General features: G+C 69.2%; 52 protein-coding genes and 1 rRNA gene (1 of these 53 only partly in view). 32 read left to right on the forward strand and 21 right to left on the reverse strand.

The genetic code is table 11. The annotated features are described in order from the left end of the window. A 5S ribosomal RNA gene (gene rrf, locus C8K38_RS25665) occupies positions 1–93 on the forward strand; the annotation flags it as partial. A 333-nt stretch (positions 94–426) separates the two neighbouring features. Here the strand turns inward: rrf and otsB are convergent. Further along, entirely contained in the window at positions 427–2,967 is a 2,541-nt protein-coding gene (gene otsB / locus C8K38_RS25670; RefSeq protein WP_097214259.1) for a trehalose-phosphatase, read from the reverse strand. 14 nt (positions 2,968–2,981) lie between these two features. Then, on the reverse strand, positions 2,982–3,644 hold the full coding sequence (gene kstR, locus C8K38_RS25675; protein WP_097214260.1) for a cholesterol catabolism transcriptional regulator KstR: 663 nt from the start codon (positions 3,642–3,644) through the stop codon (positions 2,982–2,984). A 129-nt stretch (positions 3,645–3,773) separates the two neighbouring features. Between kstR and C8K38_RS25680 the strand changes: the two genes are divergently transcribed. The 6 genes from C8K38_RS25680 to C8K38_RS25705 all read left to right on the forward strand — a co-directional run bounded on the left by C8K38_RS25680 (position 3,774) and on the right by C8K38_RS25705 (position 10,861). Continuing rightward, positions 3,774–5,924, forward strand: a complete 2,151-nt coding sequence (locus C8K38_RS25680; protein ID WP_097214261.1) for an acyl-CoA dehydrogenase — start codon at positions 3,774–3,776, stop codon at positions 5,922–5,924. 126 nt (positions 5,925–6,050) lie between these two features. After that, entirely contained in the window at positions 6,051–7,115 is a 1,065-nt protein-coding gene (locus C8K38_RS25685; RefSeq protein WP_097214308.1) for an acyl-CoA dehydrogenase family protein, read from the forward strand. Continuing rightward, positions 7,100–8,248, forward strand: a complete 1,149-nt coding sequence (locus tag C8K38_RS25690; RefSeq protein WP_077042938.1) for an acyl-CoA dehydrogenase family protein — start codon at positions 7,100–7,102, stop codon at positions 8,246–8,248. Before C8K38_RS25685 ends, C8K38_RS25690 begins: the two co-directional genes overlap by 16 nt. Positions 8,249–8,280: 32 nt before the next feature. Beyond that, on the forward strand, positions 8,281–9,285 hold the full coding sequence (locus C8K38_RS25695) for a bifunctional MaoC family dehydratase N-terminal/OB-fold nucleic acid binding domain-containing protein (RefSeq protein ID WP_097214262.1): 1,005 nt from the start codon (positions 8,281–8,283) through the stop codon (positions 9,283–9,285). After that, positions 9,285–9,695, forward strand: a complete 411-nt coding sequence (locus C8K38_RS25700; protein ID WP_097214263.1) for a MaoC family dehydratase — start codon at positions 9,285–9,287, stop codon at positions 9,693–9,695. Before C8K38_RS25695 ends, C8K38_RS25700 begins: the two co-directional genes overlap by 1 nt. Then, positions 9,692–10,861, forward strand: coding sequence for a lipid-transfer protein (locus C8K38_RS25705; RefSeq protein ID WP_077042935.1), 1,170 nt, complete (start codon positions 9,692–9,694; stop codon positions 10,859–10,861). The genes C8K38_RS25700 and C8K38_RS25705 overlap by 4 nt, the downstream gene beginning before the upstream one ends. A 33-nt stretch (positions 10,862–10,894) precedes the next feature. Here the strand turns inward: C8K38_RS25705 and C8K38_RS25710 are convergent, their stop codons facing one another. After that, the gene (locus C8K38_RS25710; RefSeq protein WP_097214264.1) at positions 10,895–11,506 is read right to left on the reverse strand and encodes a TetR/AcrR family transcriptional regulator; all 612 of its coding nucleotides are present in this window, start codon (positions 11,504–11,506) and stop codon (positions 10,895–10,897) included. 55 nt (positions 11,507–11,561) lie between these two features. Here C8K38_RS25710 and zapE point away from each other — a divergent pair, with 55 nt between their 5' ends. Continuing rightward, the gene (gene zapE / locus C8K38_RS25715) at positions 11,562–12,518 is read left to right on the forward strand and encodes a cell division protein ZapE (RefSeq protein ID WP_097214265.1); all 957 of its coding nucleotides are present in this window, start codon (positions 11,562–11,564) and stop codon (positions 12,516–12,518) included. 1 nt (position 12,519) lies between these two features. Here the strand turns inward: zapE and C8K38_RS25720 are convergent, their stop codons facing one another. After that, on the reverse strand, positions 12,520–13,446 hold the full coding sequence (locus C8K38_RS25720) for a bile acid:sodium symporter family protein (protein ID WP_097214266.1): 927 nt from the start codon (positions 13,444–13,446) through the stop codon (positions 12,520–12,522). 217 nt (positions 13,447–13,663) lie between these two features. Here C8K38_RS25720 and C8K38_RS25725 point away from each other — a divergent pair, with 217 nt between their 5' ends. From C8K38_RS25725 to C8K38_RS25760, 9 genes are all read left to right on the forward strand, one after another. Further along, positions 13,664–14,407 (forward strand): SCO6745 family protein, encoded by a 744-nt coding sequence (locus C8K38_RS25725; protein ID WP_097214309.1) that lies wholly within the window; start codon positions 13,664–13,666, stop codon positions 14,405–14,407. A gap of 105 nt (positions 14,408–14,512) precedes the next feature. Continuing rightward, the gene (locus tag C8K38_RS25730; protein ID WP_143548533.1) at positions 14,513–15,388 is read left to right on the forward strand and encodes a DUF4129 domain-containing protein; all 876 of its coding nucleotides are present in this window, start codon (positions 14,513–14,515) and stop codon (positions 15,386–15,388) included. Continuing rightward, a complete protein-coding gene (locus C8K38_RS25735) occupies positions 15,370–15,855 on the forward strand; it encodes a hypothetical protein (protein WP_097214268.1) in 486 nt (161 codons plus the stop codon). The genes C8K38_RS25730 and C8K38_RS25735 overlap by 19 nt, the downstream gene beginning before the upstream one ends. Next, positions 15,852–16,811 carry an AAA family ATPase gene (locus C8K38_RS25740; RefSeq protein ID WP_097214269.1) on the forward strand — a complete coding sequence of 320 codons (960 nt, stop codon included), beginning with the start codon at positions 15,852–15,854 and terminating at the stop codon, positions 16,809–16,811. The genes C8K38_RS25735 and C8K38_RS25740 overlap by 4 nt, the downstream gene beginning before the upstream one ends. Beyond that, complete coding sequence (locus C8K38_RS25745) at positions 16,808–18,049, forward strand: DUF58 domain-containing protein (protein ID WP_097214270.1); 1,242 nt, start codon at positions 16,808–16,810, stop codon at positions 18,047–18,049. Before C8K38_RS25740 ends, C8K38_RS25745 begins: the two co-directional genes overlap by 4 nt. Beyond that, entirely contained in the window at positions 18,046–18,531 is a 486-nt protein-coding gene (locus C8K38_RS26965; protein ID WP_143548534.1) for a hypothetical protein, read from the forward strand. The genes C8K38_RS25745 and C8K38_RS26965 overlap by 4 nt, the downstream gene beginning before the upstream one ends. Positions 18,532–18,658: 127 nt before the next feature. Beyond that, positions 18,659–19,492, forward strand: a complete 834-nt coding sequence (locus C8K38_RS25750; RefSeq protein WP_218840997.1) for a PaaX domain-containing protein, C- domain protein — start codon at positions 18,659–18,661, stop codon at positions 19,490–19,492. 66 nt (positions 19,493–19,558) lie between these two features. Beyond that, positions 19,559–21,187 carry an acyl-CoA dehydrogenase family protein gene (locus C8K38_RS25755; RefSeq protein ID WP_097214272.1) on the forward strand — a complete coding sequence of 543 codons (1,629 nt, stop codon included), beginning with the start codon at positions 19,559–19,561 and terminating at the stop codon, positions 21,185–21,187. Positions 21,188–21,233: 46 nt separating this feature from the next. Beyond that, the gene (locus C8K38_RS25760; RefSeq protein ID WP_097214273.1) at positions 21,234–22,748 is read left to right on the forward strand and encodes an acyl-CoA synthetase; all 1,515 of its coding nucleotides are present in this window, start codon (positions 21,234–21,236) and stop codon (positions 22,746–22,748) included. A gap of 154 nt (positions 22,749–22,902) precedes the next feature. Here the strand turns inward: C8K38_RS25760 and C8K38_RS25765 are convergent, their stop codons facing one another. The 3 genes from C8K38_RS25765 to kstD form a co-directional block, all read right to left on the reverse strand. Continuing rightward, positions 22,903–24,678 carry a cholesterol oxidase substrate-binding domain-containing protein gene (locus C8K38_RS25765; protein ID WP_097214274.1) on the reverse strand — a complete coding sequence of 592 codons (1,776 nt, stop codon included), beginning with the start codon at positions 24,676–24,678 and terminating at the stop codon, positions 22,903–22,905. 107 nt (positions 24,679–24,785) lie between these two features. Beyond that, positions 24,786–25,646 (reverse strand): MaoC/PaaZ C-terminal domain-containing protein, encoded by an 861-nt coding sequence (locus tag C8K38_RS25770; protein WP_097214275.1) that lies wholly within the window; start codon positions 25,644–25,646, stop codon positions 24,786–24,788. 12 nt (positions 25,647–25,658) lie between these two features. Beyond that, a complete protein-coding gene (gene kstD, locus C8K38_RS25775) occupies positions 25,659–27,383 on the reverse strand; it encodes a 3-oxosteroid 1-dehydrogenase (RefSeq protein WP_179800719.1) in 1,725 nt (574 codons plus the stop codon). A gap of 126 nt (positions 27,384–27,509) precedes the next feature. Between kstD and C8K38_RS25780 the strand changes: the two genes are divergently transcribed. The 4 genes from C8K38_RS25780 to dmpG are packed head-to-tail and all read left to right on the forward strand — an operon-like array spanning position 27,510 to position 31,904. Next, complete coding sequence (locus tag C8K38_RS25780; RefSeq protein WP_097214277.1) at positions 27,510–29,105, forward strand: FAD-binding protein; 1,596 nt, start codon at positions 27,510–27,512, stop codon at positions 29,103–29,105. Between the two features lie 28 nt (positions 29,106–29,133). Beyond that, positions 29,134–29,919: a 2-keto-4-pentenoate hydratase gene (locus C8K38_RS25785; RefSeq protein WP_097214278.1), complete on the forward strand. Its 786-nt coding sequence runs from the start codon at positions 29,134–29,136 to the stop codon at positions 29,917–29,919. Positions 29,920–29,928: 9 nt separating this feature from the next. After that, on the forward strand, positions 29,929–30,831 hold the full coding sequence (locus C8K38_RS25790; protein WP_097214279.1) for an acetaldehyde dehydrogenase (acetylating): 903 nt from the start codon (positions 29,929–29,931) through the stop codon (positions 30,829–30,831). A 5-nt stretch (positions 30,832–30,836) separates the two neighbouring features. Continuing rightward, positions 30,837–31,904: a 4-hydroxy-2-oxovalerate aldolase gene (dmpG, locus tag C8K38_RS25795; protein ID WP_097214280.1), complete on the forward strand. Its 1,068-nt coding sequence runs from the start codon at positions 30,837–30,839 to the stop codon at positions 31,902–31,904. Positions 31,905–31,970: 66 nt separating this feature from the next. Here the strand turns inward: dmpG and C8K38_RS25800 are convergent, their stop codons facing one another. Together C8K38_RS25800 and C8K38_RS25805 are read right to left on the reverse strand one after the other, a co-directional pair. After that, entirely contained in the window at positions 31,971–32,303 is a 333-nt protein-coding gene (locus C8K38_RS25800; protein WP_097214281.1) for a hypothetical protein, read from the reverse strand. Between the two features lies 1 nt (position 32,304). Further along, complete coding sequence (locus tag C8K38_RS25805; RefSeq protein ID WP_077042923.1) at positions 32,305–33,486, reverse strand: Rieske 2Fe-2S domain-containing protein; 1,182 nt, start codon at positions 33,484–33,486, stop codon at positions 32,305–32,307. 199 nt (positions 33,487–33,685) lie between these two features. On the opposite strand from C8K38_RS25805, the gene hsaA reads away from it, so the two are divergent. The 4 genes from hsaA to hsaB are packed head-to-tail and all read left to right on the forward strand — an operon-like array spanning position 33,686 to position 37,234. Beyond that, entirely contained in the window at positions 33,686–34,861 is a 1,176-nt protein-coding gene (gene hsaA, locus C8K38_RS25810) for a 3-hydroxy-9,10-secoandrosta-1,3,5(10)-triene-9,17-dione monooxygenase oxygenase subunit (RefSeq protein ID WP_097214282.1), read from the forward strand. An 11-nt stretch (positions 34,862–34,872) separates the two neighbouring features. Next, positions 34,873–35,754 carry a 4,5:9,10-diseco-3-hydroxy-5,9,17-trioxoandrosta-1(10),2-diene-4-oate hydrolase gene (hsaD, locus tag C8K38_RS25815; RefSeq protein WP_077042922.1) on the forward strand — a complete coding sequence of 294 codons (882 nt, stop codon included), beginning with the start codon at positions 34,873–34,875 and terminating at the stop codon, positions 35,752–35,754. Further along, a complete protein-coding gene (gene hsaC, locus C8K38_RS25820) occupies positions 35,754–36,653 on the forward strand; it encodes an iron-dependent extradiol dioxygenase HsaC (protein ID WP_077042921.1) in 900 nt (299 codons plus the stop codon). The genes hsaD and hsaC overlap by 1 nt, the downstream gene beginning before the upstream one ends. Further along, entirely contained in the window at positions 36,653–37,234 is a 582-nt protein-coding gene (gene hsaB, locus C8K38_RS25825) for a 3-hydroxy-9,10-secoandrosta-1,3,5(10)-triene-9,17-dione monooxygenase reductase subunit (RefSeq protein WP_097214283.1), read from the forward strand. The genes hsaC and hsaB overlap by 1 nt, the downstream gene beginning before the upstream one ends. Before the next feature lie 87 nt (positions 37,235–37,321). Here hsaB and C8K38_RS25830 read toward each other — a convergent pair whose 3' ends face one another. Both C8K38_RS25830 and C8K38_RS25835 read right to left on the reverse strand, forming a co-directional pair. After that, positions 37,322–39,379, reverse strand: a complete 2,058-nt coding sequence (locus tag C8K38_RS25830; protein ID WP_097214284.1) for a neutral/alkaline ceramidase — start codon at positions 39,377–39,379, stop codon at positions 37,322–37,324. Positions 39,380–39,520: 141 nt separating this feature from the next. Further along, positions 39,521–40,027, reverse strand: a complete 507-nt coding sequence (locus C8K38_RS25835) for a MarR family winged helix-turn-helix transcriptional regulator (protein WP_097214285.1) — start codon at positions 40,025–40,027, stop codon at positions 39,521–39,523. Between the two features lie 158 nt (positions 40,028–40,185). Here C8K38_RS25835 and C8K38_RS25840 point away from each other — a divergent pair, with 158 nt between their 5' ends. Beyond that, positions 40,186–41,403 carry an MFS transporter gene (locus C8K38_RS25840; RefSeq protein WP_097214286.1) on the forward strand — a complete coding sequence of 406 codons (1,218 nt, stop codon included), beginning with the start codon at positions 40,186–40,188 and terminating at the stop codon, positions 41,401–41,403. A gap of 31 nt (positions 41,404–41,434) precedes the next feature. Here the strand turns inward: C8K38_RS25840 and C8K38_RS25845 are convergent, their stop codons facing one another. Continuing rightward, a complete protein-coding gene (locus tag C8K38_RS25845; RefSeq protein WP_097214310.1) occupies positions 41,435–42,130 on the reverse strand; it encodes an acetoacetate decarboxylase family protein in 696 nt (231 codons plus the stop codon). Positions 42,131–42,177: 47 nt separating this feature from the next. Continuing rightward, the gene (locus tag C8K38_RS25850; protein WP_373560302.1) at positions 42,178–43,023 is read right to left on the reverse strand and encodes an SDR family oxidoreductase; all 846 of its coding nucleotides are present in this window, start codon (positions 43,021–43,023) and stop codon (positions 42,178–42,180) included. A gap of 135 nt (positions 43,024–43,158) precedes the next feature. On the opposite strand from C8K38_RS25850, the gene C8K38_RS25855 reads away from it, so the two are divergent. Further along, a complete protein-coding gene (locus C8K38_RS25855) occupies positions 43,159–44,331 on the forward strand; it encodes a cytochrome P450 (RefSeq protein ID WP_097214287.1) in 1,173 nt (390 codons plus the stop codon). Positions 44,332–44,357: 26 nt separating this feature from the next. Here C8K38_RS25855 and C8K38_RS25860 read toward each other — a convergent pair whose 3' ends face one another. From C8K38_RS25860 to C8K38_RS25885, 6 genes are all read right to left on the reverse strand, one after another. Beyond that, positions 44,358–44,864, reverse strand: a complete 507-nt coding sequence (locus C8K38_RS25860; RefSeq protein ID WP_097214288.1) for a nuclear transport factor 2 family protein — start codon at positions 44,862–44,864, stop codon at positions 44,358–44,360. A gap of 116 nt (positions 44,865–44,980) precedes the next feature. Continuing rightward, positions 44,981–46,111, reverse strand: coding sequence for an acyl-CoA dehydrogenase family protein (locus tag C8K38_RS25865; RefSeq protein ID WP_097214289.1), 1,131 nt, complete (start codon positions 46,109–46,111; stop codon positions 44,981–44,983). After that, entirely contained in the window at positions 46,108–47,064 is a 957-nt protein-coding gene (locus tag C8K38_RS25870; RefSeq protein ID WP_097214290.1) for an acyl-CoA dehydrogenase family protein, read from the reverse strand. The genes C8K38_RS25865 and C8K38_RS25870 overlap by 4 nt, the downstream gene beginning before the upstream one ends. Next, positions 47,061–48,224, reverse strand: a complete 1,164-nt coding sequence (locus C8K38_RS25875; RefSeq protein ID WP_097214291.1) for an acyl-CoA dehydrogenase family protein — start codon at positions 48,222–48,224, stop codon at positions 47,061–47,063. The genes C8K38_RS25870 and C8K38_RS25875 overlap by 4 nt, the downstream gene beginning before the upstream one ends. Continuing rightward, complete coding sequence (locus tag C8K38_RS25880; protein ID WP_097214292.1) at positions 48,224–49,102, reverse strand: enoyl-CoA hydratase; 879 nt, start codon at positions 49,100–49,102, stop codon at positions 48,224–48,226. The genes C8K38_RS25875 and C8K38_RS25880 overlap by 1 nt, the downstream gene beginning before the upstream one ends. Beyond that, complete coding sequence (locus C8K38_RS25885) at positions 49,099–50,652, reverse strand: FadD3 family acyl-CoA ligase (protein ID WP_097214293.1); 1,554 nt, start codon at positions 50,650–50,652, stop codon at positions 49,099–49,101. Before C8K38_RS25885 ends, C8K38_RS25880 begins: the two co-directional genes overlap by 4 nt. Positions 50,653–50,697: 45 nt before the next feature. Here C8K38_RS25885 and C8K38_RS25890 point away from each other — a divergent pair, with 45 nt between their 5' ends. The 3 genes from C8K38_RS25890 (at position 50,698) to C8K38_RS25900 (ending at position 53,921) form a co-directional block, all read left to right on the forward strand. Then, positions 50,698–51,903 carry an acyl-CoA dehydrogenase family protein gene (locus C8K38_RS25890; protein WP_097214294.1) on the forward strand — a complete coding sequence of 402 codons (1,206 nt, stop codon included), beginning with the start codon at positions 50,698–50,700 and terminating at the stop codon, positions 51,901–51,903. Further along, positions 51,900–52,709, forward strand: a complete 810-nt coding sequence (locus tag C8K38_RS25895; RefSeq protein ID WP_027502840.1) for an SDR family oxidoreductase — start codon at positions 51,900–51,902, stop codon at positions 52,707–52,709. Before C8K38_RS25890 ends, C8K38_RS25895 begins: the two co-directional genes overlap by 4 nt. Before the next feature lie 129 nt (positions 52,710–52,838). Next, positions 52,839–53,921, forward strand: a complete 1,083-nt coding sequence (locus C8K38_RS25900; protein ID WP_097214295.1) for a type IV toxin-antitoxin system AbiEi family antitoxin domain-containing protein — start codon at positions 52,839–52,841, stop codon at positions 53,919–53,921. Here the strand turns inward: C8K38_RS25900 and C8K38_RS25905 are convergent. Then, a complete protein-coding gene (locus C8K38_RS25905; RefSeq protein WP_257017846.1) occupies positions 53,918–54,676 on the reverse strand; it encodes an SDR family NAD(P)-dependent oxidoreductase in 759 nt (252 codons plus the stop codon). The genes C8K38_RS25900 and C8K38_RS25905 overlap by 4 nt on opposite strands. Before the next feature lie 41 nt (positions 54,677–54,717). On the opposite strand from C8K38_RS25905, the gene C8K38_RS25910 reads away from it, so the two are divergent. Together C8K38_RS25910 and C8K38_RS25915 are read left to right on the forward strand one after the other, a co-directional pair. Then, positions 54,718–55,350, forward strand: coding sequence for a TetR/AcrR family transcriptional regulator (locus C8K38_RS25910; RefSeq protein ID WP_097214297.1), 633 nt, complete (start codon positions 54,718–54,720; stop codon positions 55,348–55,350). 9 nt (positions 55,351–55,359) lie between these two features. Then, the gene (locus C8K38_RS25915; protein WP_097214298.1) at positions 55,360–56,511 is read left to right on the forward strand and encodes an acetyl-CoA C-acetyltransferase; all 1,152 of its coding nucleotides are present in this window, start codon (positions 55,360–55,362) and stop codon (positions 56,509–56,511) included. Between the two features lie 92 nt (positions 56,512–56,603). Here C8K38_RS25915 and C8K38_RS25920 read toward each other — a convergent pair whose 3' ends face one another. Continuing rightward, a protein-coding gene (locus tag C8K38_RS25920; protein WP_179800720.1) for a TetR/AcrR family transcriptional regulator crosses the window boundary here: on the reverse strand, positions 56,604–56,949 show its 3' portion. 275 nt of this gene lie beyond the right edge of the window; only the last 346 of its 621 coding nucleotides appear in the window; the start codon falls outside the window, past its right edge; its stop codon occupies positions 56,604–56,606.

A 56,949-nucleotide genomic window follows, 5' to 3' on the forward strand; every position in this document is an offset into this window, starting at 1 on the left:
ACGCCCGGACCCATTCCGAACCCGGAAGCTAAGCCCTCCAGCGCCGATGGTACTGCACTCGACAGGGTGTGGGAGAGTAGGACACCGCCGAACATAAATTGCGAATGCCTCGCATCACAGACTCGAAAGAGACTGCGATGCGAGGCATTTCGCATATCCGGGGCAGGAACACACACACGCCCCGCCGGCCACCACACCCCGGCCACTCGCCGAGTGTGCACCTACCGACATACCTACTCGGCCGATGCCCCGACAACTGCACACTCGACACCAGCACCGGGCCGGCCGAGTGTGCACTTACCGGCGCGTCTTCTCGGGCGATGCCCCGTCCCCCAAGCACTTCGTGCAGGGAGGTACCCCAAACTGCACACTCGACGAGAAAACCCGGCCGTCGAGTCGACGGCCGGGTGTCTCAGTACTGTGGGATCAGCTCAGCAGGTGCGCGCAGCGCAGCAGGCCGAGATGGCTGTACGCCTGCGGGTGATTGCCGAGCGAACGCTCGGCCACCGGGTCGTACTCCTCGGCGAGCAGTCCGGTCGGGCCCGCCGCATCGACCAGTTGCGCGAACAGGGCCTCGGCGTCCGAGCGCTCCCCGATCAGCAGGTAGGCCTCGATCAACCAGGCCGCGCACAGGTGGAATCCACCCTCGCCGCCGGGTAGGCCGTCGTCGTGGTGGTACCGGTACACGGTCGAGCCGCTGCGCAGCTCCGCCTCGGTGGCCCTGACCGTCGCGATGAACCGCGGATCGGTCGGGTCGATGAGCCCGGAGAGCCCGATGTGCAGCGTCGCCGCGTCCAGATCGGTGCCGTCGTAGGCAGCGGTGTACGAGAGCGCACGATCGCTCCAACCGCGATCCTTGACCTCGTCGGCGATCTCGGCCCGTAGCGCCGTCCATCCGGGGCCGGACTGCCGGCCGAAACGCTCGGCCAGGGTCAGGGCCCTGTCGACGGTGACCCAGCACATGACCTTCGAGTACACGTGGTGGCGCGGGTTACCGCGGATCTCCCAGATGCCGTTGTCCGGTTCGTCCCAGCGGCGCTCGACCGCGGAGACCATGGCCTGCACCAGGTTCCAATCGGCGTCGGTGAGTACCTCGGTCAGTCCTGCCTTCTCGCGAGCCTCGGCGAGGTGCGAGATCAGGTCGACGATGGGACCGAAGACGTCGAGCTGCACCTGTGAGTTCGCGGCGTTGCCGACTCGGACCGGCCGTGAGCCCGAGTAACCGGGGAGGGAGTCGAGCACCGCCTCCGGCGGCAGGTTGGCGCCGTAGATCGTGTACAGCGGATGCAGGCGCTCGGGACCGGGCAGCGTCTCGAGCACCCCGTGCACCCACTCCAGGAAGTCCTCGGCCTCGCCGAGCGAGCCGAGCGAGACGAGCGCGGACGCGGTCAGCGACGCGTCCCGGAGCCAGCAGTAGCGGTAGTCCCAGTTGCGGACGCCACCGATCTCCTCGGGCAGCGAGGTGGTGGCCGCGGCCAGGATCGAGCCCGAGTCTGCGTGCACGAGGCCCCGCAGCGTCAGGGCGGAGCGCTTCATCAGCCCGCGCTTGCGGGCGGGCAGGGTCAGGCCGTCGGCCCAGTCGCTCCAATACGACTCGGCCAGCGACCGGCGCTCCGACTCCGGCACGGAGGTCGGTCCGAGTTCCGTGGTGCCGCAGCGCAGTTCGAGGACGATCGGTCCCTGCGCGGGGTCGATGACGGCACGCGCGCTCTGCTGGACACCGTCGCTGGTGATCTCCCACTCGATGCCGGGGGAGCGCAGTACGAGCGGATCGCTGGTTCCGTACACCCGCAGGCCTTCGGCCTCCTGCTCGAGGTGCACCTGCACCTGTCCGAACTCGGGACGCGGCGCGAAGGTCACCACGGCCTTGGCCTGACCCGTGATCACGCGGGTGAGGTCGGTGCGGCCCTGCTCGACGTCGTGGGGTAGGTAGTCGGTGACCTGCAGGCTCGCCCAACGGGTCTCGACGGTCATGGTGCCGTCGACATACCGCTGGCTGAGCGGCAGCGCCTCTCGCAGGGGCCCGACCGTGAAGTGGCCGGCGCCGACGCCGCCGAGCAGGTGCGCGAACACCGCGGCGGAATCGGGCTCCGGATGGCAGAGCCAGGTCAGGGTGGCGTCGGGGGTCAGCAGCGCGACCGTCCTGGGGTTCGCCAGCATGCTGAGACGCTCGATCGGGGTGGCGCTTTCGCCGTGGAGCCAGGTGCGCCGCTCCTCGAGCAGGAACGCCAGCGCGGCGGAGACGTCCTCGGTGCTCGACACCCGGAACTCGGCGAGCGATTCGCCGGGGCCCACCTTCACGCCGAGATCCGGTCCTTGGAGCCGGCTGAACGCCTTCTCGTCGGTGATGTCGTCGCCGAAGAACACGGTGGCGGAGGCGCCCTCGCGGTGCCGCAGGATGTCGAGCGCCTCGCCCTTGTCTGTGGTGATCACCGCGAGTTCGATCACGGCCTTGCCCTCGGTGACCTGTACGCCGTTCCAGGTGGCGGCACCACCCCGGACACGCGACAACGCCGCCTCGGCGATCTCGGGGGCGGCATTGCGCACGTGCAGGGCTGTGCTGGCAGGCTTGGTCTCGACGGTGACGCCCGGGCCCGCGGCGGCGACGGCCTGTAGCTCCTCGGTGACCTCCCGAAGCAATCGCTTGGCGTCGTCGTCGATCTCGCGCACGAAGCCGACGTCGAACTCGGAGCCGTGGCTGCCGACCAACTGCACCTCGACCGGGAGTCGGGACAGCATCGCCAGGTCCCGGAGCGCACGGCCCGAGATCACCGCCGATGTGGTGGCGGGCAGGCTCGCCAACGCCCGGAGGGCCCGCACGGACTCAGCGTGCGGGAAGGCTTTCGCGGGGTCGGAGACGATGGGCGCCATCGTGCCGTCATAGTCCGACGCCACGAGGAGCCGAGGCGTTCTCGCGACTGATACGAGACGCCTGCGAAGCTCGACGGGTAGGTCTTGCGCACTCACTGCGCAAAGTCTACTTACGCGATGCCCGGATCCTTGTAACCGCCGCCGAGAAGGAGTTCGACGGTCAGTTCCAGGCGCTTGGCGACGTCCGTCGCGGAGGAGCGACGGGTGAGCCAGGCGACGAGGTTCGAGAGCCACACATCGGAGATGACGCGAGCGATCGCGAGCTGCTCCTCGCTCGGCTCGCCGTCGCTCATCGCGCGGGCGAACAGCGAGTCCATCAGCTTGCCGACCTGATCGACCTCGGCGGCCGCGGAGGCGTCGGCGAACATGAAGGCTCGGGTCATGGCCTCGGTGAGCAGCGGATCGCGCTGCATCGCCCGGGTGATCTGGCCGAGGATCAGGTGCATGCGCTCGATCGGGGTGTCGCCGGGCGGCAACTTCTTGCGGGAGTCGATCTTCTCGAACTCGCGGGCGAGCGAGGACACCAGGAGGTGGACCTTCGACGGGAAGTACCGGTACAGGGTTCCCACCGCGACATCGGCACGCTCGGCGACGGCGCGCATCTGCACGGCCTCGTAGCCGCCCTTGGACGCGAGGGCCAGGGTGGCATCGAGGATCCGCTTGCGACGCTCGCGCTGCGCGTTGGAACTGAGATCCTCGTCGGTCAGCGTCGAGACGGCCCCGTTGGTCGAGGCGGTCTTAGCCGCGGAACGGGTTCGAGATGAGGAGGTCATCCACAGATTCCTTGATATCGGCGAGTAGTTGAGTTCGTGCAGTTCGTGCCAGGTCTTGACTCTTGCCCAGCCCACATATTAGAACACGTTCTAGACAAATTTGTCAGTAATGAAAGGTTGGCCTCCCTTGTGACAATCGCCACGACAGACGAGCAGCGTGCCGTCCAGGAATCGATTCAGGCCTGGGCCCGCGCGACGAACCCGATCGAGACGCTACGGCAGGGGCCGGCCGATTCGTGGCGGTCGCACTGGTCCGCCATCTCGGACCTCGGCCTGTTCTCGGTCGCGCAGGCCGAGGAGGTCGGCGGCGCCGACGGCGAGATCGTCGACCTCGCGGTGATGCTCGAGCAGGCGGCCGCCTCGCTGGCCGCGGGTCCTGTTCTCTCGACCGCGCTCGCGGCGCTGGTCGTCGGCCGCAGCGGCGAGGCCGCGGCCAAGCAGTGGGGCCCCGAACTGGCCGAGGGCAACCTGCCGGTCGGCGTCGTGGTCGACGGCGTCGTGACGGCCGAGGCGGACGGCGACGGCGGCCTGGTCCTCAGCGGTGAGGCCGGGCTCGCGCTCGGCGGCGCGCCCGGTGTCGGCGTGCTGCTCGAGGCCTCGCGTGGCGACGACACTGTGTGGTGCCTCGTCGACGCCGAGGCGGACGGACTGACCGTCGAGGCGTTGGAGAACGTCGACTTGAGCACCCCGCTGGGCCGGGTGTCCTGTGCGGGTGTCCGGGTGAGTGCGGACCGGATCGTCGTCGGGCTGCGCCCCGGACTGGTCAGGGATCTGGCCGCGACCCTGGTCGCCGCGGAGGCGGCGGGTGTGGCGGGCTGGTGCCTGCGGACCGCCGTCGAGTACGCGAAGATCCGCGAGCAGTTCGGCAAGCCGATCGGCTCGTTCCAGGCCATCAAGCACCTGTGTGCCGAGATGCTCTGCCGCGTGGAGCAGACCCGGGCCGTGGCCTGGGATGCCGCGGTCGCGGCGGAATCGGACGCCGAACTGCCCATCGCGGCCGCGGTCGCCGCGTCGGTCGCCCTCGATGCGGCCGTGGACACCGCCAAGGACTGCATCCAGGTGCTCGGCGGTATCGGCTTCACCTGGGAGCACGACGCGCACTTCTACCTGCGACGGGTCCTCTCGCTGCGGCAGCTGCTCGGCGGCGGCGCGTACTGGCGGGCCCGGGTGGCGGAGCTCACCCAGGCGGGCGAGCGCAGGCACCTGACCGTCGATCTGGGTGACCTCGAGGCCTCGCGTCCCGAGGTGCGCGCCGAGATCGAGGCGATCGTCGCGTTGCCCGAGGAGGAGCGTCGCGCCGCGTTCGCCGAGTCCGGGTACCTGGCTCCGCACTGGCCGGCGCCGTACGGAAAGTCCGCGAAGGCGGCCGAGCAGATCCTGATCGGCGAGGAGCTGGTGCGCGCCGGACTGGAGACGCCGAACCTGGTCATCGGGTGGTGGGCGGTGCCGACGATCCTCGAGCACGGCACGGCCGAGCAGATCGAGCGGTTCGCGATGCCCACGCTGCGCGGGGATCTGATCTGGTGCCAGCTGTTCTCCGAGCCGGGTGCAGGCTCCGACCTCGCGGCACTGCGCATGACCGCCGAGAAGGTCGACGGGGGCTGGGTCCTCAACGGTCAGAAGGTGTGGAACTCCCTGGCCCGCGAGGCGGATTGGGGCATCTGCCTGGCTCGCACCGACAAGGATGTGCCCAAGCACAAGGGCATCACCTACTTCCTGGTGGACATGCGCACCGCGGGGATCCGGGTCTCGCCGCTGCGCGAGATCACCGGCGACGAACTGTTCAACGAGGTGTTCTTCGAGAACGTGTTCGTGCCCGACGACGGCGTGGTCGGGCAGGTCAACGGCGGGTGGAAGCTGGCCCGCACCACGCTGGCCAACGAGCGCGTCGCGATGAGCGGCGGCTCCTCGCTGGGCAAGGCGATGGAGGAACTGCTCGAGCTGGCCGAGCGCGGCGGCCCGAACGCCGTGACCGAGGACCGGGTCGGATTCCTGATCGGCGAGGCCATGGTCGGCTCGCTGCTCGAGCACCGCACCACCCTGCGTCAGCTCGACGGACAGGACCCCGGGCCCGAGTCGAGCGTGCGCAAGCTGGTCGGTGTCCGGCACCGCCAGGCGGTCGCGGAGTTCGCGCTGGAGCTGTCCGGGCCGGGCGGCGCCGTCGAGGGCCCGCTGTCCCGGGAGTTCCTGAACACCCGGTGCCTCTCGATCGCAGGCGGCACCGAGCAGATCCTGCTGACGGTGGCCGCGGAACGGATCCTCGGGCTGCCGCGGGACTAGCTGCGGCAGGAAGTGCCCGGCGCGGGGGCGAAGCGTTGCTCCCGTGCCGGGCCCGAACCGTTGTCCCCGTGCCGGGGAGCTGATACAACTAGAACAAGTTCTAACTCGTAGGCGGGATTGTTCAGCGTGGATTTCTCTCTGGATCAGACACAAGAAACGGTGGCGGAGATCGTCGTGGGGCTGTTGGCCCGCGAGGTCTCCGATCCCGCCGATACCAGCGGCTTCAACCCAGCGTTGTGGGAGGCGATGGCGAAGGCCGACCTGCTCTCGCTCGCGGTGCCGGAGCGGCTCGGCGGCGCCGGGCTCGGCCTGCCCGAGGTGTTGCCGCTGCTCACCGAGACCGGCCGGGGCGCCGCGCCGGTGCCTGCACTGGCCACCCTCGGCTTCGGCCTGCTCCCGGTGCTCGCGCTGGGGACGCAGGAACAGCAGGACGCGATCCTCGCCGAGGTGGCGACCGGACGGGTCCTCACCGCGGCTCTGAACGAGCCGGGCGCGGCGTTTGCGGCGTCGCCGTCGACCACCGCGGTCGCCGACGGTGACGGTGTCGTCGTCAACGGCCTGAAGGTCGCCGTTCCGTTCGCCGACCTCGCCTACCGGATCCTGGTGCCGACCGACGCGGGCGTCGTGCTCATCTCGCCCGACGCCCCCGGCGTCACGCTGGCCAAGATCTCCTCGTCCTCGGGCAGCCCGGAGTTCTCAGTGCGGCTCGACGGCGTACGGGTCCCCGCGGCGGAGGTGCTGGGAGGCGACAACGCCACCCTGTACCGGATCGCGCTCGCGAGCATCGGTGCCTACACCGACGGACTGCTCGCAGGCGCCACCACGCTGACCGCCGAGCACCTGCGCACCCGTGAGCAGTTCGGCAAGCCCCTGGCGACCTTCCAGGCCGTGGCCCAGCAGATCGCCGACGTCTACGTGACGTCACGGACCCTGCACGTCTCGGCGCTGGCGTCGGGCTGGCGGGTGGCCGAGGGCCTCGAGGCGGATGACGACCTCGAGGTGCTGGCCTACTGGATCGCGGCAGAGGTGCCCGCCGCGATGCGCACCCTGCACCACCTGCACGGCGGGTTGGGTGTGGACGTGACCTACCCGATGCACCGCTACTTCTCCATTGCCAAAGACCTGGCCCGCCTCGTCGGCGGCGCCTCATCTCGACTCGACCTCGTGGGGGCCCGGTGTTCATCGATCTGACACCCGAACAGCGTGAGCTGCAGGCGGAACTGCGCCGTTACTTCGCAGGCCTGATCTCTCCGGAGGAGGCCGAGATCATGCTCACCGAGCGGCACGGCCCCACTTACCGTGAGGTCATTCGCCGGATGGGCAAGGACGGCTGGCTCGGCGTCGGCTGGCCGGTGGAGTTCGGCGGCCGTGGCTTCGGCGAGATCGAACAGCAGATCTTCGTCAACGAGGCTGTGCGGGCGGATGTTCCGCTGCCGTCGGTCACCCTGCAGACCGTCGGCCCGACGCTGCAGACCTACGGAACCGAGGAGCAGAAGCGCAAGTTCCTGCCCTCGATCCTCGCGGGCGAGGTGCACTTCGCGATCGGCTACTCCGAGCCGGAGGCGGGCACCGACCTGGCCGCGCTGCGCACCACGGCGGTGCGCGACGGCGATGAGTACATCGTGAACGGCCAGAAGATCTTCACCACCGGTGGCCACGACGCCGACTACATCTGGCTCGCCGTGCGCACCGGCGACGCGGACTCGCGCCACCGCGGCATCTCGATCCTCATCGTGGACACCAAGGATCCCGGTTTCACGTGGACCCCGATCATCACCGCCGACGGAGCCCACCACGTCAACGCCACCTACTACTCCGACGTCCGCGTGCCCGCGAGCATGCTGGTCGGGGAGGAGAACAAGGGCTGGCGCCTGATCACCACCCAGCTGAACCACGAGCGCGTCATGCTCGGACCGGCCGGCCGTGTCGCGGGCCTGTACGAGAAGGTGCACGAGTGGGCGGCCAAGCGGGACCTGCTCTCCGAACCCGACGTGCAGCGCGGCCTCGGCGAGATCCATGCGACCTACCGGCTCAACGAGCTCCTCAACTGGCAGGTTGCTGCGGCGACCGGCGACGTGGACATCGCGGACGCGTCGGCGACGAAGGTCTTTGCGACCGAGCGCATCCAGCGTGTCGGCCGGATCGCGGACGAGATCATCGGCGCGCACGGCGACCCGGGTGACCCGGAGACCGCGAAGCTGATGCGCTGGCTCGACGTGCAGGTCAAGCGGAACGTGGTGATCACCTTCGGCGGCGGCGTCAACGAGGTCATGCGCGAGCTCATCGCGATGGCCGGCCTCGGCCTGCCGAAGGTGCCCCGATGACCGCGGCGGAGGTTTCAGTGAACGACGGGTCTATGAGCGACAAGGAAGCATCGATCCTCGCGGCGGCCGAGCGGGTGCGGGCTGGCGGCGCCAGCAAGGCCCGCGCCGGCCGCGACCCGATCAACATGCCGATGATCCGCAACTGGGTCGAGGCGATCGGTGACGAGAACCCCATCTACGTCGACGAGGACGCCGCGGTCGCGGCGGGCCACGGCGGCATCGTCGCCCCGCCCGCCATGGCGCAGGTCTGGACGATGCGCGGTCTGGGTGCCGTGCGCGAGGAGGACGATCCGCTCGGCCGGATGACGGAGATCCTCGACGAGGCCGGGTACACGTCGGTGGTCGCGACGAACTGCGACCAGACGTACCACCGCTATGTCCGCCCGGGCGAAGAGGTGACCATCGAGTCGGTCCTCGAAGACGTTGTGGGCCCGAAGAAGACGGGTCTGGGCGAGGGCTGGTTCTTCACCACCCGGAACTTCTGGAAGGTCGGCGACGAGGTCGTCGCCGAGATGCTCTTCCGGATCCTGAAGTTCGCGCCCCCGGCGAAGGAGGCGCCCGCTCCCGCGGGAGTCGCGTCGTCGAGCCTGGGCGAGTCGCTCGACGATCTCGACCCGACCCGGATGCTGCGTCCCTCGCAGTCGCGCGACACCGAGTTCTTCTGGGAGGGCGTCGCGGCGCACGAGCTGCGTCTCCAGCAGCGCCAGGACGGTTCGCTGCAGCATCCGCCGGTGCCGGCGATCTGGAAGGACAAGTCGGAGCGCACGGACTACGTCGTGGCCTCCGGGCTCGGCACCGTCTTCAGCTACGTCGTGCACCACGCGCCGAAGGTGCCGGGTCGTTCGCTGCCGTTCGTCGTCGCGCTCGTGGAACTCGCGGAGGGCGTGCGGATGCTCGGCGAGCTCCGCGGCGTCGATCCGAGCGAGGTCGCGATCGGGATGCCGGTGCAGGTGGAGTTCCTCGACCTGCCGGGCGACGACGAGACCGGACAACAGCCGTGGACGCTGTACGCGTGGCGTCCCGTGAAGGAGCAGTGATGAGCTCGACCCTGACAGCGACGGTGGGGGAGACCCTGCCCGCCCTGTCCATCCACGGCGATCCGACGTTCATCGTGTCGACGGCGTTGGCCACCAGGGACTTCCAGGATGTTCACCACGATCGGGACAAGGCGCAGCAGCGCGGATCGAAGGACATCTTCGTCAACATCCTCACCGACACCGGGCTGGTGCAGCGGTACGTCACCGACTGGGCCGGTCCGCGTGCGGTCATCAAGTCGATCAAGCTGCGTCTCGGTGTGCCCTGGTACGCCTACGACACGCTGACCCTGACCGGTGCCGTCTCCTCGGTCGAGGACGGCCTCGTCACCCTCGACATCGTCGGCAAGGACAGTCTCGGTGACCACATCAAGTCGACGGTCACCCTCGTCATGGACGGAGTGACGGCATGAGTGAGCTGTCCGGCAAGGCCGCCATCGTCGGCATCGGTGCCACCGATTTCTCCAAGGACTCGGGGCGCAGCGAGCTGCGTCTCGCCGCCGAGGCGGTCCAGGCCGCGCTCGATGACGCGGGCCTGAAGCCGTCCGACGTGGACGGCCTGACCTCGTTCACCATGGACACCAACACCGAAGTGGCCGTTGCGCGTTCGGTCGGGATCCCGAATCTGAAGTTCTTCAGCCGGATCCACTACGGCGGCGGCGCGGCTTGCGCCACCATCCAGCAGGCCGCGATGGCGGTGGCCACCGGCGTCGCGGACGTCGTCGTCGCCTACCGTGCGTTCAACGAACGCTCGGGAATGCGCTTCGGACAGGTGAATTCGGCCTTGGTGCAGCAGGTGAACTCCTCCGGCACCGACAACGCGTTCTCGTACCCGCACGGGCTGAGCACCCCGGCGTCGTTCGTCGCGATGATCGCCCAGCGCTACATGCACGTGTACGGCGCCACCAGTGCGGACTTCGGACGGGTCGCGGTCGCGGACCGCAAGCACGCGGCGACCAACCCGAACGCCTTCTTCTACGGCAAGCCGATCACGATCGAGGAGCACCAGGCCTCGCGGTGGATCGCCGAGCCGCTGCACCTGCTGGACTGCTGCCAGGAGACCGACGGCGGCATCGCCATCGTCGTGACCTCGCCGGAGCGCGCGAAGGACCTGCCGAACACGCCCGCGATCATCGCCGCCGCGGCGCAGGGCAGCGGGGCCGATCAGTACATCATGACCAGCTACTACCGGGACGGCCTGAGCGGTCTTCCGGAGATGGGGCTGGTCGGCGACCAGCTGTGGGCCCAGTCGGGGCTGCGTCCGCAGGACATGCAGACCGCGGTGCTCTACGACCACTTCACCCCGTACGTGCTGATGCAGCTCGAGGAGCTCGGCTTCTGCGGCCGCGGCGAGGCCAAGGACTTCATCGCGGACGGTGCCATCGAGCTGGGCGGACGGCTGCCGCTGAACACCCACGGTGGGCAGCTGGGCGAGGGCTACATCCACGGCATGAACGGCATCGCCGAGGGTGTCCGCCAGATCCGCGGCACGTCGGTGAACCAGGTTCCGGACGTGCAGAACGTCCTCGTGACGGCAGGCACCGGTGTGCCGACCTCCGGGCTGGTCCTGACGGCGTAGGCGCCTCCGGCGCCCGTGCGCGGTTGACGAGTGCTAGGACTCGTCAACCGCGCACGGGCGCGTCAGCGCCTTTGCGATCGGCGCGGTGAGCGCGGCGATGCTCTCGGCGGTACCCGGCACGGGGCCCTCGAGTGCCCTGGCGCCGACGGTCCGGTCGAAGACCATGCCCTCCAGGAGGGCGATCAGGTCCGCCGCGTCCTGCTCCGGGTCGCCCGTGTCGAGCAGGCGGGTGAGCCCGACCGCCCGCTCCCGGGAGAACAGGCTCACGGCCAGCGCGGCCTGAATCTGAGTGTCGTGCACCATCTCCAGCGTGAGTGCGTAGCGGGCACGGATGTCGCGGGCGCGGTCGCCGAGCAACCCGTCGACGTAGACCGCGATCCCGTGGGCGATCTCGGCGATGTCCGTGTTCGGCTCCTGCGGCTCCGGCTGGGAATCGGTGAAGGCGCGTCGTGACCGCTCGGTGAGGTGTCCGACCGTCGCGACCAGCAGGTCGCGCTTGGTCCGGAAGTAGTAGGACGTAGATCCCGCGGGCAGTCCCAGGTGCCGGTCGATGCCGCGATGGGTGAGTGCGCGGATGCCGTCCGTGGCGATGATGTCGAGCGCGGCATCGGTGATGCGCGCCCGTCGGTCCGTCGTTTCCGTCATTGATGTTGCTCCGATCACGTTGACCCATGAAACTCTACATTTGTAGAGTCGCGCTATGAAATCGATCCGAGTGGATGCGTTCGACCGGGCCGCGCAGGGCGCCGGATTCGTGCTCGATCCCGCGCAGCGGGCGGCCGCCGAGCGTCTCGCCGCGATGGACCTCAAGACCGGTCGTGGCATCTACCTCTGGGGCCCGGTCGGCAGGGGTAAGACCTGGCTGATGGACGTGTTCCACGATGGCATGAGTGGCGTTCCGACCGTTCGCGTGCACTTCCACGAGTTCTTCCGCCGACTGCACGAGGTCGCGCACACCGAGGGGATCGACCGCGCGTTGGACCGGCTGCTCGGGCGCAGCAAGATCCTGTTCTTCGACGAGTTCCACGTACACGACGTCGGCGACGGCGCGCTGTTGACCAGGCTGCTCGGGGCGCTGGGCAAGCGCAAGGTGACGCTGGTGGTCACCTCGAACTATCCGCCGGACGGGCTGATGCCGAACCCGCTGTTCCACGACACGTTCGTGCCGACCATCGAGGTGCTCAAGGCGCGGATGGAGGTCGTCGAGGTCGCGGGCGCCGTCGACTACCGCGGGCAGGGGGCCGGTGGGCGGCGATTCGGTGCGGGGCGGTACCTCTCCGACGCGGCCGGCCTGCAGTGGCCCGCGGCAGGCGATCGCGTCACGCTCCGCCCGACCACCCAGGCCATCACGGCGCTCTCGGCGGCAGGCGATCTCGTCTGGTTCGAGTTCGCGGACCTGTGCGAGCGGCCGACCTCGACGCTGGACTACCTGAGCCTGGCGGCGGCATACCCGCGCTGGGTGCTGAGCGGCGTGCCGCGGATGGCGGACGCGAGTCCCGATGGGGTGCAACGATTCTGCAATGTCGTCGACATCCTCCACGACCAGGACACCGAACTGACGCTGGTCGGCGCGGATTGGCGGGTGCCGGGACCCGAGCCTGTCGCGGGCGGGCCGGACCTGACACGCACCCGCAGTAGATTGGCGCTGCTGGGATGAGCTAGCCGGCGGCGGGGTCGAGGTCGCGATCGGTCGACGACCCCGCCGCAGCCGACGGCCCCTGCTCGTCCCCGCGGCCGCGGGTGATCAGCCATCCGAAGGCCGTCGCGACCGGGAACATGACCACGCCGTACACCGCGGCGGGGACCGCGATGCGGGTGCTGTCGAGCAGGCTGATCGCGATCGTGATCGCGAGCGTGCTGTTGTGGATGCCGATCTCCATCGAGCTGGCGATCGACTGCTTGCTGGCGATGCCCAGCCTCCGCGGCAGCACGTAGCCGATGCTCAGGCTCAGGATGCAGAAGATCAACGTGATCAGCCCGACGTCCGCCAGGTACCCGGTGACGTTCTCCCGCTCGGCGATCACCGTGCCGACGATGACCAGGGCCAGGACCACGGCCGAGCCGATCCGGACGGGACGATCCATCCGGTCCGCGAAGGCGGGCCACGCCCGCCGTACCCAGACGCCGACGGCCACCGGGATCAGCACGATCGCGAAGATCTGCACCACCTTCGAGAACTGCAGGCCGAGGGAACCCGTGCCGTCCGACGGTGCGAAGTGTCCGAGCGCGAAGTTGGTGATCAGCGGCAGCGACACCACCGCGATCACCGAATTCACCGCCGTGAGTGTGACGTTCAGTGCCACATCGCCGCGGAACAGGTGGCTGAACAGGTTTGCCGTTGTCCCTCCGGGGGAGGCGGCCAGCAGCATCATCCCCACCGCCAGCAGTGGCGGCAGGCCGAACAGCAGCACCAGTCCGAACGCGATCGCGGGCAGCAGGATCAACTGGCAGGCCAGCGCGATCGCGACGGCCTTGGGATGCCTGGCCACGCGGGCGAAGTCTCCGACGGTCAGGGACAGGCCGAGGCCGAACATGATGATCGCCAACGCGAGCGGCAGTGCGACAGTGGACAGCCCGGAATTCATCGCTGGTCCCCATTTCCTGGAAGTCTCGCGACGTGCACGCGTCGCCGGCAGAAGTCTCGGCGCAAAGATACGGGTGTCCGCACCGGAATTGGGCATATCGCCCAGATTGGTCGTGCCGGAGGGCGCACCGTCGTCGCCGCGTCGACGAAGCGGTCTTCCGCTGCTATGACGGGTGGCATAGCCTCGCTGGGACGGTACCCGGCGAGAGGTGGAATCGATGACGGTCGCACACGCGGTCAAGGACCAGATCCAGCAGATCGGTGGGGGATTCATGTTCTCCCGTGAGGCCAAGGAGTTCGGCCGTACCACCGGGGTGGACGGCTTCATCGGCCCGTACATGCGCGGCCGGTGCGGTGTCCTCGGCGAGGTCGACGCCGACGTCGTGACGGCCGCCGCGGGGTTCTTCCCCGCCGACAGCGTCCGGGCCGCCTGGGAGTCGGTGACGATGCCCGCCGCCGAGGCCGCCCGTGGGTACGCGCTCGCCGCGCAGCAGTTCGGTGTCCGCAAGCTCGCCGCGTTCGACGCCGCCGAGCGGCTCGCCGAACTGATGGATGCGGTCGCGGGCAATGCCGATCCCGCGGGCGTGCCGCTGTTCGCCGGCTGGCGCGCCGTGCCACTGCCCGCAGATCCGCGGGCGCGGGTCCTCCAGCTGACCCACGTCCTGCGCGAGCTGCGCGGCGGGCTCCACCTCGTCGCAGTCAAGAGCCAGGGCGTCAGCCCACGGGACGCCGTCCTGATCGCCGGGTCGCCGCTGGCCAGCGGGCCGGACCAGGCCGCCCTCTACGGCTGGCCCGCGCCCTACACGGCGCCGGGCGAGGACGTCCGGGCCAGGTGGGCGCGCGCCGAGGAGATCACCGACGAACTCGCCTCCCAGGCATTCGACGTCCTCGACGAGTCCGAGGGCAAGGAGCTCGTCACCCTCCTCGCGGACGCCCACGCGGGAGTGTTCCCGCCTCGCTGATCGCGGATCGACCTGCGCGCATCCATCGATCCCGTGCGGGCGCCGTGCGACGATGGAGTGGTGGGCACGGCGGTCGGTCGCACTGCCACGGTTATCGCGTTGATCGTGGTGAGCGTCCTTGCGCTCCGCGGCTACCTGCCCGAGATCGAGCAGCCGACGGCGCCACCCAGGTCTGACGGAAGGGCCGCGCTGGTCGCGATGCTCGTCATCGCCGCCCTCGCGGTCCTGGTGGCCGCGGTCGCCCTCGTAGCGGTGCTGGTACTGGGCCCCTCGCGTAGGCCCGTGCGGCCGGCGCCGACGTGGATCGGCCATCGCGCGGCGCCCGGCCGGTGGTGGCAGGGGGCGGCATGGTTCGGGTTCGCGGGACTGGTGGTGGTCGCCGCGCTCGCCCTCGCACCGAACCGGGACCGGGCGGCCCCCACTGATCCGAATGGCGGTGCGACGGATCCGACTGTGTCAGCGGTCGGACAGCCACCGGCGCCGCGGGGCAGCGAGATCTGGCCGGACGTCCTGCTGGTGTTGCCGCTGTTGACCGCGCTGCTGTTGGCCGGGGCCGTTGCCCGCGCGCGGCTCCTGTTGCCTGATCGGAGCGATGCCCGCGAGGAGGACGCCGTCCCCGCGGCTAGGCGCGCGGCCGCCGAATCCTTGCGGCGCGCAGCGGAACTGGGCCTCGTCGCGGTCGCGAACACCGGGGCCGACCCCCGATCGGCCATCATCGCCTGCTACCTGGCGATGGAACGCGGTCTGGGTGCGGCCCCCGACGCCGCGCCGCTCGCGTCCGACACCCCGTCGGAGGTGCTGGCACGTGCGGTACGCCACGGCGTGCTGCACCGGGAGAGCGCCACGGCGCTGGTCGGGCTCTTCGAGGAGGCCAGGTTCAGCGGGCACGAGATGACCGAGCAGAACCGGAGTACCGCGGCGGAATTGTTGCGCGCGGTCCTGGCCGAGCTGAGGGAGACGCGATGCGTCGCGTCGCCGTGATCGGGATCCTCCTCGTCGCGGCGCTGGAGGCGATCGCGCTGCGGGCGGGGGCGCCTGCGGCCTCGCTGATCGCGGTCGGAGCGTCGGCCGCCGTCGTGATCTTCGCGATGCGCCGAACCGTCGACGCGGCACCGGCGGCGGGAGAGGTCGCCGCGCCACTGAACTCCCAGGAGGAGATGTTGCGTCGCTGGCGGCTGCGCACGGAGACGCTGGTGAGCTGGGCGGACGGTTCGTGCGCGGACTGGGACCGGCACCTGCGACCACTGCTCGCCCGCGAGTTCGTGCACGTGAGCGGACCGCGTGCACCCCGTGGTCATGCCGAGATCGAAGCGGCAGGGGCGGCGATGTTCGGCGCCGACCTGTGGCGGTGGGTGGACCCGGCCGGGGCGCGCGCGGGCGATCCGGATGGGCCCGGCCCCGGGCGCGGCGCACTCGAGCGCATCCTGACCCGACTGGAGCAGCTGTGACCGCCGCGACGCAGGCCACCACGGCCAGAGCCGGGGCGGTCCTCGCCGAGGTCGAACGGGCCGTGGTCGGCAAGCGGGAGGCGATCACGACCGTGCTGCTGGTGGTCCTCGCCGGTGGGCACGTGCTGATCGAGGACCTGCCGGGGTTGGGCAAGACGCTGATCGCGCGATCCTTCGCGGCGGCGCTGGGTCTGGAGTTCACCCGTGTCCAGTTCACGCCCGATCTGCTGCCAGCCGACCTGCTCGGCTCGACCGTCTATGACATGCAGTCGGGACGGTTCGAGTTCCGCGCCGGACCGGTGTTCACCAATGTCCTCCTCGCCGACGAGATCAACCGCACGCCGCCGAAAACACAAGCGGCACTGTTGGAATCGATGGCGGAGGGGCAGGTGAGCATCGACGGCGTCACCCGGAGGCTGCCGGATCCGTTCATCGTCCTCGCCACCGACAACCCGATCGAGTACGAGGGCACCTATCCGCTGCCCGAGGCGCAGCTCGACAGGTTCATGCTGCGGCTGCGGGTGGGATACCTCGGCGCCGCGGACGAGCAGGAGATGCTGCAGCGCCGCCTGGACCGGGGCGCCGACACCGTGACCGTCCGGGCGATCGTGACGGCCGAGGAACTGCACGCCATGCGCGGCAGCGTCGAGCAGGTCTCGGTGCATCCGGACGTGCTCCGCTACGTGGTCTCGCTGGCGGCCGCGACCCGCTCGCACCCCCAGGTGGAGGTCGGCGCGAGCCCGCGGGCCGAGCTCGATCTCGTCCAGCTCGCCCGGGCGCGGGCGCTCCTGGGCGGTCGGGACTACGTCATCCCCGAGGACGTCAAGGCGCTGGCCGCGCCCGCGATGGCGCACCGGATCTCGCTGCGACCGGAGATGTGGGTACGCCGGATCCACGCGGAGGAGGTGGTCGCCGACATCCTGCGCCGGCTGCCGGTGCCGAGGGCGAGCACGTGAGCGCGATCGAGTGGCGGGCCTCGCCCGCGGCGGCGGCGCTGGCGACGTGCGCGGCCACCGCTCTGGTCGTCGCGCTCGTCGGCGGCAGGCCGGAGCTGCTGGCCTTCGTCGCCCCCATCCTCGGCGCGCTCGCGGCTCGCGCACTGCTGCCGCGCCCCGTCGATCGCGTGACCGTGCGCGGCGAGCCCACGACGGTCCGGCTGTTCGAGGGAGAGTCGGTGCGGCTGGCGGTCGCGGTGGAGGAGGCCGGCTCGTGGCCGGGATGCGGTGTCCGCGCCCTTCCGCAGGAAGGGCTGGAGATCGACCAGGAAGCGGCGAGCTCGGGCGATCCGCGCACGGGCGTGCTGATCACCGCCGGGCGGTGGGGGAGATATCGGCCGCGGGTGGCGGTCGACGCGACCGCGGCGGGCGGGTTGTTGGTGGGCGTGGCGGTGGCCGAGGTGGCCACGGTCGATGTGTTCCCACTGGTGGATCCGAACCAGCCGGGGATCCCCCCGACGGACCTGCCCGATCGGTTCGGGGCGCATCCGACCGCACGGCACGGGCCAGGGGTGGAGTACGCCGACATCCGCGCCTACGTCCCCGGCGACCAACTGCGAGCGGTGAACTGGCCGGTGAGTGCGCGTCGTCGTGCCCTGCACGTCACCGAACGTAGGACGGACCGAGCGGCGGACGTCGTGGTGTTGATCGACGCACACCCGCAGGCGCCCGGGCCCGCGAGCGAGAGCCTGGATCGGTCGGTGCGCGGCGGTTGTCAGGTCGCGCAGGCGGCTCTTCGGCGTGGTGACCGCACCGCGGTCGTCGTGCTCGGAGCCCGATCGCGATGGCTCGCACCGGATCTCGGTCGTCGGCAGTTCTATCGCCTCGTCGAGGCCGTGCTCGGGGCCGGGGAGCGCACCGTGCCGCTCGAGGGCACGCTCGTGCCGAGGCCCGCCGTGCCGCCCGGCGCCGCGGTGGTCGCCTTCACCACGCTGCTGGACACGGACTTCGCCCTGGCGCTCATCGACCTCCGCAAGCGGGGCCGCACCGTGGCCGTGGTGGACGTGCTCGCGGGTCCGCCGTTCTCGGACGAGCTCGATCCGACCGTCGCGAGGATGTGGCGGCTCGAACGCCGAAACATGTATCGGGATCTCGGCGTCCTGGGGATCGATGTCGTTGGCTGGCAGGGTGATTCGTCCCTCGATCGTGTACTGGCCGGGATCGGCCGTCGGGGCAGGCGGGTGGTGGTGCCGCGATGACGGGGTTCACCGGACCGAGCGTGATGGCCCTCGGGGCCGGCTTCTCGATGAGCGCCGCCGTCGTTCCGCACGCGCAGGCGCCTGCACTGATCGCGGCCGGGCTCTCCGCCGTGGGGGTGCTCGCCGCGAGGTGGAGCCGGGTGGCCGTGGTCTGTGCAGTGCAGTGCGCGCTGCTCGCGTTGGCGCTCGGCGAGCCCACGCCGGTGCAGGCGGGCCTCGCCGGAGTCGGGGCGACGGTGTTCGTGCTGGCCGCTCATGCCGCGCACACCCCTGGGACCGCGGTCACCGAGGTGGGACTGGTGCTCGCGGTGGCGGTCGTGACCGCAGGCGCGGCGGTGTCGGTGTTCCTGTTGCCCTTCGAGATCGCCTGGCTGCCGCTGGTCGGGCCGATCGCCTGCCTGGCGGTGTATGCGTTGGTGCTCGCGCCCTATGCCTCGACGAAACGGGTTGGTAGTGCCGGTGATCGGCATCTGGTGGACTGAGCGGCCGGGCCGCGCGGACCCTGCGGCGAACCAGGCGCGCGCACCCACCGGGAGGTCTGGGTCCGATCTGGTCCTACGGTTGGGCGAAGTACCCACGGCAGTGAGATCGAGTTCGACAGGATCGTTCGTGATCGGCCACCCGGTGACAATCGGGGTGGCGCGACTGCCTCACACCCACAGCAAGGAGCATCAGTACGTGGACGGCACCACCGATTCTTCGGCGTTGGACCTGGAGGAACACCTCCCACGTCTGACGGCGCGTGGCGTGATCCTCAGCCTGCTCGTCAGCAACCATCCGGCTCGACCCACCCCGGCGCAGGTGGTTCGTGCGGCGGGAGCCTTCGGCATCAAGGAGTCCGCTGCCAGGGTCGCGCTGAGCCGGATGGTCACCGGCGGTGACCTGATCCGGACCGCCGACGGATTCCACCTGAGTTCGTCGCTGCTCGAGCGGCGTCAGCGGGTGCTCCACGAGGTGCAGCAGGACACCAGGGCCTGGGACGGGGAGTGGGAGATCGTGGTCGTGACCGGGACCGGGCGAGATCCCGGCGACCGGGTCACCCTCCGGTCCCGGCTGTCGCGACTGCGCTTGGCCGAGTTGCGCGAGGGGGTGTGGCTGCGTCCGGCGAACCTGATTCGCCCGCTGAACCTGGCGGACCAGCCGGTGCAGACGATGCGGGGTCGGCCGGACGGCGGCGCCGAGGAGTTGGCCGCCCAGCTGTGGGACCTCTCCGCCTGGGAGGCGGAGTCCGGTCGGCTGCTCGACCTGATGGATCTCGCCGTCAGCGCTGTCGACCGTTTCACGGTGGCCACCGCGATCGTGCGCCACCTGCTCACCGATCCCGTCTTGCCGCCTCAGCTTCAGCCGCGCCCGTGGAACGCGGAGCGTGTGCACGTGGCGTGGGCCGCCTATCAGGAGGAGTTTGTCGCGATCCCCGAGGTGGGAGACGGTTCGGAGAGCTGAATATTACTCATTGACATCGACTGTTTGAAAAACGTAATGTCCCTCGCATAGTCGAAGGAGGCAGCCATGCAGACGCATGAGGTTTTCAATCAGGCCAACCCGCTCGAGGGCCACAACGTGGCCGACGACCAGACGCTGATGGACGGGCTCGTCCGCGAGGGCGCCGAATGGTCCGTGGGCGAGGTGAGCGCGCTCGGTGAGCTGGCGGGCACCGCCGAGGTGCAGGACTGGGGACGGCTGGCCAACGAGAACCCGCCGATTCTGCGGCCCTACGACCGCTTCGGCCACCGGATCGACGACATCGAGTTCCACCCGGCCTGGCACAACCTCCTGTCCACCGCGGTGGCCAACGGCCTGCACGGCGCGCCGTGGTCGGACGACCGCGCAGGCAGCCATGTCGCCCGCGCCGCGAAGTTCTACGTGTGGTCGAACGTCGAGGCCGGTCACACCTGCCCGATCTCGGCGACGTACGCCGCGATCCCCGCCCTGCGGGACAACCCGGAGTTGGCGGCCACCTACGAGCCGCTGCTGTCCAACGGCTTCTACGAGTCGGGCCTGAAGGCTCCCCTCGGCAAGGCCGGCCTGCTCGCGACGATGTCCATGACCGAGAAGCAGGGCGGCTCCGACATCCGTGCGAACACCACGCGGGCGATCGCGCAGCCGGACGGCAGCTATCGGATCATCGGTCACAAGTGGTTCACCTCCGCCACCATGGCCGATCTCTATCTGGCCCTCGCGCAGACGGACGCGGGCGTCACCTGCTTCCTGGTGCCGCGCGTCCTGCCCGACGGCACCCTCAACGACGTGCGGTTGATGCGGCTCAAGGACAAGCTGGGCAACCGGTCGAACCCGTCCGGCGAGATCGAGTACCAGAACGCGGTCGGCTGGCGGATCGGCGAGGAAGGCCGGGGCGTGCCGACCATCATCAAGATGGTCAACATGACGCGACTGGACTGCCTGATCGGCGCGGCGTCGGGCATGCGCCGCGGCGTCACCCAGGCCGCGCATCACGCGACCTACCGCAAGGCATTCGGCGCCTACCTGATCGATCAGCCCCTGATGCGCAACGTGCTCTCGGATCTGACGGTCGAATCCGAGGCCGCGTCGCTGCTGATGATGCGCCTGGCCGGAGCGCACGACCGGTCCACCCGCGGTGACGAGGCGGAGTCCCGGTTCCTCCGGCTGGCGCTGGCGATCGGGAAGTACTGGGTGTGCAAGCGGTGGCCCGCGCACGCGGCGGAGTCGCTGGAGTGCTTCGGCGGCAACGGCTTCATCGAGGAGTCGCAGATGCCGCGGCTCTTCCGCGAGTCCCCGCTCAACGGCATCTGGGAAGGCAGCGGCAACGTGGCGGCACTCGACGTGCTGCGTGCCATGGCCAAGAGCCCGCAGTCCGTCGAGGCGTTCTTCGCCGAGGTCGCCCTCGCGGGCCCCGAGCCCAGCATCCAGCGCGCCGTTGCCGAGATCCAGGCCCAGCTCACCGATCTCGCGGGCGCTGAGGTCCTGGCCCGCCGGGTCATCGAACGGATGGCACTGGTTCTGCAGGCATCGCTGCTGGTCCGGTTCGGCGACCCGGCCGTCTCCGACGCGTTCATCGCGACCCGCCTCGACGGTGACCGGGGCAGCGTCTACGGCACCCTGCCCGGCGGTGTCGACTTCGCGGCGATCCTCGGCCGCATCACCCCGAAGGTCGGCTGAGCGACCACATTCCGAGCCGGACCCATACAACGCAAGGGAGTCGACAATGCAGGGAATCGGTGAGTGGGCGGTCCAGCGCGCCCAGCTGAGCGGGGACAAGGTCGCGTTCGTCTACGGCGAGCGTTCCTGGACGTACGGCGAGTTCAACGACCGCACCGACCGACTGGCCAACCAGCTTCGTGGTCGGTTCGGGGTCCGGCGCGGGGATCGGGTCGCGGCCGTCGTCGCGTCCTCGGTGGAGTGCCTGGAGATCCTGTTCGCGAGCGCAAAGCTCGGGGCGATCTTCACGCCGATCAACGTGCGCCTGACCGCGCCGGAGATCGGGTACGTGCTGGCCGATCTCGGCGCGGAGCTCTTGTTCGCGCACGGGCAGTTCAGCCAGGTGCCGGACGCGTTGACCGAGCCGGGGGTGCGGGTGCGCGACGTCGTGACCCTGGGCGACGAGTACGACACCCTGCTGTCCGACGGGAGCTCGGTGCCGGTGCCCTCGCAGGTCGACCGGCACGACGTGGCGGTGATCATGTACACCTCGGGCACCACCGGCCGCCCCAAGGGGGCGATGCTCACGCACGAGAACCTGCGGGCGAACGCCGTCGCCGTCACCTCGGCGTTCGGGCTGCGCAAGAGCGATGTCACCATCACCGCGCTGCCGATGTTCCACATGGGTGGGCTGGGGCTGCACACGCTGCCCTTCATCTACCTGGGCGCCCGCAACGTGATCCTGCCGTCGTTCGACCCGACCGTCGTCCTGGAGCTGGTGGCCAAGGAACGGGCGACGCAGCTGCTGCTCGTGCCGACCATGTGGCAGGCGGTGACGGCGGTGCCCGATCTCGAGCGCTACGACCTGTCCTCGCTGGACTGCGCGCTCATCTCCGGGGCGCCCGCGCCGATGGCGGTGCTCGAGTTCTTCGCCGATCTCGGCATCCCGATCGAGGAGGGCTTCGGGATGACCGAGTGCGCGCCGTCGGTCGCGAAGCTCGACGCCGAGCACATTCGCACCAAGGCCGGGTCCATCGGCCGGTCGTTGTTCGGCATCGAGACCCGGATCGTGGACGACCGGGACCAGGACGTGCCCGCCGGCACCGTTGGCGAACTCCTCGTCCGGGGCGACAACGTGTTCGTCGGGTACTGGATGCGCCCCGAGGAGTCGGCCGAAGCGTTGCGCGGCGGCTGGTTCCACTCCGGCGACCTGGGCTGGGCCGACGAGGACGGCTTCATCACCCTGGTCGACCGACGCAAGGACATGCTGATCAGCGGCGGGGAGAACGTCTACACCCGCGAGGTCGAGCTGGCGATCGCGCAGATGCCCCAGGTGCGCGACGTGGCCGTGGTCGGTGCCGCACACGCGAAGTGGGGCGAGACCCCGGTGGCGTTCGTGGTCGCCAAGGACGGCGAAACCCTCACCGAGGAGGAGGTCATCGCGTTTGCCCGCCAACGCCTGGCCGGATTCAAGACGCCGACCAGTGTGTGCTTCCTCGCTGCGCTGCCGACCACCGCGACGGGAAAGATCCAGAAGAACGCTCTGCGTGATCGGCTGTCCGCCACCATGTCCGACGGATAGCCGAACAGATCGAGTGACGACGGCCGGTCGTGGCGCTGCCACGGCCGGCCGTCGTCATGCCGTGGTGAGTTCCTCACCCCGCGAACGCGGACGCCGGTGGTGCCCGCGCGGGTTCGCGGGCACCACCGGCGTCGGTGGAACGGGGATCTCTGCGCTACGGCAGCAGCTGATCCATGAAGGAGTTGCTGTAGATCCGGTGGGGGTCGAGCGTGTTGAACGCCGCCCGCGCGCTGTCCCAGTTGTCGCTCGCGGGCACACCGTCGCGGTAGCTCTGCGGCAGGGCGCCGCTGATGATCCCGCCGTCGGTGTACGGGTCCGCGCCGAACGCCCAGCCCTTCGACCACTCGGGGCGGAAGGTGTAGTCGTTGCCCGTGTAGTGCGAGCGCATCCACTGCTCCATCTCGCGGTAGAACTCGAACATGCCGGGGGTACCCGGGACGCCGAGCACGTTCAGCCAGATGGCGGTGTCCCACTCGGGGTGGTCCGGGCGCGGACGCATCGCGGAGATGGTCGGCGCGCCTGCCGAGGGGACCTTGACGTCCGCGGCCTGGTCGAGGCCGCAGCAGCGGATCTCGACGGGACCGTTGAGCGGGTACTGACCCTTCGCCTTGTAGAACTCGATGCGCTCGTTGAACCAGTGGGTGAAGTCGTGGATGACCTGACCGATGTTGGCTCGGTTGGTGATGACCGCGCCGCCGCCCTCGGTCAGGCGGAGGGTGGTGGCCTTGATGTAGAACTGGATGTCCTTCGACCAGCCCCAGATGTCGTTGGCGCCGGTCGCGGCGAGCCCGGCGACCGTGGTCGTGTACATGATGTTGCCGAACGCAGGCGCGATGCCGGGCAGACCCGAGTTCATCTGTCCGAGAAGGTCGGTGACCGCCTCGGGCAGGTTGTCCGAGAACGGGTAGTTGTACGGGCCGGTGACCTCGCGCGCCCCGGCGGGCTTGGTGGGCGCGACCGACCAGACCTTGAGCCACGGCTTCTCGGTGAAGGGGTACCAGATGGCCTCCACGCCGCCGTTGGAGGCGACGTAGCTCTCGAAGGTGCGGCCCGAGGCGCCCTTGGCTCCGAACATCTCGGTCCACTTGATGTCGGTGTAGCTCTGGCACCGCATCCGGAAGTTCGGACCCGCCTGCAGCGTCACCGAGGTGAGGAAGGTGCGGCCGAGGTTGGTCAGCAGGGGCTTGATCTGAGGATCGTTGCGGGAGTAGGTCTTCTCCGCGTACTTGGAGCCGTCCCAGACCACCGCGGTCAGCGAGGTCACCAGGTTGCTCAGCGAGCCGTATGTGTGGCCCGGGGTGGTGGCCTGTCCGTTGGCGGGCAGGGCGGCGCCGTGCGCATCCACGGCAAGCGAGCCCGCGATCGAGAGCACGCCCGGGGCGGGCAGGTTCGCGAAGCCGAGGCCCTGTGCCTGCAGTGCGGTGGTGATCGCGTCCAGGGTGGCGCCCGGGCCCGCGGTGACGGTCGCCGGGGCGCCGCCCGCGTTGACCGAGACGCCGTTGAGGTGCTTCATCGTGTCGACCAGGATGACCTTGTCGACGGGGGCGCCGTTGACGACGGTCAGCGGGGTCCAGCCGTGCATGGCGCCGCGCGGACGGATCTTGTACCCGTTGGCGTGCGCCCAGTTCGCCAGGCGGACGACGTCGTCGGGCGACTTGGGATGACAGGTCCAGACGGAGTCCAGCATGATCTCCTTGGACCAGTTCTGGTACGCCTGCTGCGCGAGTTCGATGCCGTCCGGAAAGCTCGGCGGCGCGGGGAGCGTCGGCCCGCCGAGCGAGCCCGAGCCGCCTGCCGAGCCCGACGAGCCGAGCGGGATGGCGTAGACGGGCGTCCACGCGCCCGCCGCCGTCGCTGCCAGGGCCCCCGCCCCTGCAGCGAGGAATCCCCGCCTTGATAAGCCGAGACGCTTATCGTTCGATTCCGGCATGCGTTTACTCCAGTCGTGTGTGAGAGAGGGGGAGTTGTGTTCGTCAGTGCTGGGTAGGTCGGTCGGCCGTGCTGGGAACGGCCGACCGACCAGTCGTTCTTGCTGGATCAGGCGAGCGTGAGGACCACGTCTGCCAGGGCCGGCGAGTCGTCGCGCTCGAGAACGCTTGCCGAGATGAGCAACTGGCCGGCTTCTTTCCAGATCCGGATCTTGAGGGTCTCGCCCGGGTAGACCACCCCGGCGAAGCGGGCCTTGTAGCCCTTCACCTTCGATGTGTCAGCGTCCAACGCGGCATCGACAGCGGCCTTGCAGACCATCCCGTACGTGCACAGCCCATGCAGGATAGGCGCAGGGAAGCCGGCTGCGCTGGCGAATTGGGGATCCGAGTGCAACGGGTTCCGGTCACCGCACATCCGGTACAGCAACGCCTGCTGCGGCAGGATCGGCGCCTCGACCTCGAAGTCGGGGGACCGGTCGGGCAGTGTGACGGACTCCGAGGGGCCGCGCTCGCCGCCGAAGCCGCCCTCGCCGCGAGCGAAGATCGACGAGCGTGCGGTCCACAGCGGATTCCCGTCCAGGTCCGTGGTGGTGGACTCCTGGACGATGACCGCGGCCTTGCCCTTGTCCCACACCTCGGAGATCCGGGTGGTGGTGCGTGCACTTCCCTCGGCCGGAATCGGCTGGTGCACGGTCACTTCCTGGCTGCCGTGCACGACCTTGGCGAGGTCGATCTCCACACCGGGGAAGGACACCTTCGGCGCCTCGGTGGCATGGAAGTTCGCCACCACGGTGGCGAAGGTCGGCAGCACCTGAGGCTTGCCGTCCTCGAGGTAACGCAGCTCCTTGGCGTCGAGCGGACGCGCGCCCGCTCCGATGCCGAGGTGGTAGTGCTGCACGTCCGAGCTGGTCCAGGAGAACTCCTGGGTGGGCAGCTCGGCGCCGATCGCGATGTTGGGGTCGATGGGCAACGTGGCTTCCTGTCAGTTCGAAGTGGCGGTGGCGGATTCGGCGCTCACGCCGGAAGCGGACTCGGTGCCCGACTTCGCCTTCTCGGCGATGTCAAGGACCGCGAGGTACGCGAAGGTCATCGCGGGACCGATGGTCGCGCCGGGACCGGCGTAGGTGTGACCCATCACGGGGGCGCTGGCGTTGCCCGCCGCGTAGAGGCCCTCGATCACGGTGCCGTCCTCGCGCAGGGCGCGACCCTCGGTGTCGGTGCAGATGCCGCCCTTGGTGCCGAGGTCGCCCGGCACCATCTTGATCGCGTAGAAGGGGGCCTTGCTGATCTCCCCGAGGCTCGGGTTCGTCAGGCGCGGGTCGCCGTAGTAGGCGTCGTATCCACTGTCACCGCGACCGAAGTCCTCGTCCTTGCCGCTGCGCGCGAACCCGTTGAAGCGCTCGACCGTCTCGGTGAGGGCGTCGACGGGCAGTCCGGTCTTCTCGGCGAGTTCGGCGATGGTGCCCGCCTTGACCACGACGCCGGCCTTGAGCCACCGGCCGGGGAAGGGGGAGCGCGGCGTGATGCCCGCGAAGGTGTAGCGGTTGCGGTAGCGCTGGTCCAGGATCATCCAGGTCGGGATGTTCTCGCCCGGGCCCTCGCCCTGGCCGTACTTGCCGCCGTACATCATGTGGGTGGCCTCGACGTACGGGGCGGCCTCGTTGCCGAAGCGCTTTCCTGCGGTGTTGACCATCATCGAGCCGGGCAGGGTCCGCTCGGACAGGGCGAACCAGGGGCCGCCGGTCAGCGGGATGGACGGACCCCACCAGGCGTCGTCCATGAAGTCCACTGCGGCACCGACGTTCTGGCCCGCCAGGATGCCGTCGCCGGTGTTCGCCTTGGCGCCGACCGTCCACTCGGTGGTGATCGGGGCGCGTTGGTACTTCTTGCGCATCTCCTCGTTGTGCTCGAACCCGCCGGAGCCAAGCACGACGCCGTGCTTGGCGCGGATGACCTGCTCCTCGCCGTCGACGAGCACCTTCACGCCGCGGACGGCGCCGTCTTCCGTGTACAGCTCGGTCAGCGGCGTGTTCAGCAGGATCGGCACGCCTGCGTCACGCAGGCCGATGCGCATGCCCGCGACCAGGGCTTGACCGCGGACCAGCAGGTCCTTGCCGGTGGCCTTGGCGGCCAGGAAGCGCATGCCGACCTTCATCGCGCGCACGGGTCCACGGCGGTTGCGCATCAACAGGTTCAGCCACTTGTAGTCGGCCTGCGTGATGACGAAGTTCTTGGGAGCCTTGACGTAATCCGGCTCGAGGTTCTTGCGGTCGTCGCCGAGCTGGTTGCCGTCGAAGGGCGACGGCTCCACGGAGCGTCCGCCGAGACGTCCGCCGGGGGCCTCGGGGTAGTAGTCCGAGTAGCCGGGCACCCACTGCAGCTTCAGTGCGCTGTTCTTCAGCACGAACGAGAGCATCTCCGGCCCACGGTCGAGGTAGGTGTCGATGCGCTCGGGCGCTACGACGTCGCCGATGATGCTGTGCAGGTACTCGCGGGCTGCCTCGCGGGTGTCGGTGACACCGTCGGCCTCGAGCACCTCGTTGTTGGGGATCCAGACGCCGCCACCGGACCTGGCGGTGGAGCCGCCGTAATGGGCGGCCTTCTCGACGATGACGACGCTCAAACCCTGGTGGGCGGCGGTCAGGGCCGCGGTCATGCCCGCCGCGCCGCTACCGACAACGACGATGTCGTATTCCTGCTTGCTCATGTAGAACACGTTATAGAATCAAGTGGGTCTCAGTCCATGCTTTCTGCCAGGAAGTATTGCCGAACTGGGTCTTGACAACCGGAACCAAACGAAAACACGTTGCAGGCGGACGGAAGGTGGTGCGCGGTGTCCTGGGACCTCTCCGCGGATGTCGTTGTAGTCGGGGTGGGCGTCGCGGGTGTCTCCGCCGCTCTCGAGGCCGTCGCGGCGGGTGCGGATGTGATCGCGCTCGACCGTTACAGCGGCGGTGGGGCCAGCACCATCTCGGGCGGCATCGTCTATGCCGGCGGCGGGACCTGGGTCCAGAAACAGGCCGGGGTCGCCGACAGCTCGGACGCGATGTTCGCCTACCTCAGCCGCGAGGTCGGGGACGCCGTCAGCGAGGAGACGCTGCGCAAGTTCTGCGACCAGAGCCCCGCGATGATCGACTGGCTGTCCGGCCACGGGGTGCCGTTCGAGGCCTCGCTGTGCCCGTACAAGACGTCGTACCCGAGCAACCGCCACTACCTGTACTACTCGGGTAGCGAGGCGGCGGGCGGCTTCCGCGACATCGCGAAGCCGGCGCCCCGCGGACACCGGGCCAAGGGCAAGGGGACCTCGGGCAAGATGCTCTACGGGCCCCTGATCGCCTCCGCGCTGACAAACGGCGTCAGGCTTGAACAGCAATCCCGTGCGACAGAGCTGATCATGGACGAGACTGGGACCGTGGTCGGGGTCCAATGCCTGAGCCTTCGCGGCGCACCCAAGCAGGTGCGCGCGCGGTATGCCGCGCTGACCTCCCTCTCCGCCAAGCCGGGCATCTACTACCCGCCGATGCGCAAGATCCTGCAGAAGCAGATCGAGAAGATGGAGGCGCGGTACGCCAAGCCGATCCGCATCCAGGCCCGTTCCGGCGTGGTGCTCAGCGCGGGCGGGTTCATCGCGAACCGTGAACTCGTCGCCGAACACGCGCCGCAGTATCGCGGCGGGCTCGCGCTCGGCACGGCGGGCGACGACGGCAGCGGAATCCAGATGGGTACCGCCGTCGGCGCCGCGACCGACAAGCTCTCCAACATCTCGGCCTGGCGTTTCATCGTTCCGCCCAGCGCCTTCCTCAGCTCGGTTCTCGTGAACGAGAAGGGCAACCGGATGGTCGACGAGTCCCGGTACGGGGCCGCGCTCGGGTACGCGATGATCGCCGAGAACTCCGGGCAGGGGTGGCTGCTGGCCGACGCCGACCTCGTGAAGGAGGCGCGCTCGCAGCTGGGCACCCAGACCATGTGGTTCCAGCGCGTCCAGGCCGAGACCCTGCTTCGCGGCGAGGGCGTCACGGGGAACACCCTCGAAGAGGTTGCGGCCAAGGTCGGGATCGACGCAGCCGGGCTGGCGGCGACGGTCGCGGCGCACAATGACGCGATCGCGGCGGGCGAGGCGGACCCGATGGGCAAGCCTGCTGACTTCGTTCGGCCGGTGCGGACGGCGCCGTTCTCACTGTTCGACGTGTCGCTGAAGAAGAGCCTGACCAACCCGCTGCCGATGCTGACCCTCGGTGGCCTTGTCGTGGACGAGGCGACCGGTGAGGTCACCTCGACTGCGGGCGAAGCCATTCCGGGGCTGTACGCGGCGGGCCGCACCGCGGTGGGGATCTGCTCGAACTCCTACGTCAGCGGGCTTTCGCTAGCAGACTGCATCTACTCCGGCCGCCGGGCCGGTGCGCATGCTGCGCAAGGTGGCTCCGCCTAGCACCAGGTACTGACGAAGGGAACCGAAGATGCTCACGACCGAGTTGCGCAGCCAGATCGCGGATCGTCTCGACGCCGCAGAGAAGGATCATCTGGCGATCGATCCGTTGTCGGAGCAATACCCGGACCTCGATGTCGTGGACGCCTACGAGATCCAGCTGATCAACATCCGCCGCCGGGTGGCGGAGGGTGCCAGGGTGGTCGGGCACAAGGTCGGCCTGACCGCGGCAGCGATGCGCGAGATGATGGGCGTCGACGAGCCCGATTACGGCCACCTGTTCGATGACCGGGAACTGCGCGAGGGTGAGCCGGTGGACACCTCGCGCTTCCTGTTGCCGCGCGTGGAGGTCGAGGTCTCCTTCATCCTGGGGGCGGATCTGCCAGGCGCGGGGTGCACCGTCGATGACGTGATCGCCGCGACGGAGTTCGTGGTGCCGTCCATCGAGCTGATCGACACCCGGATCAGGGAGTGGAAGATCGGTATCTGCGACACCATCGCGGACAACGCCTCGTACGCCGGTCACGCGATCGGTGCCCAGCGCGTCCGGCCCGGCGACATCGACCTCACCGCTATCCAGGCCACCCTCCTGCGCAACGACGAGTTGGTCGCGGAGGGATGCAGCGATGCCGTCCTCGGTAACCCGGCGGCAGGCGTGGCCTGGCTCGCCCAGGAGGTCGAGGGCTTCGGGGTGCAACTGAAGGCGGGCGACATCGTGCTCCCGGGGTCGTGCACCCGGGCCTTCGACGTCCGCCCAGGCGACAGGTTCCACGCCGAGTTCAGCGGGCTCGGTTCCGTTTCTCTACAGTTCAAGTAGGAGACAGCCATGACCAAGGCAAGTGTTGCGATCGTCGGGTCGGGCAACATCAGCACCGACCTCCTCTACAAGCTGCAGCGATCCGAGTGGCTCGAACCGTGCTGGATGATCGGCATCGATCCCGAGAGCGAGGGCCTCGCGCGGGCGCGCAAGATGGGCCTCGAGACCTCCGCGGAGGGCGTCGACTGGCTGCTGAACCAGCCCGAGAAGCCGGACCTGGTGTTCGAGGCGACCTCGGCCTACGTGCACCGCGACGCCGCGCCTCGGTATTTGGAGGCGGGGATCCGCGCGATCGACCTCACCCCCGCGGCCATCGGCCCGGCGGTCGTTCCGCCCGCCAACCTGCGCGAGCACCTCGACGCCCCGAACGTCAACATGATCACCTGTGGGGGCCAGGCGACCATCCCGATCGTGTACGCGGTCTCCCGCGTGGTCGACGTCGTGTACGCGGAGATCGTCGCGTCGGTCGCGTCGCTGTCCGCGGGGCCGGGTACCCGCGCCAACATCGACGAGTTCACCAAGACCACCAGCCGTGGCATCGAGGTCATCGGCGGTGCCAGCAAGGGCAAGGCCATCATAATCCTGAACCCGGCCGATCCGCCGATGATCATGCGCGACACCATCTTCTGCGCCATCCCCGAGGACGCAGACCATGCCGCGATCACCGACTCAATCCACCGCGTGGTGGCGGACATCCAGCAGTACGTGCCCGGATACCGTCTGCTCAACGAGCCGCAGTTCAACGAGCCGAGCGTGGTGTCTGGCGGCTACGCGACCGTGACGACCTTCGTCGAGGTCGAGGGCGCAGGCGACTTCCTGCCGCCGTACGCGGGCAACCTCGACATCATGACGGCGGCGGCAACCAAGGTGGGCGAGGAGATCGCCCAGAAGCTTCTCACCGTGAGGGCGTGAGTGACATGGCAGTGACATCGAAAGGCGTGATCGACAGCACCGTTCATTTCGACTCGGCGTGGGACGTTCGGGTCACCGACACCTCGTTGCGGGACGGCTCGCACCACAAGCGGCACCAGTTCACCGGTGACGAGGTGCGGGCGATCGTCGGCGCACTCGACGCGTCCGGCGTGCCGGTCATCGAGGTCACCCACGGCGACGGCCTCGGCGGGTCCTCGTTCAACTACGGCTTCTCCAAGACCCCCGAGCAGGAACTGATCAAGATCGCGGTGGACACCGCGAAGCGGGCCAAGATCGCCTTCCTGATGCTGCCCGGACTGGGTATCAAGGAGGACATCATCGAGGCGCAGGGCAACGGGGCCTCGATCTGCCGCATCGCCACCCACTGCACGGAGGCGGACGTCTCGATCCAGCACTTCGGCCTGGCCCGCGAGCGCGGCCTCGAGACCGTCGGCTTCCTGATGATGGCGCACTCGAGCACCCCGGAGAATCTCGCGCAGCAGGCTCGGATCATGGCCGATGCCGGCTGCCAGTGCGTGTACGTGGTCGACTCCGCGGGCGCACTCGTGTTGGAGCAGGTGTCCGAGCGCATCGAGGCGCTGGTGTCGGAGCTCGGCAACGACGCCCAGGTCGGCTTCCACGGCCACGAGAACCTCGGCCTCGGTGTCGCGAACTCGATCGCCGCGGTGCGCGCGGGCGCCAAGCAGATCGATGGCAGCACCCGCCGCTTCGGTGCGGGCGCGGGCAACGCGCCGGTCGAGGCGTTCGTCGGTGTCTGCGACAAGATCGGCATCAAGACCGGCATCGACTTCTTCTCGATCGCCGACGCCGCGGAAGACGTCGTCCGTCCGGCGATGCCCGCCGAGTGCCTGCTCGACCGGCAGGCCCTGATGATGGGGTACGCGGGGGTCTACTCCAGCTTCCTCAAGCACGCCGAGCGTCAGGCCGAGCGGTACGGCGTCTCGCCCGCCGAGCTGCTGGTGCGTGCGGGCAAGCGCAAGCTGGTCGGCGGGCAGGAGGACCAGCTGATCGACATCGCGCTCGAGCTGCAGCGGGAAGCCGCCGCCGGCTGAGAGTCCCGGATACGGAAAAGGGGCGCGCATCCGGATGGATGCGCGCCCCTTCATGTTCGGCGTTCGCTACGCGTCGGTGTCGCGCACCTCGAGGATGCCCTCCATGACCGCGTGTTCGATGCTGCTCAGCAGCCGCGGGCAGGTCTGCTGGGACCCGGTACGCCCACCGGACCTGGTGAACTCCGGGCACGCCTGCGCCGGATCGGCCTGCCACTGGATGCTGGTGTGCTTGAAGCTGTTCTTTCGAACGAGGACGCAGGTGCCGCAGGCGCGGCACTCCACCTCCTGCAGTCCGTCCTCGAGGTAGGTCTGCAGGTCGATGGCGGTCTGTGCGCGGACGGCCTCGACCCGGGCCGGGCTGTCGGCGAAGTCAGGGGCCTTGGCCCAGGTCGAGGTCATCTCACACTCCCGTCTTGTTGTCGGCGGCCTCCGCCGCTGCCTTCTCCTCCGCCTGGCGGGCCAGGTTCTCCTCGACCTCACGCTGCCAGGCCTCGACGGCCTTGGTGGTGTCGATCTCGAACTCGAAGCGCTGCGTCTGCTTCTCCTCGACGTCGGCGACGTCGACATAGAACTGGTCGTACCAGCGGCGGAGCTGGTAGACGGGGCCGTCTTCCTCGCAGAGCAGCGGGTTGTCGATCTTGCTCTTGCTCTTCCAGATCGCGACGTCCTGCTCGAAGCCCATCGCAACACCCTCGGTGAACTTGCGCGAGATCTTCTCGGTGGTGGCGTCGTCGAGGCCCTTGGGCTTCTGCACACTCACGCCGTACATCAGCACGAACGAGTCCTGCGTGACCGGGTAGTGGCAGTTGATCAGGATGCTCTCTGCCTTGTACCCGCTGTAGTCGTTGTGCAGCCAGTTGATCATGTACGACGGGCCGAAGTACGAGGCCTCCGAGTCCAGCACGGACTCGCCGTACTGGGTGCCCATGCTCTGCACGTCCGGACGGCCGTGGTTCTGCAGGTACTGGGTGGCGACGTGGCCCTCGAAGACGTTCTTGAAGTACTTCGGGAACCCGAAGTGCACGTAGAAGAAGTGCGCCATGTCCACCACGTTGTCGACGATCTCGCGGCAGTTCGAGCCCTCGACGAGGATCCGGTTCCAGCGCCAGTCGGTCCACTCGTCGGTGAACACCTCGGGCAGGTGCGGGATCGTCACGCCCTCCGGAGGCGGGTTGCCCTCGGGGTCGTTCCAGACGAACAGCTGCTTGTTCTCCTGCAGCGTGATCCACTTGCGGGTGCGTGCCAACGGCGGGACGCGACGGGCGTAAGGGATGCCCGTGCATTTGCCGTTGCCGCCCCAGCGCCAGTCGTGGAACGGGCAGGCGACGGAGTCGCCCTTGATGCTGCCCTCGCTAAGGTCGCCGCCCATGTGCCGGCAGTACGCGTCGAGCACCTGCAGCTTGTTCTGGCTGTCGGCAAAGACGACGAGCTTGGTGCCGAACGCCTCGACCGCGTGCGGCTTGCCGTCCAGGAACTCGCTCTCCAGGCCGATGCAATGCCACCCGCGGGCGAATCGCGTCGGGTTGGCTCCCACGTCGATCTCGCGAATGCCCTTGCCGGATGCGCCGCTACTCTGCGTCATCTTTGCCCCTCACATCCCTTCGTTCTTGTACTAGAACACGTTATAGAACTTGTGCCAGTTTTGCTAGATATTGGCGCTAGTAGTCGCAGTCAGGGACTTTCGTCCCAGTGGAACCCATTCTGCTCGACACGAATGGGAACGTGTTCTAGTCTCAGGTGAAAGTGAAGCACCGAGACGCACGACACATGAGGGAGTACCAGTGGGTGAGCACGACAGCCGCGCGGTGATCGAGAAGCTGAACGAGCTTCTGCCGACCCTGCGCGAGCGCGCACAGGAGACCGAGGATCTGCGTCGCATTCCCGACGACTCGATCAAGGGGCTCCAGGAGGCCGGCTTCTTCCGACTCCTGCAGCCGGCGCAGTGGGGTGGCTTCGAGGCTGATCCCGTCACCTTCTACACCGCTGTCCGCAACATCGCGAGCGCGTGTGGGTCCACCGGCTGGGTCTCCGGCATCATCGGCGTCCACAACTGGCACCTCGCGTTGTTCGATCAGCAGGCGCAGGAGGACGTGTGGGGCCAGGACACCGACGTGCGGATCTCCTCGTCGTACGCGCCGATGGGTGCGGGCGAGGTCGTCGACGGTGGCTACAAGGTCAACGGCGCGTGGGCCTGGTCCTCGGGCTGTGACCACGCCAGCTGGGTTGTCGTCGGCGGACCGGTGATCAAGGACGGCCGCCCGGTCGACTTCGGCAGCTTCCTGATCCCCCGCGAGGACTACCAGATCGACGACGTGTGGAACGTGGTCGGCCTGCGCGGCACCGGCAGCAACACGATCGTCGTCAAGGACGTGTTCGTGCCGCGGCACCGCTTCCTCAGCTTCAAGGCGATGAGCGATCTCACCGCGCCGGGCCTCGCGCAGAACACCGCGCCGGTCTACAAGATGCCTTGGGGCACCATCCACCCCACCACCATCTCGACCCCGATCGTCGGCATGGCGAACGGCGCCTACGACGCCCACGTCGAGCACCAGGGCAAGCGCGTCCGCGCGGCCTATGCAGGCGAGAAGGCCAAGGACGACCCGTTCGCCAAGGTCCGGATCGCCGAGGCCTCCAGCGACATCGATGCCGCCTGGCGTCAGCTCTCCGGCAACGTCGCCGACGAGTACGCGCTGCTGCTGGCAGGCGAGGAGGTACCGATCGAGCTGCGCCTGCGGGCCCGCCGCGACCAGGTGCGCGCCACCGGCCGCGCCATCGCCTCCATCGACCTGCTCTTCGAGAACTCCGGTGCGACCGCTCTCGCGAACGGCACTCCGATCCAGCGCTTCTGGCGCGACGCGCACGCAGGCCGCGTGCACGCCGCCAACGATGCCGAGCGCGCCTACGTCATGTTCGGTGGCGCCGAGTTCGGTCTGCCGCTCACGGACACGATGGTCTGAGGCGGGGCATCGTGACGACGACAGAACAGGCCGAGATCACCTACGAGTCGACCTCGAAGTTCGCCCAGGTCCGTCCGGACCTCAAGCTGCACTACCACGAGGCGGGCGTCGGCAACGGCCCGACGATCGTGCTGCTGCACGGAGGCGGACCCGGCGCCTCCTCCTGGTCGAACTTCTCCAAGAACATCCCCGTGCTGGCCGAGAAGTTCCACGTGCTCGCGGTGGACCAGCCCGGCTACGGGCTCTCGGACAAGCCGACCGAGCACCCGCAGTACTTCGTGCACAGCTCCTCCGCGCTCAAGGACCTGCTCGACACCCTCGAGATCACCGGGCGGGTGCACCTGCTCGGCAACTCGCTCGGTGGCGGCGCGGCCGTGCGGTTCGCGCTCGACTTCCCGGATCGTGCCGGCCGGCTGGTGCTGATGGGCCCCGGCGGGCTGAGCGTCAACCTGTTCTCGCCGGACCCGACCGAGGGCGTCAAGAACCTCGGCAAGTTCAGCTTCCAGCCGACGCGGGACAACCTCGAGGCGTTCCTGCGGATCATGGTGTTCGACCAGTCGCTCATCACCCCGGAGCTGGTCGAGGAGCGGTTCGCCGCGGCCAGCACCCCCGAGTCGTTGGCGGCCGCGAAGGCGATGGGCAAGTCCTTCGCCAGCGCCGACTTCGAGAAGGGCATGCTCTGGCGCGACGCGCACAAGCTGCGCCAGCGGGTGTTGCTGATCTGGGGCCGCGAGGACCGGGTCAACCCGCTCGACGGCGCCCTGGTGGCGACGAAGATGATCCCGCGCGCGCAGCTGCACGTGTTCGGTGGCTGCGGCCACTGGGCGCAGCTCGAGAAGTTCGACGAGTTCAACCGTCTGGCAAGCGATTTCCTTCTCGACGGAGGTAACTGATGGGTATTCGTTCGCTTGCGTACATGCGCATCGAGGCCACCGACATGGCGGCCTGGCGCGAGTACGGCCTGAAGGTCCTCGGCATGATCGAGGGCAAGGGCACCGACGCCAACTCGCTCTACCTCCGGATGGACGACTTCCCGGCCCGCCTGGTGATCGTGCCGGGTGAGCGCGACCGCCTGATGGTCTCCGGCTGGGAGACGGCCAATGCGGCCGAGCTGCAGGAGATCCGGGACAGCCTGTCCGCGGCAGGCGTGCCCTTCAAGGAGGGCACTGCCGACCAGATCGCGGACCGTCGGGTCGCCGAGCTGATCGTCTTCGAGGACACCTCGGGCAACACGCTCGAGGTGTTCCACGGCGCGGCCCTCGAGCACCGCCGGATCGTGAGCCCGTACGGACACAAGTTCGTCACCGGCGAGCAGGGTCTCGGACACGTCGTGCTCACCACGGACGACGACCAGGCGTCGTTGCGGTTCTACCGCGACGTGCTCGGGTTCAAGTTGCGCGACTCGATGCGGCTGCCTCCGCAGATGGTCGGGCGGCCCGCCGACGGCGAGCCGGCCTGGCTCCGCTTCCTCGGCTGCAACCCGCGCCATCACAGCCTGGCGTTCCTGCCGATGCCGAACCCGACCGGCATCGTGCACCTGATGGTCGAGGTGGAGAACTCCGACGACGTCGGACTCTGCCTGGATCGCGCGATGCGCAAGAAGGTCAAGATGTCGGCCAGCCTCGGCAGGCACGTCAACGACCTGATGCTCTCGTTCTACATGAAGACGCCGGGCGGCTTTGACATCGAATTCGGTTGCGAGGGGCTCGAAGTCGAGGATGAAAGCTGGATCGCTCGGGAGAGCACCGCGGTGAGCCTGTGGGGTCACGACTTCACGGTGGGAATGAAGTAGTGACGGCGCCTCAGGAGTCGGCGACTGGCGCGGAGATCGATCCGCGTCAGTTCCGTACCGTGCTCGGTCAGTTCTGCACCGGCGTCACGATCATCACGACGATCGACGACGGCGAGCCGGTCGGCTTCGCGTGCCAGTCGTTCGCGGCGCTGTCGCTGGATCCGCCGCTGGTGCTGTTCTGCCCGACCAAGGCGTCGCGGTCCTGGGCGGCGATCGAGCGCAGCGGCAAGTTCTGCGTCAATGTGCTCGCGGAGGAGCAGCAGGCGGTGTGTGCCCGGTTCGGATCTCGCGAACCGGACAAGTTCGCCGGAATCGGCTGGGAGGCCTCGCCTCTCGGATCTCCGATCATCGACAGGTCGCTCGCGCACATCGACTGCACGGTGGAGACCGTGCACGACGGCGGCGACCACTTCGTGGTGTTCGGTCGGGTGCACTCGATGAGTGAGATCAAGACCGAGCGTCCGCTGCTGTTCTACCGTGGGCAGTACACCGGCATCGAGCCGGACAAGACGGTCCCTGCGCCCTGGCGCGACGACCTCGAGGCGTTCCTCACCGCGACCACCGAGGACACCTGGCTGTAGAGCAACACCGAAGACGACTGAAGGGCACCTCTGAGGGGAGGTGCCCTTCAGTCATTTTCGGGTTCAGGCCCCCGAGCGTCGACCGGCTCAGACCTCGAACTCGGCCGAGGTGCCGGTGAACTCGGAGATCTTGCCTTCGCGGCTCTTCTGGTCGCCGAAGTGCTGGATCCGGTAGCGACCGGCGGGCGTGCCCTCCGGCACGTCCCAGGTGATACGCGCGACCGAGGCGTTCGAACCCTCACGGCGCCAGTGGTACTTGGTGGACCAGTCGCCGTCGTCCGCGTGGCGCACCCATCGTCCGCCGTCGAGCCGCTGGACCTCGAAGAAGGTGCCGCGGCGGTGCAGGTTGTTCTTCGGGTGCCCGGTGGAGAACTCTACGGCCACTTGGGTTCCCGTCGCGGCCTTGGCGGCCGGCTGGACAAGTACGTCACCGAACTGGCGGCCCGGCATCGGCGCGTCCGCAGGGACGTCCGGCCCGAAGCTCGGCTGGAACCCGGACAGGTCGCGGGGCGCGGGTCCGCGCGGGACCTCGGCACCGTCGCGCATGGCGATCGCGAGCTGCGCGTAGCCCTGCTGGTAGGCGGGAAGTGTGTTGCGACCGAACAGTGTCGACCCGCCCTCGTACTGCTGGGAGTCGTACTCCTCCGGCGTGGTGCAGTAGCTCGAGTAGGCGTTGGCGTAGCCCTGGAAGATCACCTTCTCGAGCGGCACGCCGAGCTCCTTGGCCACGGTCCGCCGGACGCGCAGGCCTGAGACGATGGTGAACTCCGCGGGTCCACCGACCACATAGAGGTCGCCGATCCGGATGATCTGGATCTTGAGCACGTGCGGGACCCACCCGTCGGGCGGCAGCAGACCGACGGGGACGAGGACCATCTTCGGGGCCTGCGCGTCGGCCAACCACTGCGGGGTCTTGGTGTCGATTCCGCCGAGGGCGTCGATGACGGGGTTGCGGGTGCCTTCCGGGAAGATCGGGATGGCCGGGCCGTCCTCGGTGCTGCCCGCCGCCATCGCCGCTCCGACGCACGCGGGGGAGGTGCGTTGCGGCTGACCGTTGGTCGTGTAGCGACCGTCGACGAGCTGGTTTGCCATGTCGAGGTACATGATTCGGCTGTCCACGACGGTGGAGGAGATCGTTTCGGCCGACTTGAAGGCGGTGCGGGCGGCGGCCAGCTGTCGCTCACCGATCAGCCGGGTGTTCTCGAATTCGTCGTCCGTCGGACCTTTTCCGGGCTCGAGGTCGAGGTTCGGCGACATGTCGCCGGTGTTCGTCTGCGGGAACGAGGCGACAAAGCTGGGCTTGCCGTCGAGATAGCGCACCCCGGCGACGTCGTGCTCCCAGAAGTATGCGGCGGCGCCCTTGTTGTCGCCGGAGATGAGCTTGTTCTCTTCGGTCAGCGAGGCGCCGTGGGTGGGGAACCAGCCGATGGCGCCGACGTTGTCATCGCCTTGGCTGACGCGAAGCACCCGCATGTGGGTGTCGATGCCGAGGGGGTAGTAGTCCTTGTCGCTCTGTGGATTCCGGTCGAACGCGACCCGGGAGCGGTTCACGCTTGCGTCGGTGAGTTCGCTGTGACCGAACGCGACGGTGCCGGGCGCCAGGTTGTCGTGGGCGGCGCTGATCGCCTCGACGAGGCCGTCGACCTCGGCGTTGAAGACCAGCGGCTGGAAGCCGAGAGTGGCCAGGCTGTACGCGTAGTCCTGTGAGGCGCCGCCACAGGCGGCATGTGAGTGCACGGCCGTGAGCATGACGTTGCGTTCGGTGTAGAGGTTGCCGTACTTCTGGCTGAGCCGGACGAGGACGGCGTCGTGCACGGCCTGGAAGATCATGCAGGTGTCGGCGCAGACGAAGACCACCCTGGAGTCGTCCGCGCCGGCGAATACGTAGGCGCGCACGCGGGTTCGCTGGTGGAGCCCCTCCGCGCGCTGCTCGAAACTCGAGTAGCCCATCATCCCGTTCTCGGCGACGGGTCCGGTCATGTCGGACAGGCCGACGCCGACGCGGAAGCCGCCCTTGGCGGGCGCGGTTCGCGCGAGCTCGGTGGTGCGCGGCGCCGCTGCGGTGGCGCGGCCCGCGCCGAGGGCGGCCAGCGCCGGAGTGGCAGCGGCTCCCGCGAGCACGCTGCGTCGACTGATCGAGACCACTGGGATCCTTTCGGGGAATCGGGCACCGTGTTGGTCAAGTGTCCAGAAGACAGCACACACCACCGCGGCCCCGTTGGCAATACCCTTTGCCGGACTTGTCCGGGTGGGGTCAGATCGCCATGCGGTGAGGGCCGATTCGGATCACTCGATGGAGGTGTCGCCGAGCGCCTCGAGGACGCGCCGAAGTCCGTCGGCGGTCTCGTCGACGACCCCGCGATCGACGTCGGCCAACAGCCGCGCGTAGTTCGCGAAGTGGTCGACGATCACGGCGCGACCCAGCTCCTGCCCGCGCTCGGTGAGGCGGATCTTGACGGTGCGCCGGTCGTCGCCGTCGCGCACGCGCTCGACCAGCCCCTTGGCCTCCATGCGGTCGGTGCGGTTGGTGATCGCGCCGGAGGTCACCATCGACGCCTTGATGAAGGCGCCTGCCGTGAGCGCGTATGGGGGCCCCGATCGCTGCAGGGTGACGAGGACGTCGAACTCGCCTGCCTCGAGGCCGTGCTGGGCGGCGGTGACCTTGGCCGATTTGTCCACCAGGCGCGTCAGTCGCTGGGCTCGCGCGAGCAGTTGGACCGGCCAGAAGTCCTCGACCAGGTCGGGGCGCTCGGTCGCCCACTGTTCGAGGATCGCGTCCACCGCGTCGCTCATATCGCTCCCCTCAAGATTTATCTCAACATCAAGATACTTGACGTCGAGAGGGCTGTCTGTTTTTATCTCAACGTTAAGAGAATCAAGGTTGAGCGATATCGACGGTGATGTCGTCGCGACCACCCGAAAGCGCCCGCCCTCGAACCCAGGAGCCGGTCATGACACAGCTCGCCCGCGTACTGCCCACCGAGTCCCGCGCCGCTGGGCCGCAACAGATCTCAGCGCTCTGGCTTGCCCTGCTGGCGAGCCCGATCGCGGCCAGCGCCAACAGTCCGGTCCTGATCCTTCCGGCGATGGCCGATTCGTTCGGGGTCCGAACTGCGACGGTGACCTGGCTCGTCACCGTCTTCGCCTGGGCGATGGCGATCGGCACCCCGCTGATGGCGACCCTGCTGCGCCGTCGTGGAACCCGCCTGACGCTCGCGGTGGGGAGCACCCTGATCGTGGCAGGCACCCTGCTCGTCGCCGTAGCGCCCTGGCTGCCGCTGGCGATGGCCGGCCGTGCGGCCCAGGCAGTCGGTGGCGCGGGTCTGGCGACCGTCGCGATGACCCTCGCGGGCACCGCCCGTCGGATGGGGGCGATCACCGCCGGCTTCGGCATCCTCGGCGCGGTGGGGCCGCTGGTCGGCTCGTTGATCGCCGAGGCGGCATCCTGGCGCGCGGCGCTTGCGATCTCGCTCGTCGCGCTGCTGGCCGTCCCGGCGGTGATCCGGCGCAGCCCGGCCGTCGTCCCCGCCGCCACCGTGCCCTTCGATGGCCGGGGCGCTGCCCTGCTCGTGTGTACGGCGTCCGCCCTGGTCCTCGTGCCCCGCTACCCGGCACCTGCGGTCGCCGCCGCGATCGTGATGGGCGCCGTGCTCGCGGCCCATATCCGCAGTCGCCCCGACGGCTTCGTTCCCGCAGCGCTGCTGCGCAGCCCGGCGTTCGTCGCCTCGACCCTCCTCGCGTGCGCACTCGCTACGTCGTACTTCACGCTGCTGTTCACGATCCCGCAGCTGCTGCGGGAGCGGACCGAATGGTCAACGGCCGCAATCGGTGTCGGGCAGCTGGTGGCCTTGCTGATCGGCTCCGCGCTGTCTCTGGTGCTGGCCGCCGCCGCGGTGCGGATCGGCCGTTCCCGGGTTCTCGCCGTCCTGATCGCCGTCGGGGCGTTGGCCCCGCTGACCGCGGTCATGACCCCGTGGGCGCCGCTGCTGCTGGTGGCGGCCACCCTGGCGGTCTTCGCCACCACCGGCGGTCAGGCCACGCTGGCGGTCTATGCGACCGCTGCCGCGCCGGAGTCCCAGCGCCCCACCACGATCGGTCTGTTCAACCTCTGCTACCAGCTCGGCGGGGCCTTCGGCCCTGCGATCGCGGCCCTGATCGTCCTGGGCTGACCGACGTCCGGATGCGCCGGTCGGTGGGTGTTCACACCACCCGCGCGTCCCCGAAGGTCATCTTCAGATCCGGAATCGACGAGGTGAGCAGGGCACGGCGCGGTAGGCCGAGCGAGCGCAGCTCGTCGGCGATGGGATGGGTGCCCAACGTCAGGTCCGCACCACCGAGCCGGGAGCGGACGCCGGACGGGTTCATCTCCCACTGGGTGTGCCTGGTGACGCCGTCGAGGTGCGAGTAGGCCGCCACCGCGGCGCCCGCCCCAGAACCGGGCACCGTGACGCCCGGTTTGATGCGCAGTTCTGCTATGAGCCTGCCGTCCTGGCTGACCGACGCCCGCTTGGCCGGGCTCGCGTGATCGGCGTCGAAATCCGCCAGCACCTTGGGGAATCCCCAGATCCCGCGACCGGCGGCCATCGTGAACTCGCCGTCGACGGGCAGCTGATGGATCAGCGCGCCCGCCCCGCCCGTCGCCAACGACCGGAGATCCGAGACGACGGAGGACTTGCCGGTGTCGCGATGGCTGCGGACCATGAAGCAGACACCGAACTCGTTGTAGGGGCCCAGGTCTCCGTCCACGTAGTCGACGAACACCAGCACGCACAGTCCGCGACCGGGGCGATACCGGAGGATCTCCAGCCCGGTGTGATCGATCAGCGCCTGCGCCGGGGCGGTCGGGACCGAGTACATGGCCATGAACGCCGTCGCCTGCCGGATCTGCACCGGCATCTCGACGCGCTTGCCGAGAACGTCGTGGGAGGTGGCGCCGTGGGAGGTCACTGCGTCACCACGCCGCGCAGGCCGTCGACGCCGTAGACCTGCTCGAGCATCGAGCTGAAATCGGGTCCGCGCCGCAGCATCTGGCCGCCGTCGACGTTGATGATCTGGCCGGTGATCCAGGTGGACTCGTCGCCGAGCAGGAACCGCGCCAGCGCCGCGATGTCCTCCGGCTCCCCGATGCGGGGCAGGGGAGTGCAGGCCTGGTAGTCCTCGAGCAGCGGCCCGCCCTCGGTGATCAGGGCGACCAGATCGGTGCGGGTGAGCCCGGGCCGGATGCAGTTGACCCGGACGTTGCTGGCACCCAGCTCATCGGCGCCGAGCTGGACGAGGTGGTCGACGCCGGACTTCGAGACGCCGTACGCGCCGAACCATCGGTGGGTATTGCTGCTCGCGATGGAGGAGATCGCGACGAACGATCCGCCCCCGCCGCGGACCAGCTCGCGGGCGGAGTGCTTGAGCGTGAGCATCGTGCCGGTGATGTTGAGCTCCACGGTGCGGCGCCAGGCATCGACGTCGATCTGGGTGACCGGGGCGATGGTCTCGTTGCCGCCCGCGCAGGCCACCACCCCGTCGAGGCGTCCGGTCACCGCCGCGGCGGCCGCGACCGCTTCGACCACCGCGTCCTCGTCGGTGACATCGGCGGCGTGATGGGTGATCGACCCGTCGTGCGCGGGCGTGACCGACGCGGCGGCCTTGATCAACTTCTCCTCGGTGCGTCCGCAGATGGTCACGTGGGCGCCGGAACCGGCCAGCAGGGAGGCGACGCCGAGGCCGATTCCGCTGCCGCCTCCCGTCACCAGGATCGACTTGCCCCGCACAGCTCCCGTACCGATCGCGTCCACCGCGACTCCCTCCGTTGTGCAACCTGTTCTACCACCGCCGGGGCGATTTGGATATGCAATCCCGCCAGCAGGAATAGGCTCGATTCACCCGGTGCGAGCAGGTTCGGAGAACGGCTGAGCGAGGGAGTTGACGGCATGCGACCCGACATCGATCTGGTGGATGGACGGTTCTATGCGGGTGAACGCGGCGACCCGAGGGACGCCTACACCTGGATGCGTGCACACGAGCCGGTGTTCCGGGACAGGGACGGCACGGCGGGCGCCGCGAGCTATGCCGCGGTGATCGACGCCGAGCGGGACGCAGACCTGTTCTCCAACGCCGGGGGGATCCGGCCGGAGGTGGGGCCGCTGCCGCACATGATCGACATGGACGACCCGGAGCATCTGCACCGTCGCAAGCTGGTCAACGCCGGCTTCACCCGCAGGCAGGTCGAGGCCAAGATCGGCGGCATCGGACGGATCTGCGACGAGCTGATCGACGCGGTGATCGACAGGGGCGAGTGCGACTTCGTCCGCGATCTCGCCGCGCCGCTGCCGATGGCGGTGATCGGCGACATGCTGGGTGTGCGGCCGCAGGAGCGGGAGATGTTCCTGCAGTGGAGCGACGACCTGGTCGAGGCCCAGGGCAGCAACGCCTCCGAGGAGATGCTGTCGAAGATGATGGCGGCGTACGTGTCCTTCGTCGAGTTCACCATGCGCACGATCGAACAGCGCCGCCGCGAACCGACCGAGGACCTGACCAGCGTGCTGGTGCATGCCGAGATCGACGGCCGCCGGCTCACGGAAGAGGACATCGTGGCCGAGACCCTGCTGATCCTGGTCGGCGGCGACGAGACCACGCGGCACGTGCTCAGCGGCGGCATGGAGCAGCTGATGCGCCACCCCGAGCAGCGGGACCAGCTCGTCGCCGACCGGTCCCTGATCCCGCAGGCGCTCGAGGAGATGGTGCGCTGGGTGTCACCGGTGAAGAACATGTGCCGCACCGTGACCCGCGACGTGGAGTTCCACGGCACGCGGCTGCGCGCGGGCGAGAAGATGCTGCTGCTGTTCGAGTCCGCGAATTTCGACGAGTCGGTGTTCGAGAATCCGGCACGGTTCGACGCGTCCCGGAATCCGAATCCGCACGTGGCCTTCGGTTTCGGGTCGCACTTCTGCCTGGGCAACCAGCTCGCCCGGCTCGAGGGCAGGCTGATGTTCGAGCGGCTGCTCGAGCGGATCCCGAACATGGAACTGGCGAGCGACCTGCCGCTACCGCGCCGACCGGCGAACTTCGTGACCGGCCTCGAGAAGATGCCGGTCCGCTGGTAGCCGGCGGTCGATGAGCCGGCCCAGGATCAGGAGGTCGCCGCCGGGGGAGTGGCCCACATGTGCGAGAGGAACTGGAAGCTCGGGACGTCGTCGAGGGAGATGATCGACTCGTAGATCCGCTCGTACGATGTCTCCGCGATCCGCCAGCTCCCGTCGTCGTCGCGGTGGTACCGGTCGGTGTAATAGCCGGCACCGCGGATCAGCCTGTTTGCGGCAGGCACGATCACCGTGTCCTCGAAGTTCCACGAGCCGGACGCGTCCGATCCGTCGACCGAGATCTCCGGATGGTTGGCGATGTGCACGGTCGTGATCGCCGGGCCGAGCGCGTCGCGCATGAACCCGGCGACGGCGTCGCGGCCCTGGAAGACGAGCGGTTCGGCGAGCGCATGCGTGCCGTAGTGCGCGACGATGTCCTCGGCGAGGGTGTCCGCGAACTCGTCCCACCGTTTCAGGTCCAGCGCGCGGAAGTACCGGTACTTGAGCTGCCGGAGGTCCTCGAGCGAGCTGAGGTCTTCGAGCGATCGGGGGGCCATTCGCGGAGCTTCTCACAGTCGATCGCGCGGGGTTCGGAATTCGGTCGATCTCGTCCCGACATGCAGAAGGCCGGCCCGGGGAATCCGGGCCGGCCTTCGAGCTCAGTGCAACGGGATCAGGCGGGCAGGCCCGCGGCCGACTCCAGCGACTTCAGGTACCCCCGCGGCTGGCCGAAGAGCTGGGCGCTGCCGTGTGCGCGCTTGAAGTACAGCTGGGCGTCGTGCTCCCAGGTGATCGCGATGCCGCCGTGCAGCTGGATGCTGTCCGCCGCGACCGACTGCAGGGCCTCCGAGCAGTACACCTTCGCGACCGCGGCGTCCGTCGCCGCGGTGGGCGCTCCGTCGACGAGCGAGCGGACCGCGCCGTAGGACGCCGAACGGGCCGTCTCCACCAGGAAGTACAGGTCCGCCATCCGGTGCTTGAGGGCCTGGAAGCTGCCGATCGGACGACCGAACTGCACGCGGGACTTGCTGTACTCGACGGTGAGGTCCAGCGACTGCGCGGCCGCACCGATCTGCTCCGCGGACAGTGCGACGCAGGCGATCTCGCGCACCCGCTCCAGGGCCGCCGAGCCGTCGGCGGTGAGCAGACGGGCCGAGGCGCCGTCGAACTCCACGACCGACAGGGTCCGGGTCGGGTCCATCGCGGGCAGCCTGCGGCGGCTGACCGACTCCTGCGCGGGATCGACCTCGAACAGCGCCACGGCGCCGTCGATCGCGGCGGCGACGACGAGCACGTCCGCGATCGACCCGTCCAGCACGAAGTGGCTCGCGCCGGTGAGCGAGTGCCCGTCACCGGCCGCCGTGGCCGTCACGTCGACCGACTCGGTGTCCCAGCTGCCGTCGGCGCCGGTCCAGCACAGCGCCGCGACGGCGGTGCCCTCCGCGATCCCGGGCAGCAGTCGCTCGCAGGCCTCGGTGTCGCCGCTGGCCAGGATCGCCTGCGCGCCGAGCACCACCGAACCGAGCATCGGTGTCGGGGCGAGCGTGCGGCCGAGTTCCTCGAGCACCAGGTGCGTCTCGATCGCGGATGCGCCGATGCCGCCGAACTCCTCGGGGATCGCGAGCGCGGCGACGCCGACCTGCTGGCAGAGCATCTCCCACAGCGCGGTGTCGTAGCCCTGCTCGGTCTCCGCGGCGCGGCGGACCGCACCGGGATCGGAATGCTTGGCGAGCAGCGCCCGCACGGTCTTGCGGAGCTCGAGCTGCTCCTCGTCGAATGCGCCTACCGCGGCAACCTGGCTCACAGCGACTCCATCACTCGGGCGCGGTGCACAGACGGGGTGCCCCACGCGGTCAGCAGGGCCCGGGTCTTGGTCAGCCACAGGGACAGGTCGTGTTCCTGGGTGTACCCGATGGCGCCGTGCACCTGCAGCGCGATCCGCGATGCGCGGTACGCGGCGTCGCCACACGCGACCTTGGCCGCCGAGATGTCGCGGCGGGCGTCGGCCGAGCCGTCGCGGACGGACAGCGCCGCGCCGTGCAGCAGCGGTCGCGCCATCTCGAGGCCGATGGCGACGTTCGCCAGGTGGTGCTTGATCGACTGCTGGCTGCCGATGGCCTTGCCGAACTGCTTGCGCTGCTTGGCGTATTCGGTGCTGACCTCGAGCATGGTGCGGCCGAGGCCGAGCAGCTGGGCTGCGGTGGCGAGCGCGCCCATGTCGAAGGCGCGCTCGACGTCCGCGTCGCCGAGTGTCTCGGCGGCGGTGACGGAGAACAGCTTCCTGGCCTGGTCGACGGAGCCGTGCTGGTCGCCGACTGTGGCGGTGGACACCGAGTCGCCCTGCACGAGCAGGGTCAGCTCGACGGCGTTCGCGTCGACGGCGAACGGCACCCGCGGCGGGGCCGCGACGGTGGCCAGCGCGCCCTCGGCGAGCGCGGACAGGCGGTCCGGCGCCGCGCCTGCGAGCAGCACCGGTGCGACGGCGATGGTCTCGGCGACCGGACCCGGCACGGCGTGCCTGCCCAGCTGCTCGACCGCGACGACCAGGTCGATGGCGTCGGCGCCGAGGCCGTCGTGCGCCTCGTCGATGATCAGGCCGTTGACGCCGGTCTCCGCCAGGCGCTGCCACACCTTGAGGCCGGGCGCGGTGTCACCCGCGTTCCAGGACCGGATCACGGCGGGCATGTCGGACTTGGCGAGCAGCGAGTCGATGCTGTCCGCGAAGTCGGTGTGCGAGGAGTCGAGTGCGAATCTCATCGGTCCGCCTTAGGTAGGCCGAGCAGCCGCTCGGCGATGACATTCTTCTGGATCTCGTTGGTGCCGGCGTAGATCGGACCGGAGAGGGAGAACAGGTAGCCGTCCATCCACGCGGTGTCGGCGAGCTCGGCCTCGGGGCCGAGCAGGTCGAGCGCGGTCTCGTGGGTTGCCACGTCCCACTCGGACCAGAACACCTTGTTGATGGAGGACTCGGCGCCGAGCTGGCCGCCGCCGGCCAGCCGGGTGACGGTGCCCCACGTGCTCAGCTCGTAGGCGCGCGATCCGATCCACGCGTCGACGACCCGGTCGCGCAGCTCGGTGTCGGACTGGTCGCCGTTCGTCTTCCACAGCTGCACGAGCCGGTCGGTGGCGGCGAGGAAGCGGCCGGGGGAGCGCAGCGACAGGCCGCGCTCGTTGCTCGCGGTGCTCATCGCGACCCGCCAGCCCTCGTTGACGGCGCCGATCACGCCGGACTCCGCGGGGTTCGCCGGGTCGTCGGGCACGAAGACGTCCTCGAGGAACACCTCGGCGAAGCCCGGCAGGCCGTCGAGCTGGTCGATCGGACGCACGGTGACGCCCTTCGACCGCAGGTCGAACATGTAGTACGTGATGCCCTTGTGGCGCTGGGCCTCCGGGTCGGAGCGGAACAGGCCGAATCCCCAGTCCGCGAACGCGGCGCGGGAGCTCCAGGTCTTCTGACCGTTGAGCAGCCAGCCACCGTCGACCTTGGTGGCGGTGGCGCGCAGGCTGGCCAGGTCGGAGCCGGACTCGGGCTCGGACCAGGCCTGGGCCCAGATGTCGTCGGCGCGTGCCATCCGCGGCATGATCCGTGCCAGCTGCTCGGGCTTGGCGTGCTCGAAGAGCGTGGGGGCCAGCAGGAAGATGCCGTTCTGGCTGACCCGGCCGGGTGCGCCGGAGCGGTAGTACTCCTCCTCGAAGATGACCCACTGCTCGAGGGTGGCGTCGCGGCCGCCGTACTCGGCCGGCCAGGACACCACCGACAGGCGGGCGTCGGCGAGGGTGCGCTCCCACTGCCGGTGCGCCTCGAAGCCCTCCGCCGTGTCCATGTGCGGCAGCGGCTCGGCGGGGACGTTCGCCTTGAGGAACGCGCGCACTTCGTCGCGGAATACGACTGTGGCGTCGTCGAATTCGAGATCCACTATTCTTCTCCAGCCTTCTTCATCGCCGCGGCTGCGCCGCGCTTCATTGCTGTGGCGTCCATACCGCCCAGGGGCCCCTTGCCGATTTCGGCGTTGTGTGCGTGCGCGAAGTGGTGCAGACCGAAGACCGAGTCCATGCCGGCCCGCACACCCATCAGGTCCTCGCACTGGTTGACGGCCTTCTTGGTCAGCGCGAGTCCGAACTGCGGCATGGTCGCGATCCGGTCGGCCAGGTCCATCGCGGTGGCCTCGAGGTCCTCACGCGGAACCACCCGGCTGACCATGCCCCACTCGTAGGCGCGCTGCGCGGAGAAGCGATCGCCGGTGAACAGGATCTCCTTGGCCCCGCGCACCCCGAGCACCCACGGGTGCGCGAAGTACTCGACGCCCGGAATGCCCATCCGGACAACAGGGTCCGCGAAGAAGGCGTCGTCGGAGGCCACGATGAGGTCGCACACCCAGGACAGCATCAGGCCACCGGCGATGCAGGCGCCGTGCACCATGGCGATGGTCGGCTTCGGCAGCTCGCGCCACCGCCGGCACATGCCGAGGTAGACCTCCATCTCGCGGGCGAACCGCTGGTCGCCGCCCTCGCGGTCGACGTGGTCCCACCACATGACGGCCTTGTTGTCGTAGGACACGTGGTGGTCGCGTCCGACGGTCCCGATGTCGTGCCCTGCGCTGAAGTGGTCGCCGTTGCCGGCCAACACGATCGCGCTCACCTCTGGGTCCTCGACGGCGCGCTGGAAGGCGGCGTCCAGGGCGTAGGTCATCACGGAGTTCTGCGCGTTGCGGAACTTCGGTCGGTTCATCGTGACGACCGCGACCTTGCCGCGGACCTCGTAGGTGACGACCTCGCCCTCGTCGGGAACACTCACGACTTGCCCTCCCGGAGATCGTTCTTGAGGACCTTGCCGGACGGGTTGCGCGGCAGCGATCCGACGACGACGACCGAGCGCGGGATCTTGAAGTTGGCCAGGTGCTCCTTGCAGTATGCGAGGACCTCCTCGGCCGTGATGGTGCGACCGGGCTTCGCGACGACATAGGCGCGGCCGACCTCGCCCATCCGCTCGTCGGGCACTCCGATGACGGCCGACTCGGCGACCGCGTCGATCCGGGCGAGGGCGTTCTCGATCTCGGCGGGATAGACGTTGAAGCCGCCCGAGATGTACATGTCCTTGAGCCGGTCGGTGATGTCGATGTAGCCGCGCTCGTCCATGACGCCGACGTCGCCGGTGTGCAGCCAGCCGTCCTTGTCGATGGTCGCCGCGGTGGCCTCCGGGTCGTCGAGGTAGCCGAGCATGACGTTCTCGCCGCGGACCAGGATCTCGCCGTTGTCGCCGATCCGGACCTCCATGCCGGGGATGGCGCGCCCGGAGGTGGTCGAGACGGTGACCGGGTCGTCGTCGGTGCGGCACATGGTCACCACGACGGCCTCGGTCTGCCCGTAGGCGGTGAGCACGGCGTCGAAGCCCAGTTCGGACTGCATTCGTTCGACCAGCCGCACCGGGACCGCGGCGGCACCGGTGATGGCGATCCGCAAGCTCGACAGGTCGTACTCGTCGCGGGTGGGCAGGTCGAGGATCGACTGGTGAATGGTCGGGGCGCCCGGCAGGACGCTGACCCGGGCCTCGGCGATCTTCGCGGCGACCTTGGGGACGTCGAACAGCGCCATCGGGACGATGGTGGCGCCGCGCAGGACACACACCATGATCCCGGCCTTGTAGCCGAAGGTGTGGAAGAAGGGGTTGATGAGCAACTCGGCATCGGCGCTGGTGACCTCGGCGCAGGTTGCCCACGCGTCCGCGATGCCCACCGTCTGCCGGTGCGCGCTCAGCACGCCCTTGCTCTTGCCGGTGGTGCCCGAGGTGAAGAGGATGTCGGCGATGTCGTCCGGATCGACGGCCTGGGCGCGGGCATCCGCCTGCTCGGCGGGCACCGACGCGGCGAGGTCGTCCAGCTGCTGCCACTCGATGACGCCCTCGGTCGGCGCCGCCTCGTCGAAGGGTATCCGGATGACGGTGTCCAGCACGTCGAGGTCGCCCGGCCCGGCCGCGCGGGACAGGTCGGCCCAGCGGTCGGTCTTGAGGAACGGGCCGACGACGAACAGGGCCCTCGCCTTCGTCCGGATCACCAGGTCCAGCGCCTCGGTGCCGGTGTAGCGGGTGTTGATCGGGACCAACACCGCGCCGGCGTAGTGCGTGGCGAGGGCGGCGATGACCCAGTGATAGGTGTTCGGGGCCCAGAGCGCGACGCGGTCGCCGGGCTCGATCCCGCGCGCGATCAGTGCCCGTGCCACCGTGCGCACGCGGTCGAGGAGGTCGGAGTAGCTGAGATGGGTCTCGCCGTCGGCGATGGCCTCGGCGTCCCCGAACTCGCGAGCCGCCCTCGCGAGGGCCGCGGGGGTGGTATTCACATCACTGGTCACTGGACTCCTCTACAAAGCAAGTGCTTGGTAGGTTATCCTACCGGGGTGGATGTAAGCCAGGGGCTGGGGACAGCCAAAGACGACGAGCAGTTCGCCGCGACCGTCCGTGAGTGGTTGGCCGACAATCTCACCGGTGAGTTCGCCGGTCTGCGTGGGCTCGGCGGACCCGGACGTGAGCACGAGGCCTTCGAGGAGCGACTCGCGTGGGACCGCCATCTGGCGGCCGCCGGGTGGACCTGCCTGGGCTGGCCGACCGAGTACGGCGGCAAGGGCGCGACGCTGAGCCAGCAGGTGATCTTCCATGAGGAGTACGCCCGCTCGGGCGCACCCGCGCGGGTGAGCCACCTCGGTGAGGAGCTGCTCGGGCCGACGCTGATCGCGTTCGGCACCGAGGAGCAGAAGCGGCGCTTCCTGCCCGGCATCAACACGGTCTCCGAACTGTGGTGCCAGGGCTACTCCGAGCCCGGCGCGGGCTCCGACCTCGCGGCGGTCTCCACCTCGGCGCGCCTCGACGGCGACCAGTGGCGGATCAACGGGCAGAAGGTGTGGACCTCGCTCGCGCACGTCGCGCAGTGGTGCTTCGTGGTCGCGCGGACCGAGCCCGGCTCGCAGCGCCACAAGGGCCTGTCCTACCTGCTGGTCCCGATGGACCAGCCGGGCATCGAGGTGCGGCCGATCCTGCAGCTCACCGGCACCTCCGAGTTCAACGAGGTGTTCTTCGACGACGCCCGCACCGACGCCGACCTGGTGGTCGGCGAGGTCGGCCAGGGCTGGTCGGTCGCGATGGGCACCCTCACCTTCGAGCGCGGCATCTCCACGCTCGGCCAGCAGGTCGGCTTCGCCAAGGAACTGTCGGAGATCGTCGAGCTGGCCGAGCGCAACGGCGCGGCCTCCGACCCCGTCATCAAGGACAAGCTCACCCGCGCCTGGATGGGCCTGCAGGTGATGCGCGCGCACGCCATGCGCACCCTGTCCGCGGTCGACGCCAGCGCCCAGGGCGGCGAGGCCTCGGTGGCCAAGCTGCTGTGGGCCAACTGGCACCGCGGTCTCGGCGAGCTCGCGATGGAGGTCGCCGGTGCGGACTCGCTGCTGGCGGGCAACGGGCCGTTCGGCGCCGACGCCGACCTGAGCGACCAGCAGCGCCTGTTCCTGTTCAGCCGGGCCGACACCATCTACGGCGGCTCGAACGAAATCCAACGAAACATCATCGCCGAGCGGGTGCTCGGACTTCCCCGAGAGGCTCGACCGTGACCACTTCCCTCAAGTCCCCCCTGGCAGTCGCCCCCGCCGAGATCGAGGGCCACAACCTGCTCAAGGGCAAGAAGGTCGTCGTGACCGCGGCCGCGGGCACCGGTATCGGCTTCGCCACCGCGCGCCGGGCGCTGCTCGAGGGCGCCGACGTGCTGGTCTCGGACTTCCACGAGCGTCGCCTCGGCGAGACCGTGGAGAAGCTGTCGGCCGAGTTCGGTGGCCAGCAGGTCGAGTCGTTCGTCTGCGACGTCTCGAGCACCGAGCAGGTCGACGCGCTGATCGCCGGCTCCGCCGAGAAGCTCGGCCGCATCGACGTCCTGGTCAACAACGCGGGCCTCGGCGGCGAGACGCCGGTCGTGGACATGACCGACGAGCAGTGGGACCGCGTCCTCGACATCACGTTGACGAGCACCTTCCGCGCCACCCGCGCGGCGCTTCGCTACTTCAAGTCGGTCGAGCACAACGGCGTCCTGGTCAACAACGCCTCCGTGCTCGGCTGGCGCGCGCAGCACTCGCAGGCGCACTACGCGGCGGCCAAGGCAGGCGTCATGGCGCTGACCCGCTGCAGCGCGATCGAGGCCGCCGAGTACGGCGTCCGCATCAACGCCGTCGCGCCGTCCATCGCCCGCCACGCGTTCCTGGCGAAGGTGACCAGCGAGGAACTGCTCGACAAGCTGGCCGAGGGTGAGGCCTTCGGTCGCGCCGCCGAGGTGTGGGAGATCGCCGCGACCATCGCGATGCTCGCCAGCGACTACACGACCTACCTCACCGGCGAGATCGTCTCCATCTCCAGCCAGCGCGCCTAGGCGGCTCCGCCGCCTGTGCGTGGTTGACGAGTGCTGACACTCGTCAACCACGCACAGGCGCGTAGCGCCTGTGGATAACCCGGCCCGATCTCGTCGATCCGGTCGGTACCCGACGCCAGTGTCGTCGGCATGCCCGCAACGTTCTCGCCCGCAGCGCTCCAGGCCCTCGTCGACCGCCAGTACGGATTGGTCACCGCGGCGCAATTGCACGCCCTCGGATTCCCGCCGTCGCGAACGCGACAGCGCCTCGAGACCGGGAGCTGGCAGCGGGTGCTGCACGGGGTGTACGCGATCACCTCGGGCGCGCTCACTCGCGAGGCAATTCTCGAGGCCGCCCTTCTCTACGGCGGGACCACGGCGCTGCTCAGTCACCGGACGGCCGCGGAGCTGTGGGGGATGGTCCCAGTGAGCGAGGCCGGTCCCGTCCACGTCACAGTTCCCTACGGTGTCTCCGCGATCGGTCAACCCGCGACCGCGGTCGGACACGCGGTGCACAACGATCGCGTGGTGCCCGCGCGGGGGAGCGTCCTGCATCCCGGGGTGGTGGTGCACCGGTCGCGCGCGCAACGGCACATCGGTGCCGGCGACCTCCTGCCACCGCGCACGACCCGCGCGGACACCGCGCTAGACCACGCCATCGCGCAGCCGTCGGCGCGCGAGGCATACGTCAGCCTGATCGGCACCGTCACCAACGCTCGCGTCCGGTTGGACGACGTCCGGCGCCGGATGAACGAGCGGACCCCGCGTCGCTACCGGAAAGCGCTCGAGGCGGCCGTCCGGCTGCTGGCCGAAGGCGTCCAGTCGATGCTCGAGTACCGCTTCGCGGTCGATGTCGAACAGGCCCACGGACTTCCCGTGGCACGCAGGCAGGAGCCGGTGGTGGTCGACGGCCGCACGCTCTGGGAGGACTGCGACTACAGCGAACACGGTGTCCCGCTGATCGTGCGCCTCGACGGCCGCCGGTCGCACTCCGCGCGCGAGGTCGCCTTCCGGGACCGTCGCCGCGACAACGCCGCCGAACTCGCCGATCGGCCACGGCTGGTGTTCGGCTACGAGGAGGTGGTCGTGACCCCGTGCCTGGTGGCCGGGGAGGTCGAGCAGGTCCTGCGCCGCGAGGGGTGGCATAGGCGGGACGAAAACCCGTGTCCCGCCTGTGCGCGGTTAGCGAGTCCTGACACTCGTCAACCGCGCACGGGCGGCGGAGCCGCCTAGACGGTGTAGCCGCCGTCGACGTTCAGCTTCTGGCCGGTGATGAAGCCGGCCTTGTCGCTCGCGAGGAAGCAGACGGCTTCGGCGATGTCGACCGCGGAGCCGAAGCGCTGCAGGGGGATCCGGCTCATCGCGACGGCCTGCGCGCGCTCATCGAGGTCGGCGTTGCCCATCAGGCGTTCGGCCATGCCGTCGGTGAGCATGCCGGGGCCAACGGAGTTGAAGCGGACGCCGTAGCGGCCCTCCTCGGCGGCGAACGCCCGGACCAGCGCCTCGACGGCGCCCTTGGTCCCGGACGAGAGGCCGTCGCGGACGGGAAAGCGGTCGGTGGCCGCCGTGGTCACCGCGACCACCGAGCCGCGCGCCGCGCGGAGCCCGGGCAACAGGGCGTGCACGAGCGCGAAGAACGCGGTGGCCTCGGCTCCGAGATGCTCGGAGAAGGTGTCGGGGGAGACCTTGGACAGGTGGACCATCGGGATGTGCGGGCCCGCCGCGTGCACCAGCACCGACGGATCGCCGAGCTCGGCCGTGATCTCCCGCGCCCACCGTGCGACCCGGTCCCGGTCGGTCAGGTCGACGGCATCGGCACGGGCCCGCCCGCCCGCAGCGGTGATCTCCTCGACCAGGGCGGCGGCGCGCTCGGCGCCGGAACGGTAGGTGAACGCGACAGGGAGCCCCTGGGCGGCGAGCCGCCGGGTGATCTCGATCCCGATGCCGCCCGATCCGCCGGTGATCACGGCGCAAGTGTTTTGCTGCACCCCGATACCCTAACAAGCGCTTGGTTGATACTCTGTCGAGTGTGACCCCTCCGCCGAGAGCTGCCGAAGAGTCTGCCAGCAAGTCCGGCCGCCGCGCCGAACTCCTCGCGCTGGCGGCCGCCCTGTTCGCCGAGCGCGGTCTGCGCGCCACCACGGTGCGCGACATCGCCGACTCGGCCGGGATCCTGTCCGGCAGTCTCTACCACCACTTCGACTCCAAGGAGTCCATGGTCGACGAGATCCTCAAGGGCTTCCTGGACGAGCTGTTCGGCCGCTACCGCGACATCGTCGCGGCCGGTCTCGGATCGCGCGCCACCCTCGAGGCGATGGTGATCGCGTCCTTCGAGGCGATCGACGGTTCGCACGCCGCGGTCGCGATCTATCAGGACGAGGCCAAGCACCTGGTCGGCAACGAGCGCTTCGAGTACATCACCGATCGCAACAAGGAGTTCCGGGGCCTGTGGGTCTCGGTCCTCGAGGCGGGCATCGCCGACGGCAGCTTCCGCCCCGACATCGACGTGGAGCTGGTGTACCGCTTCATGCGCGACACCGTCTGGGTTCCGGTGCGCTGGTACCGGCCGGGAGGCCCGATGACCGCGGAAACGGTCGCCAAGCAGTATCTCGCCATTGTGCTCGACGGGCTCTCCAGCCCACAGTCACGGTCCGATTCGTAGGGAGTTTCCATGCCTGAGGCATACATTGTTGACGCCATCCGCACCGCGGTCGGCAAGAAGGGCGGTGCCCTCTCCGCGGTGCACCCCGCGGACCTCGGCGCCGGGGTGATCAAGCAGCTCCTCGAGCGCAACCAGGTCGACCCGAGCGAGATCGACGACGTCGTGTTCGGCTGTGTCGACGCGATCGGCCCGCAGGCCGGCAACATCGCGCGCACCGCCTGGCTGGCCGCCGGCTACCCCGAGGATGTCCCCGGTGTCACCGTCGACCGTCAGTGTGGATCCAGCCAGCAGGCCGTTCACTTTGCAGCGCAGGCGATCCTGAGCGGAACCGCGGACCTGATGGTGGCCGGCGGCGTGCAGAACATGAGCATGATCCCGATCGCCTCCGCGATGGTCGTCGGCGAGCAGTTCGGTTTCGAGACCCCGTTCAAGGGCTCGAAGGGCTGGGAGCACCGCTACGGCGACGAAGAGGTCTCGCAGTTCCACGGCGCCGAGCTGATCGCCGAGAAGTGGGACATCAGCCGCGAGGAGATGGAGCGCTGGGCGCTGCAGAGCCACGAGCGCGCGCGCAAGGCGATCGCCGAGGGCCGATTCGACAAGGAGATCGTGCCGGTCGGCGAGTTCAGCATCGACGAGGGCCCGCGCGAGACCAGCCTGGAGAAGATGGCCGGGCTCAAGACCCTGACCGACGGCGGACGCCTGACCGCGGCCCTGGCGAGCCAGATCTCCGACGGCGCCAGCGCGACGCTGCTCGCCTCCGAGGCCGCGGTGAAGGCGCACGGCCTCAAGCCCCGCGCCCGGATCCACCACATCAGCGCCCGCGGCGCCTCGCCGATCTTCATGCTCAGCGCGCCGATCCCCGCGACCAAGTACGCGCTGGAGAAGGCCGGCCTGACCATCGATGACATCGACGTCATCGAGATCAACGAGGCCTTCGCCCCCGTCGTGCTGTCCTGGATCAAGGAGATCGGCGCGGACCCGGCGAAGGTCAACGCCAACGGCGGCGCGATCGCGAACGGGCACCCGCTCGGCGCGACCGGCACCAAGCTGTTCGCGACCATGCTCAACGAGCTCGAGCGCACCGGTGGGCGCTACGGCCTGCAGACCATCTGCGAGGGTGGCGGCACCGCGAACGTGACGATCATCGAGCGCCTGGGCTAAAACCTCTCCGCGCAAGCAGATTCGGCCCCGTACCCCTCCTGCCGGAGGAGTACGGGGCCGAACTCGTCGGTGGACCCGGACGACGGTGTCCGTCAGTCGATGGTGCCGATCAGCGCGAACAGTGCGTCGGCGATCCGCTCGCACCACGCGTCCGAGTCCTCGAATCCGCGCGAGACGCCGCGGAGCATGGTGGCCGACACCAGCAGGTCGAAGACGGTGTCCGCGGTGGACGCGGCGGCGGCCGGCTCCGCGTCCGGCTCAGCCAGTTGGATCCGGTCGAGCAGCGCCTTGCGGGCGGGCACCTCGGCCCGCTGGACGAGCCGCTCGTAGACGCCCTCGTTGTGATTCCAGGTGGACATCAGCCCTGGTATCGCGGAGCGGGCGGCCGGGTGCGCGGCGCGCTCGAGGAAACTGCGCGTCCAGGCCAGGAGGTCGGCG

This window comes from Rhodococcus sp. OK611 (assembly GCF_003050885.1).
GTDB lineage: Bacteria > Actinomycetota > Actinomycetes > Mycobacteriales > Mycobacteriaceae > Rhodococcus_G > Rhodococcus_G oryzae.

Bases quoted from the DNA above. Each gene is read 5' to 3' on its own strand.
- C8K38_RS25840 (WP_097214286.1), top strand. From the start codon at position 40,186: ATGACACAGCTCGCCCGCGTACTGCCCACCGAGTCCCGCGCCGCTGGG.
- C8K38_RS25855 (WP_097214287.1), top strand. From the start codon at position 43,159: ATGCGACCCGACATCGATCTGGTGGATGGACGGTTCTATGCGGGTGAA.
- C8K38_RS25695 (WP_097214262.1), top strand. From the start codon at position 8,281: ATGAGCGACAAGGAAGCATCGATCCTCGCGGCGGCCGAGCGGGTGCGG.
- C8K38_RS25710 (WP_097214264.1), bottom strand. From the start codon at position 11,506: ATGACGGAAACGACGGACCGACGGGCGCGCATCACCGATGCCGCGCTC.
- C8K38_RS25735 (WP_097214268.1), top strand. From the start codon at position 15,370: ATGCGTCGCGTCGCCGTGATCGGGATCCTCCTCGTCGCGGCGCTGGAG.
- C8K38_RS25835 (WP_097214285.1), bottom strand. From the start codon at position 40,027: ATGAGCGACGCGGTGGACGCGATCCTCGAACAGTGGGCGACCGAGCGC.
- C8K38_RS25845 (WP_097214310.1), bottom strand. From the start codon at position 42,130: ATGCCGGTGCAGATCCGGCAGGCGACGGCGTTCATGGCCATGTACTCG.
- C8K38_RS25805 (WP_077042923.1), bottom strand. From the start codon at position 33,486: ATGACGCAGAGTAGCGGCGCATCCGGCAAGGGCATTCGCGAGATCGAC.
- C8K38_RS25915 (WP_097214298.1), top strand. From the start codon at position 55,360: ATGCCTGAGGCATACATTGTTGACGCCATCCGCACCGCGGTCGGCAAG.
- dmpG (WP_097214280.1), top strand. From the start codon at position 30,837: ATGGCAGTGACATCGAAAGGCGTGATCGACAGCACCGTTCATTTCGAC.
- hsaC (WP_077042921.1), top strand. From the start codon at position 35,754: ATGGGTATTCGTTCGCTTGCGTACATGCGCATCGAGGCCACCGACATG.
- zapE (WP_097214265.1), top strand. From the start codon at position 11,562: ATGAAATCGATCCGAGTGGATGCGTTCGACCGGGCCGCGCAGGGCGCC.
- C8K38_RS25765 (WP_097214274.1), bottom strand. From the start codon at position 24,678: ATGCCGGAATCGAACGATAAGCGTCTCGGCTTATCAAGGCGGGGATTC.
- C8K38_RS25860 (WP_097214288.1), bottom strand. From the start codon at position 44,864: ATGGCCCCCCGATCGCTCGAAGACCTCAGCTCGCTCGAGGACCTCCGG.
- C8K38_RS26965 (WP_143548534.1), top strand. From the start codon at position 18,046: ATGACGGGGTTCACCGGACCGAGCGTGATGGCCCTCGGGGCCGGCTTC.
- C8K38_RS25720 (WP_097214266.1), bottom strand. From the start codon at position 13,446: ATGAATTCCGGGCTGTCCACTGTCGCACTGCCGCTCGCGTTGGCGATC.
- C8K38_RS25760 (WP_097214273.1), top strand. From the start codon at position 21,234: ATGCAGGGAATCGGTGAGTGGGCGGTCCAGCGCGCCCAGCTGAGCGGG.
- C8K38_RS25870 (WP_097214290.1), bottom strand. From the start codon at position 47,064: ATGAGATTCGCACTCGACTCCTCGCACACCGACTTCGCGGACAGCATC.
- C8K38_RS25705 (WP_077042935.1), top strand. From the start codon at position 9,692: ATGAGTGAGCTGTCCGGCAAGGCCGCCATCGTCGGCATCGGTGCCACC.
- C8K38_RS25790 (WP_097214279.1), top strand. From the start codon at position 29,929: ATGACCAAGGCAAGTGTTGCGATCGTCGGGTCGGGCAACATCAGCACC.
- kstR (WP_097214260.1), bottom strand. From the start codon at position 3,644: ATGACCTCCTCATCTCGAACCCGTTCCGCGGCTAAGACCGCCTCGACC.
- C8K38_RS25700 (WP_097214263.1), top strand. From the start codon at position 9,285: ATGAGCTCGACCCTGACAGCGACGGTGGGGGAGACCCTGCCCGCCCTG.
- C8K38_RS25755 (WP_097214272.1), top strand. From the start codon at position 19,559: ATGCAGACGCATGAGGTTTTCAATCAGGCCAACCCGCTCGAGGGCCAC.
- C8K38_RS25800 (WP_097214281.1), bottom strand. From the start codon at position 32,303: ATGACCTCGACCTGGGCCAAGGCCCCTGACTTCGCCGACAGCCCGGCC.
- C8K38_RS25900 (WP_097214295.1), top strand. From the start codon at position 52,839: ATGCCCGCAACGTTCTCGCCCGCAGCGCTCCAGGCCCTCGTCGACCGC.
- C8K38_RS25725 (WP_097214309.1), top strand. From the start codon at position 13,664: ATGACGGTCGCACACGCGGTCAAGGACCAGATCCAGCAGATCGGTGGG.
- C8K38_RS25785 (WP_097214278.1), top strand. From the start codon at position 29,134: ATGCTCACGACCGAGTTGCGCAGCCAGATCGCGGATCGTCTCGACGCC.
- kstD (WP_179800719.1), bottom strand. From the start codon at position 27,383: ATGAGCAAGCAGGAATACGACATCGTCGTTGTCGGTAGCGGCGCGGCG.